The organism is Pseudomonas sp. SWRI18 (genome assembly GCF_014268345.1).
GTDB classification, from domain to species: domain Bacteria; phylum Pseudomonadota; class Gammaproteobacteria; order Pseudomonadales; family Pseudomonadaceae; genus Aquipseudomonas; species Aquipseudomonas cedrina.
Genome location: NZ_JACCQQ010000020.1, coordinates 1 through 57,671 on the forward strand (window position 1 = coordinate 1; position 57,671 = coordinate 57,671).

General features: G+C 61.6%; 47 protein-coding genes and 1 tRNA gene (1 of these 48 running past the window's edge). 29 read left to right on the plus strand and 19 right to left on the minus strand.

All coding sequences use genetic code 11. The features are described from left to right. Positions 1 to 3 precede the first annotated feature (3 nt). Positions 4 to 90: transfer RNA gene (locus H0Z09_RS20205), tRNA-Leu, on the minus strand. A 224-nt stretch (positions 91 to 314) separates the two neighbouring features. Here H0Z09_RS20205 and rnr point away from each other — a divergent pair. The 13 genes from rnr to H0Z09_RS20270 all read left to right on the plus strand — a co-directional run bounded on the left by rnr (position 315) and on the right by H0Z09_RS20270 (position 18,748). After that, positions 315 to 2,954 carry a ribonuclease R gene (gene rnr, locus H0Z09_RS20210; RefSeq protein ID WP_076951870.1) on the plus strand — a complete coding sequence of 880 codons (2,640 nt, stop codon included), beginning with the start codon at positions 315 to 317 and terminating at the stop codon, positions 2,952 to 2,954. Continuing rightward, positions 2,951 to 3,712, plus strand: a complete 762-nt coding sequence (rlmB, locus tag H0Z09_RS20215) for a 23S rRNA (guanosine(2251)-2'-O)-methyltransferase RlmB (RefSeq protein ID WP_186692911.1) — start codon at positions 2,951 to 2,953, stop codon at positions 3,710 to 3,712. Before rnr ends, rlmB begins: the two co-directional genes overlap by 4 nt. Before the next feature lie 306 nt (positions 3,713 to 4,018). Further along, entirely contained in the window at positions 4,019 to 4,441 is a 423-nt protein-coding gene (rpsF, locus tag H0Z09_RS20220; RefSeq protein ID WP_003236224.1) for a 30S ribosomal protein S6, read from the plus strand. Positions 4,442 to 4,469: 28 nt separating this feature from the next. Then, positions 4,470 to 4,700: a 30S ribosomal protein S18 gene (gene rpsR, locus H0Z09_RS20225; protein WP_002551829.1), complete on the plus strand. Its 231-nt coding sequence runs from the start codon at positions 4,470 to 4,472 to the stop codon at positions 4,698 to 4,700. A gap of 36 nt (positions 4,701 to 4,736) precedes the next feature. Beyond that, entirely contained in the window at positions 4,737 to 5,630 is an 894-nt protein-coding gene (locus tag H0Z09_RS20230) for a hypothetical protein (RefSeq protein ID WP_186692913.1), read from the plus strand. Between the two features lie 18 nt (positions 5,631 to 5,648). Beyond that, on the plus strand, positions 5,649 to 6,095 hold the full coding sequence (rplI, locus tag H0Z09_RS20235; RefSeq protein ID WP_003171376.1) for a 50S ribosomal protein L9: 447 nt from the start codon (positions 5,649 to 5,651) through the stop codon (positions 6,093 to 6,095). Positions 6,096 to 6,206: 111 nt separating this feature from the next. Continuing rightward, a complete protein-coding gene (gene dnaB / locus H0Z09_RS20240; RefSeq protein ID WP_076951872.1) occupies positions 6,207 to 7,604 on the plus strand; it encodes a replicative DNA helicase in 1,398 nt (465 codons plus the stop codon). Positions 7,605 to 7,823: 219 nt separating this feature from the next. Next, the gene (locus H0Z09_RS20245; protein ID WP_076951873.1) at positions 7,824 to 10,127 is read left to right on the plus strand and encodes a YgiQ family radical SAM protein; all 2,304 of its coding nucleotides are present in this window, start codon (positions 7,824 to 7,826) and stop codon (positions 10,125 to 10,127) included. Between the two features lie 224 nt (positions 10,128 to 10,351). Next, positions 10,352 to 11,281: an NAD synthetase gene (locus H0Z09_RS20250; protein WP_186692915.1), complete on the plus strand. Its 930-nt coding sequence runs from the start codon at positions 10,352 to 10,354 to the stop codon at positions 11,279 to 11,281. After that, on the plus strand, positions 11,269 to 11,718 hold the full coding sequence (locus H0Z09_RS20255) for a hypothetical protein (protein ID WP_186692917.1): 450 nt from the start codon (positions 11,269 to 11,271) through the stop codon (positions 11,716 to 11,718). The genes H0Z09_RS20250 and H0Z09_RS20255 overlap by 13 nt, the downstream gene beginning before the upstream one ends. Positions 11,719 to 11,905: 187 nt before the next feature. Beyond that, positions 11,906 to 15,196 (plus strand): transglutaminase family protein, encoded by a 3,291-nt coding sequence (locus H0Z09_RS20260; RefSeq protein ID WP_186692919.1) that lies wholly within the window; start codon positions 11,906 to 11,908, stop codon positions 15,194 to 15,196. A gap of 175 nt (positions 15,197 to 15,371) precedes the next feature. Then, complete coding sequence (locus tag H0Z09_RS20265; RefSeq protein ID WP_186692922.1) at positions 15,372 to 17,858, plus strand: circularly permuted type 2 ATP-grasp protein; 2,487 nt, start codon at positions 15,372 to 15,374, stop codon at positions 17,856 to 17,858. Beyond that, positions 17,855 to 18,748 carry a transglutaminase family protein gene (locus H0Z09_RS20270; protein WP_076951879.1) on the plus strand — a complete coding sequence of 298 codons (894 nt, stop codon included), beginning with the start codon at positions 17,855 to 17,857 and terminating at the stop codon, positions 18,746 to 18,748. The genes H0Z09_RS20265 and H0Z09_RS20270 overlap by 4 nt, the downstream gene beginning before the upstream one ends. A 329-nt stretch (positions 18,749 to 19,077) precedes the next feature. Here H0Z09_RS20270 and H0Z09_RS20275 read toward each other — a convergent pair whose 3' ends face one another. Beyond that, positions 19,078 to 19,254 carry a hypothetical protein gene (locus H0Z09_RS20275; RefSeq protein ID WP_186692924.1) on the minus strand — a complete coding sequence of 59 codons (177 nt, stop codon included), beginning with the start codon at positions 19,252 to 19,254 and terminating at the stop codon, positions 19,078 to 19,080. A 334-nt stretch (positions 19,255 to 19,588) separates the two neighbouring features. Here H0Z09_RS20275 and azu point away from each other — a divergent pair, with 334 nt between their 5' ends. Beyond that, a complete protein-coding gene (gene azu / locus H0Z09_RS20280; RefSeq protein ID WP_076951880.1) occupies positions 19,589 to 20,035 on the plus strand; it encodes an azurin in 447 nt (148 codons plus the stop codon). A gap of 136 nt (positions 20,036 to 20,171) precedes the next feature. Here azu and nadE read toward each other — a convergent pair whose 3' ends face one another. The 3 genes from nadE to H0Z09_RS20295 form a co-directional block, all read right to left on the minus strand. After that, complete coding sequence (gene nadE / locus H0Z09_RS20285; protein ID WP_076951881.1) at positions 20,172 to 20,999, minus strand: ammonia-dependent NAD(+) synthetase; 828 nt, start codon at positions 20,997 to 20,999, stop codon at positions 20,172 to 20,174. Between the two features lie 3 nt (positions 21,000 to 21,002). Further along, positions 21,003 to 22,217, minus strand: a complete 1,215-nt coding sequence (gene pncB / locus H0Z09_RS20290; RefSeq protein WP_124361042.1) for a nicotinate phosphoribosyltransferase — start codon at positions 22,215 to 22,217, stop codon at positions 21,003 to 21,005. Positions 22,218 to 22,452: 235 nt separating this feature from the next. Continuing rightward, a complete protein-coding gene (locus H0Z09_RS20295; protein WP_186692926.1) occupies positions 22,453 to 23,343 on the minus strand; it encodes a LysR substrate-binding domain-containing protein in 891 nt (296 codons plus the stop codon). Positions 23,344 to 23,496: 153 nt separating this feature from the next. Between H0Z09_RS20295 and H0Z09_RS20300 the strand changes: the two genes are divergently transcribed. The 8 genes from H0Z09_RS20300 (at position 23,497) to H0Z09_RS20335 (ending at position 33,544) form a co-directional block, all read left to right on the plus strand. Further along, positions 23,497 to 24,987: an aldehyde dehydrogenase family protein gene (locus tag H0Z09_RS20300; RefSeq protein ID WP_186692928.1), complete on the plus strand. Its 1,491-nt coding sequence runs from the start codon at positions 23,497 to 23,499 to the stop codon at positions 24,985 to 24,987. A 193-nt stretch (positions 24,988 to 25,180) separates the two neighbouring features. After that, positions 25,181 to 26,464 carry an FAD-binding oxidoreductase gene (locus tag H0Z09_RS20305; protein ID WP_186692930.1) on the plus strand — a complete coding sequence of 428 codons (1,284 nt, stop codon included), beginning with the start codon at positions 25,181 to 25,183 and terminating at the stop codon, positions 26,462 to 26,464. Positions 26,465 to 26,837: 373 nt separating this feature from the next. After that, positions 26,838 to 27,974, plus strand: coding sequence for a branched-chain amino acid ABC transporter substrate-binding protein (locus H0Z09_RS20310; RefSeq protein ID WP_076954559.1), 1,137 nt, complete (start codon positions 26,838 to 26,840; stop codon positions 27,972 to 27,974). 202 nt (positions 27,975 to 28,176) lie between these two features. Further along, positions 28,177 to 29,091: a branched-chain amino acid ABC transporter permease gene (locus H0Z09_RS20315; protein ID WP_048727385.1), complete on the plus strand. Its 915-nt coding sequence runs from the start codon at positions 28,177 to 28,179 to the stop codon at positions 29,089 to 29,091. A 2-nt stretch (positions 29,092 to 29,093) separates the two neighbouring features. After that, positions 29,094 to 30,371: a high-affinity branched-chain amino acid ABC transporter permease LivM gene (gene livM / locus H0Z09_RS20320; protein ID WP_186692933.1), complete on the plus strand. Its 1,278-nt coding sequence runs from the start codon at positions 29,094 to 29,096 to the stop codon at positions 30,369 to 30,371. Continuing rightward, entirely contained in the window at positions 30,368 to 31,243 is an 876-nt protein-coding gene (locus H0Z09_RS20325; protein WP_186692935.1) for an ATP-binding cassette domain-containing protein, read from the plus strand. Before livM ends, H0Z09_RS20325 begins: the two co-directional genes overlap by 4 nt. Beyond that, entirely contained in the window at positions 31,240 to 31,956 is a 717-nt protein-coding gene (locus tag H0Z09_RS20330; RefSeq protein ID WP_076954556.1) for an ABC transporter ATP-binding protein, read from the plus strand. The genes H0Z09_RS20325 and H0Z09_RS20330 overlap by 4 nt, the downstream gene beginning before the upstream one ends. An 820-nt stretch (positions 31,957 to 32,776) precedes the next feature. After that, a complete protein-coding gene (locus H0Z09_RS20335; protein WP_186692937.1) occupies positions 32,777 to 33,544 on the plus strand; it encodes an SDR family oxidoreductase in 768 nt (255 codons plus the stop codon). Between the two features lie 196 nt (positions 33,545 to 33,740). On the opposite strand, the gene H0Z09_RS20340 is transcribed toward H0Z09_RS20335, so the two are convergent. From H0Z09_RS20340 to ureE, 5 genes are all read right to left on the minus strand, one after another. Continuing rightward, on the minus strand, positions 33,741 to 34,850 hold the full coding sequence (locus tag H0Z09_RS20340; RefSeq protein WP_186692939.1) for an AGE family epimerase/isomerase: 1,110 nt from the start codon (positions 34,848 to 34,850) through the stop codon (positions 33,741 to 33,743). 172 nt (positions 34,851 to 35,022) lie between these two features. After that, the gene (locus H0Z09_RS20345) at positions 35,023 to 35,595 is read right to left on the minus strand and encodes a HupE/UreJ family protein (RefSeq protein ID WP_186692941.1); all 573 of its coding nucleotides are present in this window, start codon (positions 35,593 to 35,595) and stop codon (positions 35,023 to 35,025) included. 22 nt (positions 35,596 to 35,617) lie between these two features. Further along, positions 35,618 to 36,232: an urease accessory protein UreG gene (ureG, locus tag H0Z09_RS20350; RefSeq protein WP_012721947.1), complete on the minus strand. Its 615-nt coding sequence runs from the start codon at positions 36,230 to 36,232 to the stop codon at positions 35,618 to 35,620. Between the two features lie 11 nt (positions 36,233 to 36,243). Continuing rightward, on the minus strand, positions 36,244 to 36,918 hold the full coding sequence (locus H0Z09_RS20355; protein WP_186692943.1) for an urease accessory protein UreF: 675 nt from the start codon (positions 36,916 to 36,918) through the stop codon (positions 36,244 to 36,246). After that, positions 36,915 to 37,415, minus strand: a complete 501-nt coding sequence (ureE, locus tag H0Z09_RS20360) for an urease accessory protein UreE (protein ID WP_076954550.1) — start codon at positions 37,413 to 37,415, stop codon at positions 36,915 to 36,917. Before ureE ends, H0Z09_RS20355 begins: the two co-directional genes overlap by 4 nt. Before the next feature lie 277 nt (positions 37,416 to 37,692). On the opposite strand from ureE, the gene H0Z09_RS20365 reads away from it, so the two are divergent. Beyond that, a complete protein-coding gene (locus tag H0Z09_RS20365; RefSeq protein ID WP_186692945.1) occupies positions 37,693 to 38,190 on the plus strand; it encodes a C40 family peptidase in 498 nt (165 codons plus the stop codon). Positions 38,191 to 38,195: 5 nt separating this feature from the next. Here H0Z09_RS20365 and H0Z09_RS20370 read toward each other — a convergent pair whose 3' ends face one another. Together H0Z09_RS20370 and H0Z09_RS20375 are read right to left on the minus strand one after the other, a co-directional pair. Continuing rightward, positions 38,196 to 38,828, minus strand: coding sequence for a TetR family transcriptional regulator (locus tag H0Z09_RS20370; RefSeq protein WP_049710266.1), 633 nt, complete (start codon positions 38,826 to 38,828; stop codon positions 38,196 to 38,198). Positions 38,829 to 39,012: 184 nt separating this feature from the next. Continuing rightward, positions 39,013 to 39,465 carry a hypothetical protein gene (locus tag H0Z09_RS20375; protein WP_186692947.1) on the minus strand — a complete coding sequence of 151 codons (453 nt, stop codon included), beginning with the start codon at positions 39,463 to 39,465 and terminating at the stop codon, positions 39,013 to 39,015. Positions 39,466 to 39,823: 358 nt separating this feature from the next. On the opposite strand from H0Z09_RS20375, the gene H0Z09_RS20380 reads away from it, so the two are divergent. After that, positions 39,824 to 41,893 (plus strand): AsmA family protein, encoded by a 2,070-nt coding sequence (locus H0Z09_RS20380; RefSeq protein WP_186692949.1) that lies wholly within the window; start codon positions 39,824 to 39,826, stop codon positions 41,891 to 41,893. Between the two features lie 141 nt (positions 41,894 to 42,034). On the opposite strand, the gene H0Z09_RS20385 is transcribed toward H0Z09_RS20380, so the two are convergent. Continuing rightward, positions 42,035 to 42,565 carry a ferritin-like domain-containing protein gene (locus H0Z09_RS20385; RefSeq protein WP_076954546.1) on the minus strand — a complete coding sequence of 177 codons (531 nt, stop codon included), beginning with the start codon at positions 42,563 to 42,565 and terminating at the stop codon, positions 42,035 to 42,037. Between the two features lie 176 nt (positions 42,566 to 42,741). Here H0Z09_RS20385 and H0Z09_RS20390 point away from each other — a divergent pair, with 176 nt between their 5' ends. Continuing rightward, positions 42,742 to 43,632, plus strand: a complete 891-nt coding sequence (locus tag H0Z09_RS20390; protein WP_186692951.1) for a triacylglycerol lipase — start codon at positions 42,742 to 42,744, stop codon at positions 43,630 to 43,632. Between the two features lie 32 nt (positions 43,633 to 43,664). Here the strand turns inward: H0Z09_RS20390 and H0Z09_RS20395 are convergent, their stop codons facing one another. After that, entirely contained in the window at positions 43,665 to 44,552 is an 888-nt protein-coding gene (locus H0Z09_RS20395; RefSeq protein ID WP_186692953.1) for a DMT family transporter, read from the minus strand. A 122-nt stretch (positions 44,553 to 44,674) separates the two neighbouring features. On the opposite strand from H0Z09_RS20395, the gene H0Z09_RS20400 reads away from it, so the two are divergent. Continuing rightward, on the plus strand, positions 44,675 to 44,974 hold the full coding sequence (locus H0Z09_RS20400) for a PsiF family protein (protein WP_186692955.1): 300 nt from the start codon (positions 44,675 to 44,677) through the stop codon (positions 44,972 to 44,974). Between the two features lie 206 nt (positions 44,975 to 45,180). Then, on the plus strand, positions 45,181 to 46,194 hold the full coding sequence (locus tag H0Z09_RS20405; protein WP_076954542.1) for an AI-2E family transporter: 1,014 nt from the start codon (positions 45,181 to 45,183) through the stop codon (positions 46,192 to 46,194). Positions 46,195 to 46,347: 153 nt separating this feature from the next. On the opposite strand, the gene H0Z09_RS20410 is transcribed toward H0Z09_RS20405, so the two are convergent. Continuing rightward, positions 46,348 to 47,616 (minus strand): Hsp70 family protein, encoded by a 1,269-nt coding sequence (locus H0Z09_RS20410; protein WP_186692957.1) that lies wholly within the window; start codon positions 47,614 to 47,616, stop codon positions 46,348 to 46,350. A gap of 238 nt (positions 47,617 to 47,854) precedes the next feature. Between H0Z09_RS20410 and H0Z09_RS20415 the strand changes: the two genes are divergently transcribed. Further along, complete coding sequence (locus H0Z09_RS20415) at positions 47,855 to 48,793, plus strand: DnaJ C-terminal domain-containing protein (RefSeq protein WP_076954539.1); 939 nt, start codon at positions 47,855 to 47,857, stop codon at positions 48,791 to 48,793. A gap of 97 nt (positions 48,794 to 48,890) precedes the next feature. Then, complete coding sequence (locus H0Z09_RS20420; protein WP_186692959.1) at positions 48,891 to 54,857, plus strand: DUF6543 domain-containing protein; 5,967 nt, start codon at positions 48,891 to 48,893, stop codon at positions 54,855 to 54,857. Here the strand turns inward: H0Z09_RS20420 and ureC are convergent. From ureC to H0Z09_RS20440, 4 genes are all read right to left on the minus strand, one after another. Beyond that, positions 54,854 to 56,554, minus strand: coding sequence for an urease subunit alpha (gene ureC / locus H0Z09_RS20425; RefSeq protein WP_186692961.1), 1,701 nt, complete (start codon positions 56,552 to 56,554; stop codon positions 54,854 to 54,856). The two genes, H0Z09_RS20420 and ureC, sit on opposite strands and share 4 nt — an antisense overlap. Before the next feature lie 110 nt (positions 56,555 to 56,664). Beyond that, positions 56,665 to 56,970: an urease subunit beta gene (locus H0Z09_RS20430; protein WP_186692973.1), complete on the minus strand. Its 306-nt coding sequence runs from the start codon at positions 56,968 to 56,970 to the stop codon at positions 56,665 to 56,667. Then, entirely contained in the window at positions 56,967 to 57,500 is a 534-nt protein-coding gene (locus tag H0Z09_RS20435; protein ID WP_186692975.1) for a GNAT family N-acetyltransferase, read from the minus strand. The genes H0Z09_RS20430 and H0Z09_RS20435 overlap by 4 nt, the downstream gene beginning before the upstream one ends. A gap of 5 nt (positions 57,501 to 57,505) precedes the next feature. Next, positions 57,506 to 57,671: the 3' portion of a GNAT family N-acetyltransferase gene (locus H0Z09_RS20440; protein WP_186692978.1), read on the minus strand. 347 nt of this gene lie beyond the right edge of the window; only the last 166 of its 513 coding nucleotides appear in the window; the start codon falls outside the window, past its right edge; the stop codon is at positions 57,506 to 57,508.

The following is a 57,671-nucleotide window of genomic DNA, read 5'->3' on the forward strand; positions in this document are numbered from 1 at the left end:
ATTTGGTGCCCAGGAGAAGACTCGAACTTCCACGACCTTGCGATCACCAGCACCTGAAGCTGGCGTGTCTACCAATTTCACCACCTGGGCAACATCAACAACGTTGCCGTCGTCGATGGCGCGCACTATACGCAGCGTACTTTTGGCTGTAAACCCCTGCCATGAAAAAAGCCTGGAAAATTTCGCCAATGGTCGTGCAAGGTGCTTCCCGGGGGCTGCAAAGGGCTTTAAAAGGCTTGATGACGTCTGAAATTTCCCGTTTCAATACGCGTATGCCAAACTAACCCGCATATAGACAAGGTGAAAACTCTCTAATGGCCGATTGGCAGTCCCTCGATCCCGAGGCCGCTCGTGAAGCGGAAAAATATGAAAACCCTATTCCTAGCCGCGAACTGATCCTGGCGCACCTCGCCGATCGGGGTTCGCCTGCTAGCCGCGAGCAGTTGGTTGAAGAGTTCGGTCTGACCACCGAAGACCAGCTCGAAGCCCTGCGCCGCCGTTTGCGTGCCATGGAGCGCGACGCCCAACTGATCTACACCCGTCGTGGCACTTACGCGCCGGTGGATAAGCTCGACCTGATCCTGGGCCGCATCGCCGGCCATCGTGATGGTTTCGGCTTCCTGATCCCGGACGACGGCAGCGATGACCTGTTCATGAGCCCGGCGCAAATGCGCCTGGTGTTCGATGGCGACCGTGCCCTGGCGCGCGTTTCCGGCCTGGACCGTCGCGGTCGCCGTGAAGGTGTGATCGTGGAAGTGGTGTCCCGTGCCCATGAGTCCATTGTCGGCCGTTACTTCGAAGAAGGCGGTATCGGCTTTGTGGTGCCGGATAACCCGAAGGTCCAGCAGGAAGTGCTGATCACCCCGGGTCGCAATGGCGCCGCCAAGGTCGGCCAGTTCGTCGAGGTGAAAATCACCCACTGGCCAACCGCGCGATTCCAGCCGCAGGGCGATATCGTTGAAGTGGTCGGCAACTACATGGCGCCGGGCATGGAAATCGACGTTGCGTTGCGCACCTACGATATTCCTCACGTCTGGCCTGAGGCTGTGCTCAAGGAAGCCGCCAAGCTCAAGCCTGAAGTCGAAGACAAAGACAAAGAAAAGCGCATCGACCTGCGTCATCTGCCGTTCGTCACCATTGACGGCGAAGATGCCCGCGACTTCGATGATGCGGTGTACTGCGAAGCCAAGCCGGGCAAGCTGCGTCTGTTCTCCGGCGGCTGGAAGCTGTTTGTCGCGATTGCCGACGTGTCCAGCTACGTGAAGATCGGTTCGGCACTGGACAACGAAGCCCAGGTGCGCGGCAACTCCGTGTACTTCCCTGAGCGCGTGATCCCGATGCTGCCCGAGCAGCTGTCCAACGGCCTGTGCTCGCTGAACCCGAAAGTTGACCGTTTGGCCATGGTGTGCGAGATGACCATCTCGAAAACCGGCGAAATGACCGACTACCAGTTCTATGAGGCGGTGATTCACTCCCAGGCGCGCCTGACCTACAACAAGGTCAGCACCATCCTGGAAACGCCCAAGACCAGCGAAGCCAAGGCCCTGCGCAGCGAATATGCCGATGTGGTGCCGCACCTCAAGCAGCTTTACTCGCTGTACAAGGTGCTGCTGGGCGCCCGTCACACCCGTGGCGCGATCGATTTTGAAACCCAGGAAACCCGGATTGTCTTCGGTTCCGAGCGCAAAATCGCCGCGATCACCCCGACGACGCGTAACGATGCTCACAAGCTGATTGAAGAATGCATGCTGGCGGCCAACGTGGCCACTGCAGAGTTCCTCAAGAAACACGAGATCCCTGCCCTGTACCGGGTGCACGACGGCCCGCCGCCGGAGCGTCTGGAAAAACTGCGCGCCTTCCTCGGTGAGCTCGGCCTGTCCCTGCACAAAGGCAAGGATGGCCCGACGCCGAAGGACTACCAGGCATTGCTCGCAAGCATCAAGGACCGTCCGGATTACCACGTGATCCAGACCGTCATGCTGCGCTCCCTGAGCCAGGCGGTGTACAGCGCGGATAACCAGGGCCACTTCGGCCTGAATTACGAGGCGTATACCCACTTTACCTCGCCGATTCGTCGTTATCCGGACCTGCTCACGCACCGCGCGATCCGCAGCGTGATCCACTCCAAGCAGAACACCCCGCACGTCAAGCGCGCCGGTGCCATGACCATTCCGAAAGCGCGGATCTATCCGTACGACGAAGCGGCCCTGGAACAGTTGGGCGAGCAGTGCTCCATGAGCGAGCGCCGTGCCGACGAGGCCACGCGCGACGTGGTGAACTGGCTCAAGTGCGAGTTCATGAAGGACCGCGTGGGCGAGTCGTTCCCAGGCGTGATCACCGCCGTGACCGGTTTTGGCCTGTTTGTCGAGCTGACCGACATCTACGTCGAAGGCCTGGTGCATGTCACCGCCTTGCCGGGCGACTACTACCACTTCGACCCTGTGCATCACCGCCTGGCGGGCGAGCGCACCGGTCGCAGCTTCCGCTTGGGCGACACCGTGGAAGTGCAAGTCATGCGCGTCGACCTCGATGAGCGCAAGATCGACTTCGGCATGCCTGATAAGCCCGCGGAAGCGCCGGGCAGTCGTAAAAAACGTGGCAGCGAAGCGACTCCAGCCAGCAAAGGCAAGGGTGCTCCAGCGAAAGCTAAACCTGCGGCCACCGAGCCTGCGCCAGCCAAGCCCGGCCGTCGCTCGTCGACCAAGGAAAAGGCCCCTGAGGCCTATCGCCCAAGCGATGCGGCGGCGAAAAACGCCGAACTGCGCAAGAGCCGTGAGTTGAAGCAGCAGTTGCTCAGCGAAGCCAAAAGCGGTGGTAAAGCGGCGTCTGGGGGAAAGTCCCAAGGGGCGGAAAAACCGTCGAGCAAGCCGAGTAAACACCGTAAAGGCCCGCCCAAGGCGGGTTCGGCTCCCGCCAAGAGCGGCGGGTCGCGCAAACCTAAGGCCAAGCCATGAGTCTGGAAAAAATCTACGGCGTCCACGCCGTAGAAGCACTGCTGCGTCACCACCCTAAACGCGTCAAGCAAGTGTGGTTGGCAGAGGGCCGCAGCGAGCCGCGCGTACAAGCGCTGGTCGAGTTGGCCACGCAAAACAAGGTTGCCATCGGCCAGGCCGAGCGTCGTGAAATGGACGTGTGGGTGGAAGGCGTGCACCAGGGCGTGGTCGCGGACGTCAGTCCGAGCCAGGTCTGGGGTGAAGCCATGCTCGACGAGCTGCTGGACCGTACCGAAGGCGCGCCGCTGCTGCTGGTACTGGACGGCGTGACCGACCCGCACAACCTCGGTGCCTGTCTGCGTTCGGCGGATGCTGCCGGCGCGCTGGCGGTGATCGTGCCCAAGGACAAGTCGGCCACCCTCACGCCGGTCGTGCGTAAAGTGGCCTGTGGCGCGGCGGAAGTCATTCCGCTGGTGGCCGTGACCAACCTGGCCCGCACCCTGGAAAAACTCCAGCAGCGCGGCCTGTGGATCGTGGGCACGGCAGGCGAGGCCGAGGTCAGTATTTATGACCAGGACCTCACCGGCCCGACCATCCTCATCATGGGCGCCGAAGGCAAGGGCATGCGTCGCCTGACCCGCGAACATTGCGATTACCTGGTGCACTTGCCGATGGCCGGCAGCGTCAGCAGCCTGAACGTGTCGGTTGCGACGGGTGTGTGCCTGTTCGAGGCTCGGCGTCAGCGTGGCGCAAAGGCTAAAGCCATACCGAAGAAATAACCAAGTTTGGCGCAGGTCAAAATGTGGGAGCGGGCTTGCTCGCGAATACGGAGTGTCAGTCGCTAAATTAGTTGGCTGATCCACCGATTTCGCGAGCAAGCCCACTCCCACATTTGTTTTGCGGTGCTTTAAGATTGTTCAAATAATCACCAATTGCCTTGCGCGCTTTCTCCCCCTTCTCTACAATTGCGCCCCTTGCCTTCCTGGCAGGCACGCATGTGCCTCTCTGCGGCAGGATCCATAAGTGTCATTCACTCCTTGTCTGACCGTTTTTGAGCGGCAGGCTACAACCCGTAAGGAGCATTCATGCGTCATTACGAAATCATCTTTTTGGTCCACCCGGATCAAAGCGAGCAAGTCGGCGGCATGGTTGAGCGTTACACCAAGCTGATCGAAGAAGACGGCGGCAAAATCCACCGTCTGGAAGATTGGGGCCGTCGTCAACTGGCCTACGCAATCAACAATGTTCACAAGGCTCACTACGTGATGCTGAACGTTGAGTGCACCGGCAAGGCCCTGGCCGAGCTGGAAGACAACTTCCGCTACAACGATGCAGTGATCCGTAACCTGGTCATCCGTCGCGAAGAAGCCGTTACCGGCCAATCCGAGATGCTCAAGGCTGAAGAAAACCGCAGTGAGCGCCGTGAGCGTCGCGACCGTCCTGAGCACGAAGGCGCTGATAGCGCTGATAGTGATGACAGCGACAACAGCGATAACGCTGACGAGTAATCCACGGACCTTTTAAGGAGCCTATCAAATGGCACGTTTCTTCCGTCGTCGTAAATTCTGCCGCTTCACCGCTGAAGACGTGAAGGAGATCGATTACAAAGATCTCAACACTCTGAAAGCCTACGTATCCGAGACCGGCAAAATCGTTCCAAGCCGTATCACCGGTACCAAAGCACGTTATCAGCGTCAGCTGGCCACCGCTATCAAGCGCGCCCGCTTCCTGGCCCTGCTGGCCTACACCGACAGCCACGGCCGCTGAGACCGGGCAGTCGACAAGTAGTAAGGGATTGAATGCATGCGCGCCTTAGCTGAGTTCATCATGCGCGGTCGTGTGCAGGCCACTCTGGTAGTGGCTGGATGTGCAGCATTGCCGTTGTTGTATTGGTTGGGTGCCGCCGCTGGATGCCTCGTGCTTCTGCGGCGCGGTTTGCAGGATGCCTTTGGCGTCCTGGCCCTGGGAGTGCTGGCCGCCTTGATCTGGTGGCTGCAACTGGGCGAACCCAAGGTACTTCTGGTACTGCTGGGGTCGTCGAGCCTTGCGTTGGTTTTGCGCGCAAGTGAGTCCTGGGTCCGCACGCTGCTGGTCAGCGTGGCATTGGGGTTGGTGTTTTCGGTGTTGATTGACGCGGCTTTCCGCCCGCAAATCGAGGCGCTGGCGCAAGAGATCGTCAAGATCCTGCCGCTGGCCTTCGGGGAACTCTACCAGCAGTTTTCGGTAGATGAGCGAGCGCGACTGGCAACACTGATTGCACCGGCCCTGATCGGCCTGATGGCGGTAATGATGCAGATCGTCAGCGTGCTGAGCCTGATGCTTGGGCGATATTGGCAGGCGTTGTTGTACAACCCGGGTGGTTTTGGTCGCGAGTTTCGCAGTATCAGAATCCCCGTGGGCCCGGCGATGTTGCTGCTGGCACTCATGGTTATCGGACCGAACCTCGGTTCACAGATGGCCCTGATGGTGCTGTTTTGCAGCGTACCGCTGGTGTTTTCCGGACTGGCCCTGATTCATGGGCTGGTCGCGCGCAAGCGCCTGGCCAAGTTCTGGCTGGTGGGGATGTACGTGACAATGTTGTTGTTCATGCAGCTGATCTATCCGTTACTCGTGGTTTTGGCCATTGTCGACGGCCTGATTGATTTTCGCGGACGTCTGGCATCGAAAGATGCCGATAGCGCGAACGGTGAAGGTTAAAAGTTAGAGGATTTTCACATGCAACTGATCCTTCTGGAAAAAGTCGCCAACCTGGGCAACCTGGGCGACAAAGTGAACGTTAAGGCCGGTTACGGTCGTAACTACCTGCTGCCTTACGGCAAAGCCACCGCTGCAACCGCTGCCAACCTGGCTGCGTTTGAAGAGCGTCGTGCGGAGCTTGAAAAAGCCGCAGCAGACAAAAAAGCTTCGGCTGAAACGCGCGCCGCCCAACTGGCTGAGCTGGAAGTGACTATCACTGCCACCGCCGGTGACGAAGGCAAGCTGTTCGGTTCGATCGGCACCCACGACATCGCTGATGCACTGACCGCCTCCGGCGTTGAAGTGCAGAAGAGCGAAGTTCGTCTGCCGAACGGCACCATCCGCAACGTAGGCGAATTCGACGTAGCCGTGCACCTGCACGCCGAAGTTGAAGCCACCGTACGCGTTGTCGTGGTAGCAGCTTAAGCCGCACCTGACTGGGTGGCACCTCGCGTGCCAGCCGGTTAACATCGGGCACGATCCTGTTTACAGGTCGTGCCTTTTGTTTTTCTACACACCCCTGATTTCCAAGTGGCCATGAACGATATTTCAGCTCCCGAGCAATACGATCTGCAAACCGCTGCCCTGAAGGTGCCGCCGCATTCCATCGAGGCCGAACAGGCCGTGCTCGGTGGTTTGATGCTGGACAACAACGCCTGGGAACGCGTGCTGGATCAAGTCTCGGACGGTGACTTCTATCGGCATGACCACCGCCTGATCTTCCGCGCCATTGCCAAGCTGGCCGACCAGAACTCACCGATCGACGTGGTGACCCTGGCCGAGCAGTTGGACAAGGAAGGCCAGACCTCCCAGGTCGGCGGCCTGGGCTACCTCGGTGAGCTGGCGAAAAACACGCCGTCCGTCGCCAACATCAAGGCCTATGCCCAGATCGTCCGCGAGCGGGCCACGCTGCGCCAGTTGATCGGTATCAGCACCGAAATCGCCGACAGCGCTTTCAACCCCGAAGGCCGCACTGCCGCCGAGATTCTCGATGAGGCCGAGCGGCAGATTTTCCAGATTGCCGAGGCCCGCCCGAAAACCGGCGGTCCGGTCAGCGTCAACGACCTGCTGACCAAGGCCATCGACCGCATCGACACACTGTTCAATACCGATGCGGCCATTACCGGGATCTCCACCGGTTATACCGACCTCGACGAGAAAACCAGCGGCCTTCAGCCGTCCGACCTGATCATCGTCGCCGGCCGTCCGTCCATGGGTAAAACCACCTTTGCGATGAACCTGGTGGAAAACGCCGTGTTGCGCAGCGACAAGGCGGTGCTGGTGTACTCACTGGAGATGCCAGGCGAATCGCTGATCATGCGGATGCTCTCGTCCCTGGGGCGCATCGACCAGACCAAAGTGCGTTCCGGCCAACTGGAAGACGACGATTGGCCGCGCCTGACCTCGGCGGTCAACCTGCTCAATGACCGCAAACTGTTCATCGATGACACCGCCGGCATCAGCCCTTCGGAGATGCGCGCACGTACCCGTCGCCTGGTGCGTGAACACGGTGATATCGCGCTGATCATGATCGACTACCTGCAACTCATGCAGATCCCGGGTTCCAGCGGTGACAGCCGGACCAACGAGATTTCCGAAATCTCGCGGTCCTTGAAAGCCCTGGCCAAGGAATTCAACTGTCCGGTGGTGGCGCTGTCGCAGCTCAACCGTTCCCTGGAACAACGTCCCAACAAGCGCCCGGTGAACTCCGACTTGCGTGAATCCGGAGCGATCGAGCAGGATGCCGACGTGATCATGTTCGTGTACCGCGACGAGGTGTATCACCCCGAGACCGAGCACAAGGGCATTGCCGAGATCATCATCGGCAAGCAACGGAACGGCCCCATCGGCTTTATCCGCCTGGCGTTCATCGGCAAGTACACGCGCTTCGAGAACCTGGCGCCGGGCAGCTATAACTTCGACGACGACGAATAACCGCAAGCCCATGTGGGAGCGGGCTTGCTCGCGAAGGCGGTGTATCAGTCGATGAATCTGTTAACTGACACTCCATATTCGCGAGCAAGCCCGCTCCCACATTTGAATGCATTCACAATTCCAGGCGTCACCACAATTCCGACCATTACCGTCGGAATTGGTCAAATTTTGTGCTATATTCCGCGCCCGCGATTTTTCATCTCAACACCGGTCACCGTAATGCAAACAGCCAAGCCGTTATTTGACTATCCCAAGTACTGGGCCGAATGTTTCGGTCCTGCGCCATTCCTGCCGATGAGCAGGGAGGAGATGGATCAGCTTGGCTGGGATTCGTGCGACATCATCATCGTTACCGGTGATGCCTACGTGGACCATCCGTCGTTCGGCATGGCGATCATTGGCCGGCTGTTGGAGTCCCAGGGCTTTCGCGTCGGGATCATTGCGCAGCCGAACTGGCAGTCCAAAGACGATTTCATGAAGCTCGGCGAGCCGAACCTGTTCTTCGGCGTCGCGGCCGGCAACATGGACTCGATGATCAACCGCTACACCGCCGACAAGAAAATCCGCTCCGACGACGCCTACACCCCCGGCGGCATGGCCGGCAAACGCCCGGACCGCGCGAGCCTGGTGTACAGCCAGCGCTGCAAGGAAGCCTACAAGAACGTGCCGATCGTACTCGGCGGCATTGAAGCCTCCCTGCGCCGCATCGCCCACTACGACTACTGGCAGGACCGTGTGCGCAACTCGATCCTGATCGACGCCACCGCCGATATCCTGCTGTACGGCAACGCCGAGCGGGCCATCGTCGAAGTCGCCCAACGCCTGTCGTGGGGCCACAAGATCGAAGACATCACCGACGTGCGCGGCACGGCGTTCATCCGTCGTGATACGCCGGCGGGCTGGTACGAAGTGGACTCAACGCGCATCGACCGTCCGGGCAAGGTCGACAAGATCATCAACCCGTACGTCAACACCCAGGACACCCAAGCCTGCGCCATCGAGCAGGAGAAAGGGCCTGTCGACGACCCGGACGAGGCCAAGGTGGTGCAGATCCTGGCCAGCCCGCGCATGACCCGCGACAAGACCGTGATCCGCCTGCCGTCGGTAGAAAAAGTCCGTGGCGATGCGGTGCTGTATGCCCACGCCAACCGCGTGCTGCACCTGGAAACCAACCCAGGCAACGCCCGCGCCCTGGTGCAGAAGCACGGCGAAGTGGACGTGTGGTTCAACCCGCCGCCCATTCCGATGACCACCGAAGAAATGGACTACGTGTTCGGCATGCCTTACGCACGTGTCCCGCACCCGGCGTACGGCAAGGAGAAAATCCCGGCCTACGACATGATCCGCTTCTCGGTGAACATCATGCGTGGCTGCTTCGGCGGCTGCACCTTCTGCTCGATCACCGAGCACGAAGGCCGCATCATCCAGAACCGTTCCGAAGAGTCGATCATTCGCGAGATCGAAGAGATCCGCGACAAGGTGCCGGGCTTTACCGGCGTGATTTCCGACCTCGGCGGCCCGACCGCTAACATGTATCGCATCGCCTGCAAGAGTCCGGAAATCGAATCCGCGTGCCGCAAGCCGTCGTGCGTGTTTCCTGGTATCTGCCCGAACCTGAACACCGACCACTCGTCGTTGATCCAGCTGTACCGCAGCGCCCGTGCCTTGCCGGGTGTGAAGAAAATCCTGATCGCCTCCGGCCTGCGTTACGACCTCGCCGTGGAATCGCCGGAATACGTCAAGGAGCTCGTCACCCACCACGTCGGCGGCTACCTGAAGATCGCCCCGGAACACACCGAGGAAGGTCCGCTCAACCAGATGATGAAGCCGGGCATTGGCAGCTATGACAAGTTCAAGCGCATGTTCGAGAAGTACACCAAGGAAGCGGGCAAGGAGCAGTACCTGATCCCGTACTTCATCGCCGCCCACCCCGGCACCACCGATGAAGACATGATGAACCTGGCCCTATGGCTCAAGGGCAACGGCTTCCGCGCCGACCAGGTGCAGGCGTTCTACCCGTCGCCGATGGCCACTGCCACCGCCATGTACCACTCGGGCAAGAACCCGCTGCGCAAGGTCACCTACAAGAGCGACGCGGTAACCATCGTCAAGAGCGAAGAGCAACGCCGCCTGCACAAGGCGTTCCTGCGCTACCACGACCCGAAAGGCTGGCCGATGCTGCGTGAAGCGCTGACCCGCATGGGCCGCGCCGACCTGATCGGGCCGGGCAAGGACCAGTTGATCCCGTTGCACCAGCCGAGCACCGACAGCTACCAGAGCGCGCGTCGCAAGAACTCGACGCCGGCCGGCAGCCACAAGGTCGCCAAGGAAACCACCACCAAAATCCTCACCCAGCACACCGGCCTGCCGCCTCGCGGCAGCGACGGCAGCAACCCGTGGGACAAGCGCGAACAAGCCAAGGCCGCGGCGCAGGCGCGCAATAAGCAGGCGGCCAAGGAGCGCACCGATGCGGCCAAGGGCAAAGGCGGCAAGCCTACCCGCAAGCCGGTGGTGCCGCGTTGATTGCAACCTGAACAAACAGAACGCCAGCCTCAGTGCTGGCGTTTTGCTTTCTGGCAGGCGGGTAGCCTGTTTGTTAAGGTGGCGCCCATCAGATTGCTATCGCAGGCAAGCCAGCTCCCACCCTTGACCGCGTTCCTGCATGAGCATGCAGTCAAAATGTGGGAGCTGGCTTGCCTGCGATAGCGTCAGTCCAATCACCACCCCTTTCAAGGAAGAACCTCTCCATGGGCAACCCCCTGGCCAGCATCGGCATGGACTCCAACCGCTCCCAGTTCATGGCGCGCCAGCGCATTGAAAGCCAGATCAACCTGCCGCGCCTGTTTGCGGCCATCGACGCCGATCCCGGTATTGTCGGCGCGGGTGTGGTGTATATCGATGCCGACTTCAACATCGTCACCCTGCGTGAATTCAAGCCCATCTGCAGCATCCAGCCCAAGCGCATCATCCTGCGGGAGGCGCAAAACTACGTTGCGCCGACACAGTTCGCTCAACATGTGGCGAGCAACCCGCGGGAGTCCAGGCTGATCGGCGAGGCGGTGAACACCGGGATCTCGTGCCTGGGCGCGGTCATCAGTTGGGCTGCGATTGCCAGCGGTACCCTGCTGGTGCCGTTCAGCGCGGGCGCCAGTTCCGTCGTTGTGGTGATAGGGTACGCGGCGGCGGGCGCGAGTTCACTGCAGTGCATCAATGGCCTTGCCCGCACGACGCTCGAGGTGGCCAAGCCCGAGGTCAACGATTGGCTCGACAGTGAAGGCTGGTACCAGAATGCTTCCATTGTGCTCGACGCAGCGTCGCTGGTCGGCGTGGGCGCTTCGACCCTGACGACGGTCAAGCTGGTCAGGGCCGCCAAAGCCTCGACGGGCAAGAGCCTGCGTGAGGTGCTGCGCGGTTTGAATCGCCAGGAAAGAGCCAAGCTGACCAAAGAACTGTTGAGCATCAACGATCCCAAATTGACCTCGAAGCTACTCAAGCTCAAGCAAGCGTCGGGTGAACTCACCAAGCGTTTCACCCCCACGCAGCTCAAGCACGGCACAACGACCCAGATCAAGGACGCCCTGAGTGCAGTCATAGGGTTCGGCGGGAGCGCCTACTCCGGAAATGTCAAAACAATCGCGATCGGGCTGTACGAGGAAGCCAAAGAATGGGCGAATTGATGACGCTGCGAGACTTTTTCAAGCATTACTTTCTGACGTTTCTGAGCGGCGTATTTGCGGCGTATTTTTCATTGGCGTTGGCCATGGCGTTGGCGTTCGTCACCTATTTTGATGATGCACCCCTTGCTCAAGTGGGGCTCAAGATCATGCTGGCCGGGGCAGTGCTCACGCTGCTCACGGTGCACAGCAACTTTATGATTCTACGGGGCAGGCCCGGTTGGGCATGGGTGATGGTCGGTCTCTACGCCGCCTGCCTGCTGTTTGTGTTGCCGATGATCCAATACGGTCCTCATCGGGTTCTTTATGGGTTGGCGCTGGTTTTTCCACTGTTCGGGCTGCTGATACTCAACAGTAAGGGGCAGCGCGAGATGCGCGCCAGACTCGTGGAAATCCGCCACCTGCGTCAAGCCCTCGGCGCCCGGCACAAGGCCCGGTGACTGGGTAGATTCACCACCTCCTTTCACACGTTCGCCACAAATATGTGCGGCACTTGCACCATGGCGTCACCGCTGGCGCCGTTTTGGTGCTGTACTGCACCGGGTCTTACGATAAAGCGCAACGACGGCCGCTCTGGCATAAGTCTTGCGCACGTTGTGTCCATGCCCTGGCTCGCAGGAGGCCGCCGTGTCGATTCATGTCGCGTTGCACCACGTCACGCATTACCGCTACGACCGCGCTGTCGAACTCGGCCCGCAAATTGTGCGTTTGCGCCCGACGCCCCACAGCCGTACGCGGATTCTGTCCTACGCGCTGAAAGTGCTGCCCGAGCAGCATTTCATCAATTGGCAGCAAGACCCTCAGGGCAATTACCTGGCGCGATTGGTGTTCCCGGAAAAAACCGCTGAACTGCGCATCGAAGTCGACCTGGTCGCCGAGATGGTGGTGTTCAACCCGTTCGACTTTTTCCTTGAGCCCTACGCCGAAAAAATCCCCTTCAGCTACGCGGCCGATGAACAGCGCGAGTTGGCGCCGTACCTGGAAACCTTGCCGCTGACGCCGAAGTTTGCCGCCTACCTGGCCGGCATCGACCGCACGCCATTGCCGGCCGTGGACTTTCTGGTGGGCCTCAACCAGCGTCTTGCCGCCGATATCGGCTACCTGATCCGCATGGAACCGGGCGTGCAGACCCCGGAATTCACCCTGCAAAATGCCTCCGGCTCCTGCCGCGACTCCGCCTGGCTGCTGGTGCAATTACTGCGCAACCTCGGCTTGGCGGCGCGGTTTGTGTCCGGCTACCTGATCCAGCTCACCGCCGACGTCAAGGCACTCGACGGGCCCTCCGGCACCGAAGTGGACTTCACCGACCTGCACGCCTGGTGCGAAGTGTATTTGCCCGGCGCCGGCTGGATCGGCCTGGACGCCACCTCCGGGTTGTTCGCCGGTGAAGGGCATATCCCGTTGGCCTGTAGTCCCGATCCATCCTCGGCGGCACCGATCAGTGGGCTGGTGGAACCGTGCGAGTGCCAATTCACCCACGAAATGTCGGTGGAGCGGATCTGGGAAGCCCCTCGGGTCACCAAGCCCTACACCGAGGAGCAATGGCTGGCGATCCAGGCCCTGGGCCGGCAGATCGATGGCGACCTGCTCAAGCACGACGTGCGCCTGACCATGGGCGGCGAGCCGACCTTTGTCTCCATCGACGACCCCGACGGTGCCGAGTGGAACACCGCTGCGCTCGGGCCGGACAAGCGTCGTCTGTCCGCCGAGCTGTTCCAGCGCATGCGCGCGCATTACGCGCCTCAAGGCCTGGTGCACTTCGGGCAGGGCAAGTGGTACCCCGGCGAGCAATTGCCGCGTTGGTCGCTCAATTGCTACTGGCGCCGTGACGGCGTGCCGATCTGGCACAACAGCGCATTGATCGCCGATGAGCAACAGCACTACGGCGCCGACGGCGCCATGGCCGGGCGTTTCCTGGCCAGCGTCGCCGAACGCCTCAAACTGCCTGCGCGCTTTGTCTTCCCGGCCTTTGAAGATAATTTCTACTACCTGTGGCGCGAAGGCGCGTTGCCGCAGAACGTCACTGCCCAGGACCCGCGCCTGAGTGACGACCTGGAGCGCGAGCGCCTGCGCAAAGTGTTCGCCCAGGGGCTGGATAAAATCATCGGCCAAGTGCTGCCACTGGCGCGCACGGCGGCCAATGACCGCTGGCAGAGCGGGCGCTGGTACCTGCGCGACAACCATTGCCGCCTGGTGCCGGGCGATTCGCCGCTGGGCTACCGCCTGCCCCTGGCCTCGCAACCATGGGTCACGGCGGCCGAGTATCCGTTTGTGCATCCGACCGATCCTAACCAGGACCAGCCGGAGCTGCCGGGCACCGCTCAACTGCAAAACCATGGCGAACCCGCACCGAACGATGAGCGTGTGCCAAAAATCGACGAGTCCGCCGATTGGCTGACCCGCACCGCCCTGTGCGCCGAGGCACGGGGGGGGCGCCTGTATCTGTTCATGCCGCCCTTGGAGCGCGTCGAAGACTATCTGGAACTGGTGGCCGCCATCGAGGCTACCGCCCAAGAGCTACAGTGCCCAGTGTTGCTCGAAGGCTACGAGCCGCCGGCCGATACGCGCCTGAGCAACTTTCGCGTCACGCCGGACCCGGGTGTCATCGAGGTCAACGTACAGCCTTCCGCCACCTGGGATGAATTGGTGGAGCGTACAGAGTTCCTCTATGAAGAGGCGCGGCAAACCCGCCTTACCACCGAGAAATTCATGATCGACGGACGCCACACCGGCACCGGTGGCGGTAACCACTTTGTGCTGGGCGGCGCGACGCCCAAGGACTCACCCTTCCTGCGCCGGCCCGATCTGCTGCGCAGCCTGATCAGCTATTGGCATAACCACCCCTCGCTGTCCTATTTGTTCTCCGGCCTGTTCATCGGGCCGACCTCCCAGGCGCCGCGGGTGGATGAAGCGCGCAACGATGCGCTGTACGAGCTGGAGATCGCCTTTGCGCAAATACCCGAGCCCGGCGAAGAGTGCCCGCCATGGCTGGTGGATCGCCTGCTGCGCAACCTGCTGATCGACGTGACCGGCAATACCCACCGCGCCGAATTCTGCATCGACAAGCTCTACTCGCCGGACGGTGCCACCGGCCGCCTGGGCCTGTTGGAGCTGCGTGCGTTTGAAATGCCGCCGCACGCGCGCATGAGTTTGACCCAGCAACTGTTGCTGCGTGCCTTGGTCGCGCGGTTCTGGCGCGAACCCTATGCACCGCCGAAACTGGCACGCTGGGGCACCGAACTGCATGACCGCTTCCTGTTGCCGCACTTTATCGAGCAGGATTTCGCCGACGTGATCGCCGAGCTCAACGCCGCCGGCTACCCGCTGCGCGCCGAATGGTTTGCCGCGCACCTGGAGTTCCGTTTCCCCAAGGTTGGCGACTACGCCGTCAATGGCATCGAACTGGAGCTGCGCCAGGCCCTGGAGCCCTGGCATGTGCTGGGCGAGGAGGGCGCGGTGGGTGGCACGGTGCGGTATGTGGATTCGTCCCTTGAGCGCCTCCAGGTCAAATTGACCGGGCTGCCACCGCAGCGCTACCTGCTGACCTGCAATGGCATCCCGGTACCGTTGCAGCCCACCGGGCGCGTCGGTGAGTTCGTCGCCGGCGTGCGCTACCGCGCCTGGCAACCGGCCAACTGCCTGCAGCCGACCATCGCGGTGCATGCGCCGTTGGTGTTCGACCTGCTGGATACCTGGATGCAACGCTCGCTGGGCGGCTGCCAGTATCATGTGGCGCATCCGGGCGGGCGCAATTACGACAGCTTGCCGGTGAACGCCAATGAGGCGGAAAGCCGGAGGATGGCGAGGTTTTTCCGGTTGGGACATAGTCCTGGAAAGCTTCCGGTGCCAACAGTCAGCATCAACGATGAATTGCCTATGACTTTGGACCTACGGCGTCACCCCAATAAAAATGACTGAACACAGTTCAAAATGTGGGAGCGGCGGTGCGACGATTCGACTTGCTCGCGAAAGCGGAGTGTCAGTCGATACATAATCAACTGACAGACTGCTTTCGCGAGCAAGCCCGCTCCCACAGGGGATTTGCAGTGTTTGTTAGGTTAACCTGAGCCCCCTTGCCTCTGCCGAGCGTTCCATGTCCGATTTGCTCGACCGTTACCCGCTGACCGCGGGCACTTATCACGAACTGCTGGACCACGGCGGCGCGGTGCGTGCCCATTGGCGGCGCCTGCTCGACCACCTGCAACGCAGCACGCCCGCGCAACTGGCCCAGCGCCAGGCGCTGCTGACCCGCCAGATCCAGGAAAACGGCGTGACGTACAACGTTTACGCCGACCCCAAGGGCGCCGACCGCCCGTGGGAGCTCGACCTGCTGCCCCACGTGCTGGCCGCTGATGAATGGCAGCACCTGTCAGCCGGTATCGCCCAGCGCGCGCGCCTGCTCAATGCGGTGCTGGCGGATCTGTATGGCCCGCAACGCCTGATCAAGGAAGGCTTGCTGCCGGCCGAGCTGGTGTTCGGTCACAACAATTTTTTATGGCCGTGTCAGGGCATCCAGCCGCCGGACGGTGCTTTTCTGCACCTCTATGCGGTCGACCTGGCGCGTACGCCGGATGGCCGCTGGTGGGTCACCGCCGACCGCACCCAGGCGCCTTCGGGGGCGGGCTATGCGCTGGAAAACCGCACCATCGTGTCCCGCGCGTTTCCGGACCTGTACCGCGACCTGCAGGTGCAGCACCTCACCGGGTTCTTCCGAACCCTGCAGGAAACCCTGGCCCGCCAGGCGCCCGGTGATGACCAGCCGCCGCTGATCGTGCTGCTCACCCCTGGGCGCTTCAACGAAAGCTATTTCGAACACCTCTACCTCGCCCGCCAGCTTGGCTACCCACTGGTGGAAGGCGGCGACCTCACCGTGCGCGACAGCACCGTGTTCCTCAAGACCCTCAGCGGCCTGCGCCGGGTGCACGCGATCATGCGCCGCCTCGACGATGACTTCTGCGACCCTCTGGAGCTGCGCACCGACTCGGCCCTCGGCGTGCCCGGCCTGCTCGATGCCGTGCGCCAAGGCAATGTGCTGGTGGCCAATGCCCTGGGCAGCGGTGTGCTGGAATCGCCTGGTTTGCTGGGCTTCCTGCCGAAGATCAACCAATTCCTGTTTGGTGAAGAATTGATCCTGCCGTCCATCGCGACCTGGTGGTGCGGCGAGGCGCCGGTACTTGCCCAGGCGCTGGAGAAACTTCCCGAGCTGCTGATCAAGCCTGCGTTTCCATCGCAAAGTTTCGCCCCGGTGTTTGGCCGTGACTTGGACGATGCGCAACGCGAGGCCTTGGCTGAACGCATGCGCGCACGGCCCTACGCCTACGTGGCCCAGGAGTTGGCGCAATTGTCCCAGGCACCGGTGTGGCACACCGTGGATGACCACCTGCAACACCGCGCCATCGGCATGCGCGTCTACGCCGTGGCGAGCGATGACGGCTATCGCGTGCTGCCGGGCGGGCTCACGCGAGTGGCCGCCGAGGCCGATGCCGAGGTGGTGTCGATGCAACGCGGCGGCGCCAGCAAGGACACCTGGGTGCTCGGCGAACGCGCAGCCGGTGGCGAACACTGGCGTGCACAACGTGCGATTGGTGCCCATGACCTGGTGCGCCGCGATCCGTATCTACCGTCTCGCGTTGTGGAAAACCTGTTCTGGTTCGGCCGTTACTGCGAGCGCTGCGATGACAGCGCGCGCTGGTTGCGCGTGGTGCTGGCGCGTTATGTGGATGGCGACGATCCGTTGGCCTTGCAGGCGGCCGTGGAGCTTGGCGAAAACCTGCGCCTGCTGCCGGAAGAGGGCGAGCTGCCCGAGCGCCTGCTCGCCGCCTTGCTTGGTGATGACTGGCCATCGAGCCTGCGCGCCAACCTGCAACGCCTGCAGTGGGCGGCGTCCCAGGTGCGCGGCAAGCTGTCCCGGGAAAACTGGCAGGCCCTGGTGGAACTGCAACGCGAAGCCCTGGAGCTGGAAAGCGAGGCGCCGGACTTTGGCGAACTGCTGGATTTTCTCAACCGCCTGGTGATGTCCCTGGCGGCGCTGTCCGGGTTCGCCCTGGACGACATGACGCGCGACGAAGGCTGGCGCTTTTTGATGATGGGCCGTCGCATCGAACGTCTGCAATTTCTGAGCAGCAGCCTGGCGGCATTCCTGCGTGGCGTGGCGGTGTTCGATCAGGCCGGGCTGGAGTGGTTGCTGGAATTGGGCAACAGCAGCATCACCTATCGCTCGCGCTACCTGGCGGTGCCCCAGTTGATCCCGGTGCTCGACCTGCTGCTGCTCGACGAGCAGAACCCCCACGCGGTGTTGTTCCAGCTCAAACTGGTGAGTCGCACCCTGCGGCGTCTCAACGATGACTTTGGCGTGCCTCGGGAAACCGGCCTCGGGCCGTTGGTGGAGCGCCTGGCGCGCTTCGACCTGGGTTGCCTGGAGAACCCGCTGTTTGGCGAGTCCAGCGTGCGTGCCGCGTTGGACGGCCTGGCCGACCTGCTGCAAGCGGTCGCCGATGAGAGTGGGCAAGTGTCGGACCGCCTTGCGTTGCGCCATTTCGCCCATGTGGATGCGGTCAGCCAGCAAACGGTGTCGGTATGACGAGTGCGCGCTACCAGATTTTCCACGATACCCACTACCACTACGACAGCCCGGTGTCCCTGGCCCAGCAGTTGGCGCACCTGTGGCCACGGCCGTGCGCCTGGCAACGGTGCAGTTCGCAGCAGTTGGACATTGTCCCGGAACCGACTTCGCGTCGCGATGAGCTGGATGTGTTCGGCAACCCCATCACGCGGCTGGCGTTCGAACGGCCCCATGATGAATTGCTGGTGAACGCCGGGCTGACCGTGGAGGTGCTGGCGCGGCCGACGCTGGATTTCCAGCAATCGCCAGCCTGGGACCAGACCCGCGACAGCCTGACCTACAGCAGCCAGGCCATGTCCCTTGAGCTGATCGAAGCCTGCCGCTTCCGTTTCGAATCACCCTACGTGCACCTGAAGCAAACCTTCGTCGAGTTCTCCGAAAGCTGCTTTCCTGCCGGCACGCCGCTGCTGCTGGGCGTGCAAGCGCTGATGGAAAAGATATTCAGCGAGTTCACCTTTGATGCCGAGGCCACCCAGGTCGCCACACCCCTGGTGGAAGTGCTGGAGCGCCGCCGAGGCGTGTGCCAGGACTTCGCCCACCTGATGCTCGCCTGCCTGCGCTCACGCGGCCTGGCGGCGCGTTACATCAGCGGCTACCTGCTCACCCAGCCGCCGCCCGGCCAGGCACGGATGATTGGCGCGGATGCGTCCCACGCGTGGGTCTCGGTGTATTGCCCTATTTCGGGTTGGGTGGATTTTGATCCGACGAATAACGTGCAGCCGGCACTGGAGCACATCACCCTGGCCTGGGGCCGGGACTTTTCCGATGTGTCGCCGTTGCGCGGGGTGATTCTGGGAGGAGGCAGCCATGACCCGGAGGTGCGGGTGACGGTGATGCCGCTGCAATAGCAGGTTGTGACGCTGGCTTGTGTGGGAGCTGGCTTGCCTGCGATAGCCATGGGTATCGACACATCTTTTTTGAAGGTGTGCGAGCATCTGTAGTGAGCGGGCTTGTCCCGCGCTGGGTGGCGAAGCCGCCCCAATAAAAACGCCCCCGGGTGCCAGATAAATTCAGGTCTCCTGGGTTGGGGCCGCTTCGCAGCCCGGCGCGGGACAAGCCCGCTCACTACAAAGGTGCGATGGCAGCGCCCCGGTGTAACCGATAGACCGAGTCGCCTGCATCGCGGGCAAGCCCGGCTCCCAGATTAAGCCGGGTTCAGCAGGTACTGCGCTGTTGCTCAGGCCTGAGGCGGTGTTTCAGTTTCGTCACTCGCCACTTCGCCTTCCGCTTCCGGGTTCAGTGCAGCGGCCTCTTCTTCTGCGGTGGCTTTCTTGCGTTGCAGTTTTTCCTCTTTCTTCTGTTCCTTGGCCAAGTCTCTCTGACGTTTGGCGAAGGAGTAATTAGGTTTGGCCATGAGCGGTCCTCTAGGGTCGAAGGTGAGGGTGGCGGCGCGCAGCTGCCTTTGGGCTGCCATGGTAGCAGCTTAGCAGCGTGCTTTGCTTTCACTTACCGCAGGCGTACGCAGCCAGCAGGCCGTTGAACAGTTGATTGAGGTGCATGGCGCGGACTCCGATGGGTGGTGCGCCGATCATAGGCAGGTGGCGGTACTTTGGCTGGTAGATTGTGTTGATAAGTCTGATAGCCTAAAGTTGTATACAATCTGTTGATTCAGATCATAAGAATTTCTGCCTGCTTCAGGCACCCTTTGTCGCAATACGCGTTTTTTAAACCCTGCCTTGGAGATTCACATGTTTGCCAAACTCGTTGCTGTTTCCCTGCTGACTCTGGCGAGCGGCCAGTTGCTTGCCGCAGAGTGCAAGGTCACCGTCGACTCCACTGACCAGATGTCCTTCAACACCAAAGCCATCGAAATCGACAAGAGCTGCAAGCAGTTCACCGTTGAGCTGACTCACTCCGGCAACTTGCCGAAAAACGTGATGGGCCATAACTGGGTGCTGACCAGCGCCGCCAACATGCAGCCCGTCGCCACCGACGGCATGGCCGCCGGCATCGACAAGGATTATTTGAAGCCAGGTGATGACCGCATCATTGCCCACACCAAGATCATCGGTGCAGGCGAGAAAGATTCGGTGACTTTTGATGTGTCGAAGCTGGCCGCCGGGACTGACTATGCGTTCTTCTGCTCGTTCCCAGGGCATATCTCGATGATGAAGGGCACTGTGACCGTCAAGTAAGACCGCGTTATCGTTCTTCGCGAGCAAGCCCGCTCCCACATTCGACCGCGTTCTCATGCTGGAACTCGGTCAACTGTGGGAGCGGGCTTGCTCGCGAAAGCGGTGTGGCAGTCAAAGCAAAACTTCCTGACTCACCTCACGGCGCAAACGGCATCACCCGCTTGTGCTCGGTCTTGCGATACGTCTCGCTAATGATCCGGAACGCTTCCTCCCGCACCGGCTCACCGTGCAGGAACGCATCGATCTCGGCATAGGTCACGCCATGTGACGCCTCGTCCGGCTTGCCCGGTGACAGGTCTTCCAGATCCGCCGTCGGCACTTTCTCCACCAGCGACTCCGGCGCGCCAAAGTGCCGCGCAATCGCCCGCACCTGGTTTTTCACCAACCCGCTCAACGGCGCCAGGTCGCATGCGCCATCACCAAACTTGGTGAAAAAGCCCATCACCGCTTCCGCCGCATGGTCGGTACCGATCACCAGGCCACCGGCCGCGCCGGCGATGGTGTACTGCGCCACCATGCGCATCCGCGCCTTGGTGTTGCCCAGCACGAAATCGCGGGACACCGCCGCCTTGCCTTCAAACGCCGACACTTCATTGGCCAGGGCTTTCACCGCCGGGCCGATGTTCACGGTGTGGCGCTCATCCGGCTCGATAAAGTCCACCGAGGCCTGGGCGTCGAGTTCATCGAACTGGGTTTCATAAGGCAGGCGCACAGCGATAAAACGGTAGGCCTCATCACCGGTGCTGGCGCGCAGTTCCTGCATCGCACGTTGAGCGAGCAGGCCTGCGGTCAGGGAGTCGACGCCTCCGCTGATGCCCAGCACCAACGCTTTGAGCCCGGAATTTCGCAGGCAATCCTGAATAAAACGCACGCGCCGGGCAACCTCGGCCTCAAGGGCGGCCTGGTCTTTGAAGGGCGCCTGGACCTTGAGCTGCTGCGCAATCTCACGCTGTACGGCTTGCATGATTCACTCCTTGCTGGATAGGGCAGGTACTTTGAAAACGTGACGCAAATAGGCGACGAAATTCGGGTCGGTGCAGTGGGTCTTGCCCGCTTCATCGGAAATCTTCGCGACGGGCTGGCCATTGCAGGCGGTCATTTTAAGCACGATGCTCATCGGCTCGACACCTGGAATATCGCAGGTCAGGTTGGTGCCGATACCAAAACTCACGTTGATGCGGCCACGCAGCGCACGGAAAATCTCCAGGGCCTTGGGCAGCGTCAGGCTGTCGGAGAACACCAGGGTCTTGCTCATCGGCTCGATGCCGAGCTTGTGGTAGTGGGCGATGGCTTTTTCCGCCCACTGCACGGGGTCGCCGGAGTCATGGCGCAAACCGTCGAACAGCTTGGCGAAGTACAAGTCGAAGTCGCCCAGGAACGCGTCGGTGGTGATGCAGTCGGTCAGGGCAATGCCGAGCAGGCCACGGTATTCGCGGACCCAGCAATCCAGCGCGGCGATCTGGCTGTCGATCAGGCGCGGGCCGAGTTGCTGGTGCGCCATGATCCATTCATGGGCCATGGTGCCCAGCGGTTTCATATCGAATTCACGGGCCAGGTGCACGTTGCTGGTGCCGACAAAGCGCCCGGGGAAGTCATGTTTGAGCACACTGACCACTTCTTCCTGCACCCGGTACGAGAAGCGCCGGCGTGTGCCGAAGTCGGCCACTTGCAGCTCCGACAGCTCGTCGCTGCTGGCGTTGGCGGTCAGCCAGTCGAATTTGCGGTACAGCTGCTCGCGGGCCTGTTCGAGGATCACGGTCTGGTAGCGGTAGCGGTTACGCACTTCGCTGACGATGGCCAGCATCGGCACTTCAAACAGGATCACATGCAGCCACGGTCCGCGCAGGCGGATAAACAGCTCGCCGTTTTCGATACCGGTTTGCACGTAGCGCAGGTTGAAGCGAAACAGCCCGAGGAAGCGCAAGAAGTCCGGCTTCATGAAGCTGATGCGCTCCAGGAAACCCAACTGGTCCGGGCTCAGGCTCAGCTCGGCGAGGCGTTCGATCTGGTAGCGGATCTCCGCCAGGTACGGGCGCAGGTCTTCGCTGTTACGGCAACGGAACTCCCATTCAACTTCCACGTTGGGGTAGTTGTGCAGCACCGCCTGCATCATGGTCAGCTTGTAGAAGTCGGTGTCGAGCAAGTTCTGCACGATGCGATCGGCAAACACACTCTCGCTCATAACGGGAATCTCCAGACGGGTCGACGATGGGCGCCGGCCTTTACGCACAATTGAGGAAGGGGGCTAGTGGCGCATAGACCTGTGTTGTTTTGCCAGTGTTTTTTCAGATTGGCATTGTTGTTGTGGCCACTGGCGCCTTCGCGAGCAAGCCCGCTCCCACATTCGACCGCATTCTCATGCTGGAACTCGGTCAACTGTGGGAGCGGGCTTGCTCGCGAAAGCGGTATTCCAGACGCTAAATAACCTGTTCCATCATCCACTTCACAAACTCGCGCACTTTGGGCACTTCCGCCGAATGCTCCGGGTAGGCCAGGTAATACGCATCCTGGCTCCGCATTGCATGCTGCCACGGGATCACCAGCTTGCCGTCGGCCAACTCTTCCTCCACCAGAAAACGCGGCAACAGCGCCACGCCACAGCCGACCTGCGCGGCGCGAATGCACATATAAAAGGTGTCGAAACGCGGTCCGTGATAACTGTGTTCGGTCTGCAGGCCTTGATCGGCGAACCAGTCGTGCCAGCCCTGTGGCCGCGAAGCGTTTTGCAACAGTACCAGCTCGCTCAGTTGCGTCGGGTCAGTAAACGGCTGTGCGGGCAAGCTCTCTGGCGCACACACGGGAATCAGCTCTTCGCTGAACAACCTCAGGCTCTCGGTGCCGGGACGTGAGCCTTGGCCGAAATAAAAGGCCATATCGGCCTTGCCTTGCAGCAGCTCGTCCGGCTCCTGCTCGTTGCACAGGTCCAGGTGGATCTGCGGGTGGCGCAGTCGCCAGCCCTTGAGGCGCGGCACCAGCCAGCGCGCGCCGAAGGTGTAGGGCGTGGACACGCGCAACACTTCGGTTTCGCCGCCGTAGGAGCGCAGGTAATGCGTGGACATTTCCACCTGCGTGAGGATCTTGCGCACTTCCACCAGGTACAGGTCGCCCGCTGGCGTCATTTGCAAGCGGCGGCGCACCCGGCGAAACAGCAGGTGCTGCAGCAAGTCTTCCAGCTGCGCCACCTGCTTGCTCACCGCGCTTTGGGTGAGGTTCAGTTCCTCGGCCGCGCGGGTGAAGCTCAGGTGGCGGGTGGCCGCTTCGAAACACTGCAAGGCGGTGATTGAGGGCAAATGTCTTCTGTTCAGCACGGCACGCCTCTTTTTATTCTTTGCATGAATAAATGGAATGATATCTCGCCTAATCGTCGTTTGTTGGCACGTCTTGGTCCAGCTACAAATAAGCCCTGGATCGCCGTGTCTTCGGCGGCGCAATTTTTGTATGCAGATTTGAAGGAGTCACCCATGGTTGCCGCATTGCTTGATCGTCTCGGCGTAGACCCGGCGCTGTACCAGTCGGGGAAACAACCGGTGCATTCGCCGATCGATGGCAGTCGCATTGGCGCCGTGAACTGGGAAGGCGCCGCCGAGGTTGAGCAGCAGGTCAGTCGCGCCGAGCATGCATTCGACGCCTGGCGCAACGTGCCAGCACCGCGCCGTGGCGAACTGGTGCGCCAATTTGGCGATGTATTGCGCCAATACAAGGCCGACCTGGGCGAGCTGGTGTCCTGGGAAGCCGGCAAGATCACCCAGGAAGGCCTGGGCGAAGTGCAGGAAATGATCGACATCTGCGACTTCGCCGTCGGCCTGTCGCGCCAGTTGTACGGCTTGACCATCGCTTCCGAGCGTCCTGGCCACCATATGCGTGAAACCTGGCACCCGCTGGGCGTGGTCGGCGTGATCAGCGCTTTCAACTTCCCCGTCGCGGTGTGGGCATGGAACACCGCCCTGGCCCTGGTCTGCGGCAACGCGGTGATCTGGAAACCGTCGGAAAAAACCCCGCTGACCGCATTGGCCTGCCAGGCACTGTTCGAGCGCGTGTTGAAGCAATTCGACGGCGCGCCGGAGTATCTCAGCCAAGTGATCATCGGCGGCCGTGACGCCGGCGCTGCCTTGGTGGATGACCCGCGCGTGGCGCTGATCAGCGCCACCGGCAGTACCCGCATGGGCCGTGAAGTAGCGCCGAAAGTCGCCGCACGTTTTGCCCGCAGCATTCTGGAACTGGGCGGCAACAATGCGATGATCCTCGGCCCAAGCGCCGATTTGGACATGGCCGTGCGCGCCATCCTGTTCAGCGCCGTCGGCACCGCCGGCCAGCGTTGCACCACGCTGCGTCGGCTGATCGCCCACGAATCGGTCAAGGAAGAAATCGTCACCCGCCTCAAGGCCGCCTATTCCAAAGTGCGCATCGGCCACCCGCTGGAAGGCAACCTGATCGGCCCGTTGATCGACAAACACGGCTTCGACAACATGCAGGACGCCCTGGAACAAGCCTTGAGCGAAGGCGGCAAGGTGTTCGGCGGCAAGCGTCAACTGCAAGACACATTCCCCAACGCCTACTACGTGTCGCCGGCCATTGTGGAAATGCCCGAGCAGAGCGATGTGGTGTGCACCGAGACCTTCGCACCGATCCTGTATGTGGTCGGCTACACCGACTTCGCCGAAGCGCTGCGCCTGAACAACGCCGTGCCGCAAGGGCTGTCGTCGTGCATCTTCACCACCGATGTACGTGAGGCCGAGCAGTTCATGTCGGCGGTGGGCAGTGACTGCGGCATCGCCAACGTCAACATCGGCCCGAGCGGCGCGGAAATCGGCGGCGCGTTTGGCGGCGAGAAAGAGACGGGCGGCGGGCGTGAGTCGGGTTCGGATGCGTGGCGCGGGTATATGCGTCGCCAGACCAATACCGTGAACTATTCGTTGGAATTGCCGTTGGCCCAGGGCATCACTTTCGACTGAGTCCCTGGCGAAACGCGGTTAAAAATGTGGGAGCGGCGGTGCGACGATTCGACTTGCTCGCGAATGCGGTGGATCAGCAGTAAATCTGTCGACTGACACACCGCATTCGCGAGCAAGCCCGCTCCCACATTTGATCGGGTTACCAAGTCGAAACTGAATTGAGTTGTTTGTTGGGTCTCATCGGAGTCTGGCAATGGCACTGCGCGAAACATGTTTGTGGGAACACCTCACCCCAGGCCGGCCGGATCGCGCCGCGCTCAACGGCGAGGTAAAAGTGGACGTCTGCGTCATCGGCGCCGGCATCACCGGCCTGTCGGCGGCCATTCACCTGCTGGAACAGGGCAAGAGCGTCGCCGTGCTGGAGGCCCACCGCACCGGTCATGGCGGTTCGGGGCGCAATGTCGGGTTGGTCAATGCCGGCCTATGGATCCCGCCGGACGAGATCGAAGCCGGTTTCGGCGAGGCGGTGGGCAGCCAGCTCAACCGTATGTTGGGCGCGGCACCGGCATTGGTGTTCAGCCTGATCGACAAATACAACATCGATTGCCAATTGCGCCGCGAGGGCACTTTGCACATGGCGCACAACGCCCGTGGCGAAGCGGATTTGCGCAGTCGTGAAGAACAATGGAAGCGCCGTGGCGCGCCGGTGGAACTGCTCACCGGCCAGGCCTGCGAGCAAGCCACCGGGACTAAAAAAATTTCCGCCGCCTTGCTGGATCGGCGCGCCGGCACCTTGAACCCGATGGCCTATACCAGTGGTTTGGCGAATGCGACAGTGGGGTTGGGCGGGCAACTGTTCGACCATTCGCCGGTCACGCAATTGGAGCGCCAGGGCCAGGACTGGTCCGTGCAAACCGCCAACGGCTCGGTGCAGGCTGCACAGGTGGTGATCGCTTCCAACGCCTACACGGAAGGTGAGTGGACCGCGCTGCGGCGCAATTTTTTCCCCGGTTATTACTATCAGGTCGCGTCGGCCCCGCTGACCGACGATGCCGCCCGGCAGATCCTCCCCGGCGGCCAAGGCTCATGGGACACCCGCCAGGTACTGAGCAGCATCCGGCGCGATGCCGATGGCCGCCTGTTGCTCGGCAGCCTGGGCAACGGTAACCAGAAACCGGCCTGGTTCCTCAAGGCGTGGGCCGATCGGGTGCAGCAGCATTACTTCCCTTACCTCAAATCGGTGCAGTGGGAATTCACCTGGACCGGCTGCATCGCCTTCACCCCGGATCATCTGATGCGCCTGTTCGAACCCGCGCCTGGTCTGGTGGCCGTAACCGGTTACAACGGGCGCGGCGTCACCACCGGCAGCGTGGTCGGCAAGGCGTTCGCCGACTACTTGTGTCACCAGAATCCCCAGGCGTTGCCGATTCCGTTCGCGCCGATGCAACCGCTGGCGGGAGCAGGCTTGCGCAGCTGTCTTTATGAAGCAGGTTTTTCGCTGTATCACGCGGGCCAATGCCTGAGGATCGTGATCTGATCAGCGAAATACCGCTCAGAAGCCTGCATTTTCTTAGCCAGCTACTAATCTGTATTGGTGCAAGTCGTAGCAATCACGCACTGTAAATGTGCAGTTCCGTTACGCAGGCTGTTACAGCTGTAGGAACTGTCGTTTATTCGTTTGGTTGCGGGTGCGACCTCTCTGGGTTGTACCGTTTTGATCCGTGGGTTGCACCTTCAGGTGCTAGAGGGTTGCACGTCCTGGCAAGCGGAGGCGAAACGCCTGTAATAACAATGACACCGTGTCTTTTTGAAGAATAAAAACGTAATGGCACGCGCCTTGCTCTGAGCTTTCGGTGAAAGTTTGAACGCAAGTCGTCGTGCCAAAAATCAAAAATATCGGAGCACCACTCATGTCCCAGACGTTTTACAAGAAAGGTTTTCTGGCCCTCGCCGTTGCTGCGGCGCTGGGTGTTTCTACGTTTGTTCAAGCTGATGTGAAGATCGGCGTAGCGGGGCCGATGACCGGTGCCAACGCGTCGTTCGGTGAGCAATACATGAAGGGGGCCCAGGCGGCGGCTGACTCGATCAACAAGGCCGGTGGCATCAACGGCGAAAAAATCGTGCTGGTGGCCGGTGACGACGCCTGCGAACCCAAGCAAGCCGTGGCCGTGGCCAACCGCCTCGCGGACCAGGACAAGGTGATCGGCGTGGTCGGGCACTTCTGCTCCTCCAACACCATCCCAGCGTCCGAGGTGTATGACGAAGCAGGCATCATCGCGATCACTCCAGGTTCCACCAACCCGCAAGTGACCGAGCGTGGCCTTGGCGCCATGTTCCGCATGTGCGGGCGTGACGACCAGCAAGGCATCGTGGCCGGTGACTACATCGTCGACGTGCTCAAGGGCAAGAAAGTCGCGGTCATCAACGACAAAGACACCTACGGCAAAGGCCTGGCCGACGCCACCGCTGCCCAGTTGACCAAGCGCGGCGTCAAGCCGGTGCTGGAAGAAGGCCTGACCCGTGGCGAGAAAGACTTCAGCGCCCTGGTCACCAAGATCCGCTCCACCGGTGCCGACGTGGTGTACTTCGGCGGCCTGCACCCGGAAGCCGGCCCTCTGGTTCGCCAGATTCGCGAAGCCGGTCTTAAAGACGTGAAGTTCATGTCCGATGACGGCATCGTGACCGACGAACTCGTGGCGACCGCCGGTGGCAAGCAATACGTCGACGGCGTGTACATGACCTTCGGCGCCGACCCGCGCCTGCTGCCGGACAGCAAGGCCGTGGTGGACGAGTTCCGCAAAGCCGGCTACGAGCCGGAAGGCTACACCTTGTACGCCTACGCGTCAGTCCAGACCCTGGCAGCCGCCTTCAACGGTGCCAAATCCAACAAGGGGGAAGACGCGTCCAAGTGGCTCAAGGCTCACCCGGTCCAGACCGTGATGGGCAAGAAGGAATGGGACGGCAAGGGCGACCTGAAGGTCTCCGACTACGTGGTTTACCAGTGGGACAAGGAAGGCAAATACCACCAGTTGGAAAAGCAGAAGTAAGCACAAGCACCACATAACCCAATGTGGGAGCGGGCTTGCTCGCGAAGGCGGTGTGTCAAAAACACATCCAGTGACTGATACACCGCCTTCGCGAGCAAGCCCGCTCCCACAGGGGAGCTGTGTTGTGAACACGATCTGTCTTTTCCTCCAGAAGCGCCGCACACCCACCAGTGTGCAGGTGCTCACCGCGTGAGATTGCGTTATGGATGGTATTTTCCTGCAGCAACTGGTCAACGGCCTGACCCTCGGGTCGGTCTATGGCCTGATCGCCATCGGCTACACAATGGTCTATGGCATCATTGGCATGATCAACTTCGCCCACGGCGAGGTTTATATGATTTCCGCTTACCTCGCGGCGATCAGTCTGGCACTGCTGGCTTACTTCGGCATCGAATCCTTCCCGCTGCTCATCCTCGGCACTCTGGTCTTCACCGTGGTCGTCACCGGCGTGTACGGTTGGGTCATCGAGCGTGTCGCCTACAAACCGCTGCGCAACTCCACCCGCCTGGCACCGCTGATCAGCGCCATCGGCATCTCGCTGATCCTGCAGAACTACGCGCAGATCGCCCAGGGCGCCAAGCAACAAGGGATTCCAACCCTGCTGGCCGGGGCCTGGCGCGTCGACATCGGCACCGGGTTCGTGCAGCTCACGTACACCAAGGTGTTCATCCTCGTGGCGGCGTTTGCCGGCATGGCGTTGCTGACCTACATCATCAAGTACACCAAGCTCGGCCGCATGTGCCGCGCCACCCAGCAAGACCGCAAGATGGCCTCGATCCTCGGCATCAACACCGACCGGGTGATCTCCTATGTATTCGTCATCGGCGCCGCCATGGCTGCATTGGCCGGCGTGCTGATCACCCTCAACTACGGCACCTTCGACTTCTATGCCGGCTTCATCATCGGCATCAAGGCGTTTACCGCAGCGGTACTCGGCGGCATCGGCTCCCTGCCTGGGGCGATGCTGGGCGGGATCATCCTCGGTATCTCCGAGTCGTTGTTCTCGGGGTTGATCAACTCCGACTACAAAGACGTGTTCAGTTTCTCCCTGCTGGTGGTGATTCTGATCTTCCGTCCCCAGGGCCTGCTGGGTCGCCCACTCGTGGCTAAGGTGTAAACATGTCTGCTGCCAAACCCATCGATATCAAGAAAAGTGTGGTCGATACGGTCCTTGCCGGGCTGATTTCGCTGATCGTGTTCGGTCCGATCGTCGGCGTTGTACTCGACGGCTACAGCTTCAACCTGGAGCCGGCCCGCGTGGGCCTGCTGGTGGCCATCGTGATGGCCGGCCGCTTTGCCATGAGCCTGTTCCTGCAAACGCCCAAGGGCGTGAAGATCCTGCAGGGCTTCGAAAGCAGTGGCTCCGGCGTGCACGTGCTGGCACCGGACTACAAGTCGCGGTTGCGCTGGATCATCCCGGCGCTGATCGTGATCGCCATCGTGTTCCCGATCTTCGCCAACAAATACCTGCTGACCGTGGTGATCCTCGGGCTGATCTACGTGTTGCTCGGCCTGGGCCTGAACATCGTGGTCGGCCTGGCCGGCTTGCTCGACCTGGGTTACGTGGCGTTCTACGCCATCGGCGCCTACGGCCTGGCGCTGGGTTACCAGTACCTTGGCCTGGGCTTCTGGACGGTGCTGCCGCTGGCGGCCATCGCGGCGGCGCTGGCGGGGTGCATACTCGGTTTCCCAGTACTACGAATGCACGGTGACTACCTGGCCATCGTGACCCTGGGCTTCGGTGAAATCATCCGTCTGGTGCTCAACAACTGGCTGTCGTTTACCGGCGGACCGAACGGCATGCCGGTGCCATCGCCGACCTTTCTCGGCCTTGAATTCGGCAGGCGTGCGAAGGATGGCGGGGTTCCGTTCCACGAGTTTTTCGGCATCGACTACAACCCCAACATCAAATTCCTGTTCATCTACATCGTGTTGTTCCTGGTGGTGCTGGCCGTGCTGTATATCAAGCACCGCCTGACCCGCATGCCGGTCGGCCGCGCCTGGGAAGCCTTGCGCGAAGACGAGATCGCCTGCCGCTCCATGGGCCTGAACCACGTACTGGTCAAGCTCTCGGCGTTCACCATCGGTGCCTCCACCGCCGGTTTGGCCGGGGTGTTCTTTGCCAGCTACCAGGGCTTCGTCAACCCGTCGTCGTTTACCTTCTTCGAGTCGGCGCTGATCCTGGCCATCGTGGTATTGGGCGGCATGGGATCGACCGTCGGGGTGGTGATTGCGGCATTCGTATTGACCGTCGCACCGGAACTGCTGCGCAGCTTCTCGGAATACCGGGTGCTGCTGTTTGGCGTGTTGATGGTGGTGATGATGATCTGGCGACCGCGTGGCTTGATTCGGATCAGTCGTACCGGTGTGACGCCACGTAAAGGAGTGGCGCCATGAGCAAGGAAATCGTGCTGTCCGTGGAACACCTGATGATGCACTTCGGTGGCATCAAGGCCTTGAGCGATGTGAGCCTCAAGGTCGAGCGCAACTCGATCTTCGCCCTGATCGGCCCCAACGGTGCCGGCAAAACCACGGTATTCAACTGCCTTACGGGTTTCTATAAAGCCAGTGGCGGCAAGATCCAGCTCAACGTGCGTGGCAAGCAGACTGACGTGATCCAATTGCTCGGCGAGCGTTTCAAGGCCGTCGACTTTGTGTCTCCAAAAAGTTTCTTCAGTCGCGTTTACTACAAAATGTTCGGCGGCACCCACCTGGTCAACCGCGCCGGCCTGGCGCGCACGTTCCAGAACATTCGCCTGTTCAAGGAAATGTCGGTGCTGGAAAACCTGCTGGTGGCCCAGCACATGTGGGTCAACCGCAACATGCTCGCCGGCATCCTCAACACCAAGGGCTACCGCAAGGCCGAAAGTGACGCGCTCGATTGCGCGTTCTACTGGCTGGAAGTAGTCGACCTGGTGGACTGCGCCAACCGCCTGGCCGGTGAGCTTTCCTACGGCCAGCAGCGCCGCCTGGAAATCGCCCGCGCCATGTGCACCCGGCCGCAGATCATCTGCCTGGATGAACCGGCGGCGGGCCTCAACCCCCAGGAAACCGAAGCCCTCAGCGCGATGATTCGCCTGCTGCGCGACGAACACGACCTGACGGTGGTGCTGATCGAACACGACATGGGCATGGTGATGAGTATTTCCGACCACATCGTGGTGCTCGACCACGGCAACGTGATCGCCGAAGGCGGGCCGGAAGCGATCCGCAACGACCCGAAAGTGATTGCCGCTTACCTGGGCGCCGACGAAGAGGAGCTGGTATGAGCGGACCTATCCTTGAAATGAAGGATCTGGACGTGTTCTACGGCCCGATCCAGGCCCTGAAAAAAGTCTCGCTGTACATCAACCAAGGCGAAACCGTCAGCCTGATCGGCTCCAACGGCGCGGGCAAATCCACGTTGCTGATGTCGATCTTCGGCCAGCCACGGGCCGAGTCGGGGCAGATCCTCTACAACGGCGTCGACATTACCCACAAGTCTTCGCACTACATCGCCTCCAACGGCATTGCGCAGTCGCCGGAAGGGCGGCGGGTGTTCCCCGACATGACCGTCGAGGAAAACCTGCTGATGGGCACCATCCCCATTGGCGACAAGTTCGCCAGTGAGGATATGCAGCGCATGTTCGAGCTGTTCCCACGGCTCAAGGAGCGCCGTAACCAGCGTGCCATGACCATGTCCGGCGGCGAGCAGCAGATGCTCGCCATCGCCCGCGCGCTGATGAGCCGGCCCAAGCTGTTGCTGCTGGACGAACCGAGCCTGGGCCTGGCACCGATCGTGGTGAAGCAGATCTTCTCGACCCTGCGCGAGTTGGCATCCACCGGCATGACCATCTTCCTGGTGGAGCAGAACGCCAACCATGCGCTGCGCTTGTCGGACCGGGCGTATGTGATGGTCAACGGTGAGATCCGCCTGACGGGCACCGGCAAGGAGTTGCTGGTGAATGAGGAAGTGCGCAACGCCTATCTCGGCGGCCACTGACCTCACGGCTTGATGCATACCTATGTGGGAACCCGGCTTTATGTGGGAGCTGGCTTGCCTGCGATGGCATCCCCTCGGTCTACCTGACAGACCGAGGTGCTTGCATCGCAGGCAAGCCAGCTCCCACATAGAACTCGGTTCCCACAGTTGCTTTTGTGGCGCTTTCGAAGCCGATCCCAAATTGTGGAAAACTAATCCAGCCCCCCTCCAAAGCGCGACATATAGCCGCCGCAAATCCCTGTTTTGTCACAGTTTTGACTTGTCCCCATCCGCTGTGGAACCGGCTGTGGGTAACGTGGGAGTAGCTGGCTGGAAGCCTTTAAAACCGTGGGTTACAGCGTGACGGTTGTTTTTTGATCAGGCACTTTTTTGTGACCTGCCAAGGGCTTTGTCAACCTGTTTAAAGACACAGGTATATGACCGGAATATGTCCCGCCAGCCTGTGGATAAGTCTGTGACTAAACTCTGGAAAGACCTCCGCAGAGGCCGGAATGACTGGCCTGGAGCCATCGTTCTGAATTCTTATACTGCGAAGGGGCTACATACGCTTCGGCCAAGGTCAAGCAAAAAACTTTGCAGAAGCGCCTGTAGCCCTTGTTTATAAAGGCTTTTGGCTTTTAGCACTTGCCCCCAAAGACTGTGGGCGCAGTTGTGGATAACCTGCGCGTATATGCCTGCAAGCCACGGCTTATAAGGCTTTGCGCGTGATGGTTAAAAATTGATCAGGTTTGTATGTGGTCATGCGCTTAGCGGTTGCCGCAAACGCGGTGTAAGGGCATTCTGCTGGCAACTTTTTTCCGATGCCCTCAAGGAGAACACCATGTCTGACACGCTGTTTATTACTGGCGCAACCTCAGGTTTCGGCGAAGCCTGCGCGCGTCGTTTTGCCGAAGCCGGCTGGAAGCTGGTGCTCACCGGCCGTCGTGCCGAGCGCCTGAATGCATTGGTCGAAGAGCTTTCCAGGCAGACCGAAGTGCATGGCCTGGTCGTGGACGTGCGTGATCGCAAGGGCATGGAAGACGCCATCGCCAACCTGCCGCCATCGTTCGCCACACTGCGCGGGCTGATCAACAACGCCGGCCTGGCCGTGGGCACCGACCCTGCGCCTAAATGCGGCCTCGACGACTGGGAAACCATGGTCGACACCAACATCAAGGGCCTGCTGACCACCACCAGCCTGCTGCTGCCGCGCTTGATCGCCCACGGCCGCGGCGCCGGGATCATCAACCTGGGTTCCATCGCCGGCAGCTATCCGTACCCGGGCAGCCATGTATATGGCGGCTCCAAGGCCTTCGTGAAGCAGTTCTCGCTAAACCTGCGTTGCGACCTGCAAGGTACCGGCGTACGCGTGACCAACATCGAGCCGGGCTTGTGTGAAAGCGAATTCTCGCTGGTGCGTTTTGGCGGGGATCAAGCGCGGTATGACGCGACTTATGCCGGTGCCGAGCCGATCCAGCCGCAGGACATTGCCGACACGATCTTCTGGGTGCTCAATACGCCGGCCCATGTGAATATCAATCGCCTGGAGTTGATGCCGGTGAGTCAGACTTGGGCCGGGTTTGCGATTGAGCGTGGGGCCAAGGGCTAGGTGAGGCTATCGTGTCAGGCATGTGTTTGTAGTGAGCGGGCTTGTCGAATCGTCGCACCGCCCGCGCTGGGTGGCGAAGCCGCCCCAATAAAGACACTGCGGAGTTCCAGCCAGAACCCGACCGCCTGGTTTGGGGCGGCTTCGCCGCCCAGCGCGGGGCAAGCCCGCTCACTACAGACCGCTCCTGCGCCTTCATTCAGCCGAGATAGTCGAGCAACCCCTGATAGCAAGTCGCCAAGTGATACGGCGTGGTCGACGGCATGTCCCGTCGGCTCACGCTGCCCTTGGCATCCAGGCATTCATGCCATCCCTTGTCATGCAGAAAATGCCCTTGCAGTGCCAGCAATTGGCGCTGCAGCGGCGCTTCACTGTGGGGCCGCAAAGTCAGTGCCCGCAGGTACTCGGCCTGGGCCCAGATGCGCTGGGTGGCGTCCCGCACGGTGCCGTCCAGGGCAAGCATGCCGCTGACCGCACCGCTCAACTTATCCACACCGTTTTGCTCGGCGTAGGCAAATGCCCGCGTCAGCGAGGCGTGCAGCGCAGTGCCACGCAGCACATCGGACGATTCCAGCAAAAAGAACCATTCGAACTGATGCCCCGGCTCGAACCAGTTATCCACAGCACCCAGCGGTTTTTCCATCATCACGCCATGCTGGCGGTCGATGAAGCGCCGCTGCATGGCCGTCGCCAATGCCAGCAGAGCCGCTTGTACGGCGGCGTCTTCACGTACCGCGAGGGTGGCGAGGAAACCTTCGGCCAAGTGCATCAAGGGGTTTTGCAACGGGCCAGCATTGAGGGACGACCAGTTGCGCTCCAGCACCGCTTCATACAGGCCATCGCCGCTGGCAAAGCGTTGAGCGACCACTTCAAGGGCGGCATTGAGCACCGACTCCACCAGCGGCTCACGCACCTTGGCCCAGTAGTGGGCGCAGGCAAAAATGATGAATGCGTGGGTGTAGAGGTCTTTGCGCGTGTCCAGCGGTTGGCCGGCGGGGTCGATGCTGTAGAACCAGCCGCCGTGTTCGGCGTCGTGGAAATGCCGTTGCAACGAGCGGAACAGGGCGGCCGCGCGCTCCTCGGCGAAGGCGCCGCCGGGCTCGCCGATCAGGCTGGCGAACAGATACAACTGCCGGGCGCAGGCCATGGCGCGGTAACGCTGTGGCGGCAAGGGGCGGTGATCGGCGCCCAGCGCCTCATAGGGCAGCGCCAGCTCGGCATTCCAGCCCGGGCCTTGCCAGAGCGGCACGATCAGGCTGTGGAAGTGGGTGAGCACGGAGTTCAAGGCGGGTAGGGAAGCGCTGGGCATTGGCTGGCGTCGTCACGGCAGGGGTGTAGGCGCGCATGTTAGCAGGCTTGGGTTCTGTGGTGTTTTTGAGACCGCTTTCGCGGGCAAGCCCGCTCCCACAGGTTTGATCTGTGAACCCGATCAACTGTGGGAGCGGGCTTGCTCGCGAAGAGGCCCTCAACAACGCTGCAAATCAGCCCGCCAGCAACCAAACCCCCGTCGCCGCCGAAGCCGCCCCGGCAATCCGCACCAACGGCGCCGCCGCAGCCGGCAGGAAACGCACCAGCGCATAGCCCGCCGCGTGCAGCACAGCCGTCGCACCGACAAAACCGGCGGCATACGCCCAAGGGCTGGACATGTCCGGCAACTCCAAACCATGCGCCACACCGTGGAACAACGCGAACAACGCCGTCGCAGCCACCGCCACGAACACCGGCGGACGCACCGCCAGCGCCACCGCCAAGCCCAGGGCCAGCACCGACGCGGCAATCCCGCTTTCCAGCAGCGGCAATTGCAGGCCTTCAAAGCCCAGCACGCCGCCCATCAGCATGGTGCCCACGAAGGTGCACGGCAATGCCCAGCGGGCAGCGCCTTTTTGCTGGGCGGCCCACAAACCGACCGCCACCATGGCCAGCAAGTGATCGATGCCGCCCAGGGGATGGCTGATACCGGCCACCAGGCCATTATCGCCGTGGCCCGGATGAGCGAACGCCAGTGCAGGGGCCAGCAGCAGGGCGGCAGCGGTCAGGAGTTTTTTGAGGGTCATGGACAGGTTCCTTAAGGGTTGATCAGGCGGCGGTCAGCAGGCCTTGGCGTTCGATGAAGGCGACGATCTCTTCCAGGCCGACACCGGTTTTCTGGTTGCTGAACACAAAGGGCTTACCGTTGCGCATGCGCTGGGTGTCGCTGTTCATCAGCTCCAGCGAAGCCCCGACCAGCGGTGCCAGGTCGATCTTGTTGATCACCAGCAGGTCGGATTTGCAGATGCCCGGGCCACCCTTGCGCGGCAGCTTGTCGCCGGCCGACACATCGATCACGTAGATGGTCAGGTCGGACAACTCCGGGCTGAACGTGGCCGAGAGGTTGTCACCACCGGACTCCACCAGGATCAGGTCCAGTCCGGGGAAGCGGCGGTTGAGCTGGTCCACCGCTTCCAGATTGATCGAGGCGTCTTCGCGGATCGCCGTGTGCGGGCAGCCACCGGTTTCCACACCGATGATGCGCTCCGGCGCCAGGGCCTGGTTGCGCACCAGGAAGTCGGCGTCTTCGCGGGTGTAGATGTCATTGGTGACCACCGCCAGGTTATAGCGGTCGCGTAACGCGAGGCACAGGGCCAGGGTCAGGGCCGTCTTGCCGGAGCCGACCGGGCCGCCGATGCCGACGCGCAAAGGTTGTGTGTTCATGGGTTGTTCTCCTAGGAACGGAACAGGCGACTGTACTGGCGCTCGTGGGCCATGCACGCCAGGGACAGGCCAAAGGCGGCGCTGCCGAAGTGATCGGGATGAAGGCACGTGGCGTCCCGCTGGGCTTGTTGCAGCAGCGGCAGCAGTTCGCTAGTCAGGCGTTGGGCGGCCTGTTGGCCCAGGGGCAAGGTTTTCATCAGCACGGCCAGTTGGTTTTCCAGCCAGCTCCACAGCCAGGCGGCGAGGGCGTCGGCGGGGCTGATATTCCAGGCGCGCGCGGCGAGAGCCCAGCCCAGGGCGAGGTGCGGCTCGGCGCATTGTTGCAAAAAGGCGCGGGCGGCGACGTCCAGTTCCGGCAGACCATTGAGCAGTTGTTGCAACGAATAGCCCATCTGCCGGCTCTCCTGAAACAGCTCGCGGGTTTCGCGGCTGGCGCGATGTTGCGCGCACAGCTGTTCCAGGCGTGGCCAGTCTTCATCAAGCGCGGCCTGGCAATGGGCGAGCAGCAACGGCGCCTCGAAGCGTGCGAGGTTGAGCCGCAACTGGTCGCTGATCCAGCGCCGCGCAGTGGCCGCATCGTTGACGCGGCCGTTCTCCACGGCCATTTCCAGGCCTTGGGAGTAGCTGTAGCCGCCAATCGGCAATTGCGGACTGGCCAGGCGCAGCAGCGCCCAGGCTGGGTTCATGGACGCACGCCGAACTGGTGCAGCTTGGGCGGATAGTTGAAGTCTTCATCGCCATGGCGCGAATGATGGTGGCCGCCGCCGTAGGCACCATGCTCCGGCTGGAAGGGCGCCTCGAGGGTTTGCGTCTGCGCGCCCAACTGTTCGAGCATGGCTTTGAGCACGTAGTCATCGAGCAAGCGCAACCAGCCGTCCCCGACCTGCAACGCCACGTGGCGGTTACCCAAGTGATACGCCGCGCGCGTCAGTTCGAATGCGCTGCTGCAGGTAACGTGCAGCAGTTGTTCAGGCCGAGCGCATACGCGTACGACGCGTCCGTCTTCGGCCTGTAGGCATTCGCCATCGTGCAGCGGCGGCTGGCCGCGCTCCAGGAAAAGGCCGACGTCTTCACCCTCGGCACTGAAACAGCGCAGACGGCTTTTGCTGCGGGCTTCGAAATTCAGCAGCAATTCGGCGGCCCAGTGGGCTTGGGGGGCGATTCGGCGGTGGATCACCAGCATCGGGAAGCTTCCAGCTATGAGCGATGACACAGCTAGAGCAAGGGGCTTGCCAACCCTGAAAGCGAGTAGGAATTGCCTGTAGGCAATGACGGTAACGCCACTAAATAGGGCGAGGAACGATGTCTGTGGTGCGCCAAAGTGGTGCGCAATGTTGCTTGTTGCACGGCCAATGGGCATTTTCAGATTTTCCCTACAGGTGATGAGGAATCGGCGGTCATCAAGTTACGTGCGAGATCAATAGGCTGTGCGCCGTGTTTAATTCACTGCGACGTTCATCATGTTCAAGTCATTGTGTTGTCTGGTTATTGTTAGCCTGTCTTTTGCCCTGTCATCGGCTTCCGCCAACCTGAATTCCCAACCTTCTTTTTCCGACTCAATAAAAGAGGCCTCTATCGACGGTGTCGTCGACCGCGCCCATGAGTTGCTCGGCACGCCTTACAAGTGGGGCGGCACCTCGGCGGAGCAGGGCTTCGACTGCAGCAGCCTGTTGGTCTATCTGTTCAAGACCGAGGCCAATATCACGCTGCCGCGCACCACCACGGCGATGCAACGTTCAACGGCTGCGACCATCAAGCGCAACGCGCTCAAACCCGGTGATGCGGTGTTTTTCAAAGGCAACGGGCGTGGGCAGGTCAGCCATGTGGGCCTGTATATCGGCGAGGGCAAATTCATCCATTCGCCGCGCACCGGCAAGAACATCCGCATCGATTCTTTGAGCAACCGCTATTGGAACAAGCAATACACCACCGCCAAGCGTTTCCATTCGGCGGGGTGATTGCGTTATTCGGTGCTGCCCAGGCCTTGCCAGTGTTTCAAGCCGATAAAGATAAAGCGCAATTGCTGGGTGATTTTCGCCTGGGGCGTGAGGTGGGCGGGCAGGGCATGGGCCGGTGGGTCGATGATGTCGGGCAGCGTGGCGAATACACTTTTGACGATCAGGTCGGCCATCACATGCAAGCCTTCGGCGTCCAGGTGCTGCAGTTTGGGCATGAAGGTCAGGTCGGCCGCCAGGTCGCGGGTGATGTCTTCGCGCAACGCCGCAATGGCCTGGCGCACGGCCAGGCAGCCGCCATATTGCTCGCGGGCCAGGAACAGGAACTGCGAACGGTTGGCCGAGACCACGTCCAGGAAGATCCGCACGGACGCATCGATAATGCCACCCATCACGAATTCGTTGTGGCGCACCAGGCGGATCGTGGCGCGAAAGGTCTGGCCGACTTCACTCACCAATACGAGACCAAGCTGGTCCATGTCGGCAAAATGCCGATAGAACCCGGTGGGTACGATACCGGCCGTTTTCGCCACTTCGCGCAGGCTCAGGCTGCCAAACCCACGGCCACATTCCATCAGGTGGCGGGCTGCGTCCATCAGGGCGAGGCGGGTCTGTTGCTTCTGTTCGGCGCGGGGCAGCATTGGCGGCGGGCTTTGTCGGCAAGTACAGCGACGCACTCTAGCAAAACAGTTCTGCCTGCGTCGAACTTGGCCGGGTGTGCGGGGGGGAGTGCAGTGAAAAGGCGTGGTGGACGGCAGTAACAGGTTCTACCGAAAGTCAAAAGCCCGATCGTTGGATCGGGCTTTTTTCTGGGCCACCACAGGCTCAGCTCTGTGCTTGATGGAGTTCTTGCAGACGGTCAGCACCGCCTTCAGCAACGCCTTCGGTGTAGGCACGTTTGTTGGCTCGTTCAGCACCGCCTTCAACCAGACCTTTCTGCTCCAGGCGATCACGGCCACCTTCGGCGACAGCATTACGCTCCAGCAGGCGATCGGCGCCGCCTTCAACCAAGCCTTTCTGTTCCAGGCGGTTGCGACCGTTTTCGGTCAGGCCTTCGGTGTAGGCGCGTTTGTTGGCTTGCTCCGAACCGTTTTCAGCAACAGCGCCTTTGGCGTAGTCACGGTTTTCATCTTCCTGCGAACCGCTGCGAGCGACGGTCTGGCTGAAGTGAACGGCGTCGGTTTTGACTTGTGGGGTGACCTGTTCGGCGGCTGGCAGGGCAAAAGCGCTGGAAGCCAGGATGGATAAAAGGACGGTAGCGAGTACTTGGCGTTTCATGATGGGCTGCTCCTTGGGAGGGCGATAAATTGGGTACGGGGCTATTGTTACCCTCGATAAGTCGATATAAAAGTTCATAAACACAATGGTAATAATCAACAGAATTGATTGTTCTCGCCGAAGGCTCTAGAACGCGCCTCTCAAGCACGCGGTTTTGCACTGGTGTGGGTATTTTCGACACGCGTGTGGGTAACAATGGTGCGCCATCGTAGGGGGAATCTGTCGAAGGGGTCAGAAAATGAGGTTTTTCCTAGTAAATCGGGGCATGAGTTAAACGCCGTGGCGGATTGCCAGTCGTAGTTCTGTAAGCTGTCCTTAAAGGCTGTCACCCAGCCAGTCGTATTCAGGAGTCCTGTGCATGACGCGCACTCGTAAAATCGTCGCTTGGAGCTGCGCCAGCTTCGTTGTGTTAATCGCCGTGGTGGTCGTGATTCTGGTGTTTTTTGACTGGAATCGCATCAAGCCGCCCCTCAATGCCAAGGTTTCCGAAGAGCTGCATCGCCCGTTTGCCATCAACGGCAACCTGGCGGTGGTGTGGGCGCGTGAGCCCGATGAAGGCGGTTGGCGCGCCTGGGTGCCGTGGCCCCATGTGATTGCCGAAGACCTGACGCTGGGCAACCCCGACTGGTCGAAAACCCCGCAAATGGTCACGCTCAAAAAAGTCGAATTGCGCATTTCGCTCCTGGGTTTGCTGGTGCAGCGCGTGGTTATCCCGCGTATCGACCTCACCGAGCCGAGCGCACAGTTGCAGCGCCTGGCCGACGGCCGCGCCAACTGGACATTCAAGTTCGACCCCAAGGACCCGAACGCCGAACCCTCCAACTGGGTGGTGGACATCGGCGCCATCGGCTTCGACAAGGGCCACGTGACCCTCGACGATCAAACCCTCAGGACCCAACTGGATGTGATCATCGATCCTTTGGGCAAACCCATTCCCTTCAGCGAGATTGTCGGCGACGCCGATGCCAAAAAAGCCCTGGAAAAAGGCTCCGCACCGCAGGACTACGCGTTCGCCCTCAAGGTCAAAGGCCAGTACCACGGCCAGAAACTCGACGGCAGCGGCAAGATCGGCGGGTTGTTGGCCCTGCAGGACGCGGCCCGGCCGTTCCCGCTGCAGGCCCAGGTCAAGATTGCCGATACCAGCATCGCCCTGGCCGGCACCCTGACCGATCCGTTGAACCTCGGCGCTTTGGACCTTCGGCTCAAACTCGCAGGTTCCAGCCTGGGCAATCTCTACCCATTGACCGGCGTGACCTTGCCGGATTCGCCGGCATACTCCACCGATGGTCACCTGATCGCCAAGCTGCATGAAGCCGACGGCGCGTCATTTCGCTATGAAAACTTCAACGGCAAGATCGGCAACAGCGATATCCACGGCGACCTCGCCTACGTCGCCAGCCAGCCACGGCCCAAACTCAGCGGTGCGCTGGTGTCCAACCAATTGCTGATGGCCGACCTTGCGCCGCTGATCGGTGCCGACTCCAATGCCAAGCAGAAAGCCCGTGGCGGCGACAGCAAGCAGCCGGCTACCAAAGTGCTGCCGGTGGAGGAGTTCCGCACCGAGCGCTGGCGCGTCATGGATGCCGATGTGGAATTCACCGGCAAGCGCATCGTACACAGCGCCGATCTGCCGTTTACCGACCTCTACACCCACCTGGTGCTCAATGACGGGGAATTGAGCCTCGAGCCCCTGCGTTTCGGCGTGGCCGGCGGCAAGCTGGATGCGCAGATTCGCCTGAACGGCCGCACCACCCCTATGGAAGGCCGCGCCAGGCTGACCGCGCGCAACTTCAAGCTCAAGCAGCTGTTCCCCACCTTCGAACCGATGAAAACCAGTTTTGGCGAACTCAACGGCGATGCCGATATCTCCGGTCGCGGCAACTCCGTGGCGGCGCTGCTGGGCACCTCCAACGGTGACCTGAAAATGCTGATCAACGACGGTGCGATCAGCCGCGGCTTGATGGAAATCGCCGGGCTCAACGTGGGCAACTACGTAGTGGGCCGCCTGTTTGGCGACAAGGAAGTGAAGATCAACTGCGCGGCGGCGGACTTCGGGATCAAGACCGGCTTGGCGACCACGCGGCTGTTTGTGTTCGATACCGAGAACGCCATCATCTACATCGATGGCACCGCGAACATGGCCACCGAACAATTGGACCTGACCATCAACCCGGAATCGAAAGGCTTCCGACTGTTCTCCCTGCGCTCGCCGCTGTACGTCAATGGGCCATTTATCCGGCCCAACGCCGGTGTGAAAGCCATTCCGCTGGCGCTGCGTGGCGCGGGCATGGTCGCGCTGGGTGTGATTGCGGGGCCGGCGGCCGGGTTGCTTGCGCTGGTGGCCCCAAGTGGCGGCGAACCCAACGAATGCGCACCGTTGCTGCAACAGATGAAGGAAGGCAAGGCACCCAAAACCGTGAAGGGCTAAATGACAGACTAAGATCCAAATGTGGGAGCGGGCTTGCTCGCGAAAGCGGAGTGTCAGTCAATAGATTCATTGATTGACACTCCGCTTTCGCGAGCAAGCCCGCTCCCACAATGGTTGTGCTATTTCAGACTGGGTGCTGGATTACAGGCTTTCGAGAATGTCCGCCATGTCATCCGCGTGCTCTTCTTCCTGGGCCAGGATTTCTTCGAAGATGCGTCGCGTGGTCGGGTCTTTGTCGCCAATGTACTGGATGATTTCGCGGTAGCTGTCCACGGCAATTCGTTCGGCGACCAGGTCTTCGTAGACCATTTCCTTCAAGCTGTTACCCGCCACGTATTGAGCATGGGAGTTCTTCGACAGCAGGTCCGGGTTGAACTCCGGCTCGCCGCCCAACTGCACGATGCGCTCGGCCAGTTTGTCGGCGTGCTCGGCTTCCTGGTTGGCATGCTCGAGAAATTCCGCTGCGGCCACGGCGGCCTTGACGCCGCTGGCCATGAAATAGTGGCGCTTGTAGCGCAACACGCAGACCAGTTCAGTGGCCAGCGATTCATTGAGCAGGCGAATGATCTCTTCGCGGTCGGCGTCATAACCTTCGGTCACGGCGCCGTTCTCGACGTTCTGGCGCGCGCGAATGCGCAGGGTCGCGACGTCGGTCAAGTTTGCTTCAGTCATCTCAATCTCCTGGGGCTAATCCGGTTTTACGCCACGCTCTGCCGGCGTGATCGTTACAGGTTGTGAGTGCTGCCCGGCGCAAAAAGTTTTATCGGGTTTGCCGACGGCGTCATCTGCCCGACTTCAGCCTGGGCTAGGCTGCACGGCAGGTTTTCACTTTCAGGGAAATTCGCGACATGCCGCAGTCGTTAGCCACGCGTTATCCCCTGGTGCTGGTGCCCGGCATGCTGGGGTTCGTGCGCCTGGGGTGGTTCCCATACTGGTACGGCATCGTCCCCGCGCTGCAAGCGGGCGGGGCGCGGGTATTTGCGGTGCAGGTGGCGCCGCTCGATTCCAGTGAGGTGCGTGGCGAGCAATTGCTGGCGCAGATCGAGCGCATTCGCCGCGAAACCGGCGCCGACAAGGTCAACCTGATCGGCCACAGCCAGGGCGCGCTGACCGCGCGCTATGCGGCAGGCAAGCGCCCGGAGTGGGTGGCCTCGGTGACCTCGGTGGCCGGGCCCAACCATGGCTCGGAACTGGCCGACCATATCCACCGCCATTACCCCATCGACGGCGTGAAGGGGCGGATCATGAGCGCGCTGTTTCATCTCGTCGCCTGGGTAATGGGCGTGCTGGAAACCGGCTATCGCGGGCCGCGTTTCAAGGCGGATCTGCAGGCGTCCCACCATTCGCTCACCAGCGAGGGCGTGGCGCTGTTCAATCAGCACTATCCACAGGGGCTGCCGCAGACATGGGGCGGGCAGGGCCTGGAGGAGGTCAATGGCGTGCGCTATTACTCGTGGTCCGGCACCTTGCAGCCGGGCATTACCGACCGTGGCCGCAACCTGTTCGACGGCACGCACCGCAGCTGCCGCCTGTTCGCCCGCAGCTTTGTGCGTGAAAAGGGCCAGTGCGACGGGATGGTGGGGCGCTACAGTTCGCACTTGGGGAGGGTCATTGGTGACGATTACGCGTTGGACCATTTTGATATCGTCAACCAGTCTCTGGGGCTGGTGGGCAAGGGCGCGGAGCCGATCCGCTTGTTCGTGGAACATGCGCAGAGGCTTAAGGCCGCCGGGGTGTAATGGTGGCCCGCGCTCCCACATGTTGACCGCGTTCAAGCAGTGCTTGCCATGCGCTTGATCGGCACAGTCCAACGCTCCGACAAGACCACCCCACCCAACGTCAGCAAGCCGCCCACCAGGTGATACAACGCCAGCGCTTCCTTCAACACCACCGCCGCAATCAGCGCGGTGAGCAACGGCAGCAGATTGAAAAATAGCGTGGTGCGGCTCGGACCCAGGGTCTTCACCGAATGCATCCACGAAAGTGGCGCGAGCATCGAGGCCAGCAGGCACGCATACAGCACCAGCGGGATATTCGCCCAGCCCAACCCGGTTTTTGCCGAGAACAGGAACAGCGGAAACAACACCACCACCGCCACCAGCACCTGCAGGTACAGCAACACCAGGGGCGGCAGGCGCAGCTGCCATTTTTTCAGCAGGGTGCTGTAGATTGCGTAAGCCAGGGTCGCGATCAGCATCATGCCGTCGCCCAGGTTGACGCCATGCTGCAACAGCGCGCCGAGGCTGCCGGCCGACACCACCACGACCACGCCGGCGAATGACAGTACCGCACCGGCCAGCGCGCCATAGGTCAGGCGCTGGCCGAGGCTGATGATGGCTGCCGTCAGGGCCATCAAGGGCATCAGCGACAGGATGATGCCCATGTTGGTGGCGCTGGTCAGCGTGGCGGCGTAATACGCCAGGCTCTGGTACACCGCCATGCCCAGCACGCCGAGGATGAAGACCTTGCCCAGGTTTGGGCGGATCAGCGGCCAGTTGGCGATCACGGGTTTGATCATGAACGGCGTAAACAGCAGCGCCGCCAACAGCCAGCGGTAAAAGCCGATCTCCGCGGGGAAGATCGAACCCACGGCCAGCTTGTTGATGACGGTGTTGCCGGCCCAGATGAAAATGGCCAGCAGGGGATAAGCGTATTGCATGGAAATCGCCGAGCAGCGTAACGGACGGGGATTATCCCTTGTCTGCGCAGGAAGGTGTAACAGGGTTTGACTACACTCTCGAAAGACCGTGCCTCCCGGCCCGGTAACAGGGAGAAAACGCCATGAAGATGCTGCGAACCGCGCTGTTGATGACGGGCCTGCTGCTGTGTTCCCAAGGCTTTGCCGCCACCGCCCAGCAAAACAAGATGACCACCTGCAACGCCGAAGCCACCACCAAGACGCTCAAGGGCGACGAGCGCAAGGCCTTCATGAAAACCTGCCTGTCGGCCCCGGCGGCCAACGACGCCAAGACCCTGACCCCGCAGCAGCAGAAGATGAAGGATTGCAATGCGTCGGCGAAAACCAAGGCGCTAGCCGGTGATGCGCGCAAGACCTTCATGAGTACCTGCCTCAAGGGCTGACCAGCCTGGTACCGACGCTGCCGATCCCCTGTGGGAGCTGGCTTGCCTGCGATTGCATCACCTCGGTGTATCTGACCTACCGAGGCGGCTGCATCGCAGGCAAGCCAGCTCCCACACTTGATCGCATTCACAACCTTACCCACTCGCTTGATTCGCTCAAGGCTGGCAGACTGCCCATCCTTTAACGCCGCTCGTTTTGAGGCTGTATGCCAACGTTTTCTCAGCGTCATGTGTTGTTGCTGGCCAGCTACATCATCATTTTCGGCGGATTGCTGCTGGTTCTGCCGCTCAAATTGCTGCCCAGCCTGTTGGCCGGCCTGTTGGTGTTTGAACTGGTCAACATGCTCACCCCGCAACTGCAACGCCTGATCGAAGGCCGCCGCGCGCGTTGGCTGGCGGTGGCCTTGCTCGGCACCCTGATCGTCAGCGTGCTGGCCTTGATCTTCGCGGGCGCCATCAGCTTCCTGCTCCACGAAGCGGAAAACCCCGGCGCCTCCCTCGACAAATTCATGGGCGTGGTCGACCGCGCGCGCGGCCAGTTGCCGCCGTTCCTCGACGCCTACCTGCCCGCCAGCGCCGCCGAATTCCGCGTGGCCATCGGCGACTGGCTGAGCAAACACCTGAGCGAACTGCAACTGGTCGGCAAGGACGCCGCCCACATGTTCGTCACCCTGCTGATCGGCATGGTGCTCGGCGCCATCATCGCCCTGCAACGCGTGCCCGACCTGACCAAACGCAAACCCCTGGCCGCCGCGCTGTTCGACCGCCTGCACCTGCTGGTCCAGGCCTTTCGCAACATCGTCTTCGCCCAAATCAAAATCGCCGCGCTCAACACCGCCTTCACCGCCGTGTTCCTGGCCGTGGTGCTGCCGCTGTGCGGGATCCACCTGCCGTTGACCAAAACCCTGATCGTCCTCACCTTCCTCCTCGGCCTGCTGCCGGTGATCGGCAACCTGATGTCCAACACCCTGATCACCATCGTCGCGCTGTCGCTGTCGATCTGGGTGGCGGTGGCGGCGTTGGGGTATTTGATCGTGATCCACAAGGTTGAATACTTCCTCAACGCACGGATCGTGGGTGGACAAATCAGCGCCAAGTCGTGGGAGTTGTTGCTGGCGATGTTGGTGTTTGAAGCGGCATTTGGATTGCCGGGAGTGGTGGCGGGGCCGATTTATTATGCGTATCTCAAGAGCGAGTTGAAGCTGGGCGGTATGGTTTAAGACCTGCTCCGAACGTGTGCACGGGCTAATGTGGGAGCGGGCTTGCTCGCGAAGGCGGTGTGTCAGTTGAGGTCTATATCAACTGAACCACCGCCTTCGCGAGCAAGCCCGCTCCCACAGTTGGTTTTGCAGTGTTTATGAAATGGGAGCAGGTCAGCTGCCGTACCGCTTGCTCGCCTCGATCGCCAACCCACTGCCGATACTGCCGAAAATATTCCCTTCCACATGCCGCGCATTCGGCAGCATCGCCGAGATGCTGTGGCGCAGTGCCGGAATGCCGCTGGAGCCGCCGGTAAAGAACACGGTGTCCACTTGCGCGACGCTCACCGAAGCATCAGTGAGCAACTGCGTAACACTGCCGCGCACGCGCTCCAGCAGGTTGTCAATAGACGACTCGAACAGTGCCCGCGTGAGGTCAACGCTCAGCCCCGGCTCGACACGGTCGAGCGGCACATGGCGGCTGTCGGCGTGGGTCAGCTGGATCTTGGTTTCTTCCACTTCCATCGCCAGCCAGTGCCCGGCGCGCTGTTCGATCAGCTTGAACAGGCGGTCGATGCCGCCGGTGTCTTCGATGTCGTAGCGCATGCTGCCCAGGGCCAGTTGGGATTTCTGCGAGTACACCGAGTTGATGGTGTGCCAGGTCGCCAGGTTCATGTGGTGGCTGGTGGGCATGTAGGCGCCGCTTTTCATGCGGCTGCCGTAGCCGAACAGCGGCATCATGCCGGCCAGGGAGAGTTGCTTGTCGAAGTCGGTCCCGCCGATGTGCACGCCGCCGGTGGCGAGGATGTCGTCCTGGCGGTTGTCGTTGTGGCGACGGTCCGGCGACAGGCGCACCAGAGAGAAGTCGGAGGTACCCCCGCCGATGTCGACGATCAGTACCAGCTCTTCCTTGGCGATGGTGGACTCGTAGTCGAAGGCCGCGGCAATCGGCTCGTACTGGAACGAGATGTCCTTGAAGCCGATCTTGCGCGCCACGTCGACCAGGGTGTTTTCGGCTTCCTGGTCAGCCATCGGGTCGTCATCGACGAAAAACACCGGCCGGCCCAGCACCACTTCTTCGAACTCACGGCCGGCGGTGGCTTCGGCGCGGCTCTTGAGCTGGCCGATAAACAACGCCAGCAGGTCGGTGAACGGCATCGCGGTGCCGAGCACACTGGTGTCGTGCTTGATCAGCTTGGAACCCAGCAGGCTCTTGAGCGAGCGCATCAGGCGGCCTTCGTAGTTTTCCAGGTACTCGTGCAGCGCCAGGCGGCCGTACACCGGGCGGCGCTCCTCGAAGTTGAAGAACACCACCGACGGCAGGGTGATTTTGTCGTCCTCCAGCGCGATAAGCGTTTCCATGCCGGGACGAATCCAGCCGACGGTGGAGTTGGACGTGCCGAAGTCGATACCGCAGGCACGGGCTGGGGAGGAGTTTTCCATGACAATCAGGTTCCGGTTGAAAAACGGCCGCGCAGTGTATGCCAGTCGAAGGCGGATGCGTAGGCCGACCATCCGTTAAATCGTGCTTGAAACCTGGGGATTTGCCCCCACATCCGTTGCATACGGCAAGCGCCGATAACACTTAGACGCCCCCCGGCCCCAAGACTCGACACGTGCAGACCGACGCACCTTGGGCCCGCGTGCGGTGCGATCTCGATTACAGGATGGTGAAACCCCGATGGATTTCAAAGACTACTACAAGATACTTGGCGTCGAGCCCACGGCTGACGACAAGGAAATCAAGGCGGCCTACCGCAAGTTGGCGCGCAAGTACCACCCGGACGTCAGCAAGGAAAAAGACGCCGAAGCCAAGTTCAAGGACGCGTCCGAAGCCTATGAGGCGCTCAAGAGCGCCGACAAGCGCGCCGAATACGACGAGCTGCGCAAATATGGCCAGCATGGCCAGCCGTTCCAGGGCCCGCCGGGCTGGCAGAGCCGTGGCGGCTTTGGCGGCGGCGCGGGCACCGAGGACTTCTCGGACTTTTTCAGCTCGATCTTCGGCAACCGCAGCGATGCCTTCGGCGGCGGCCAGCGCCGTCCCGCCGGGCGCAAGGGCCAGGACGTGGAGATGCAGTTGACCGTGTCTCTGGAAGAGACGCTGTCCACCGAGTCCAAGCAGATCAGCTTCCAGGTGCCGCAGTACGACGCCTCGGGCCGGCATGTGAGCAACACCACCAAGAGCCTGAATGTGAAGATCCCCGCTGGCGTGGCCGACGGCGAGCGCATCCGCCTCAAGGCGCAGGGCGCGCCGGGTATCGGCGGCGGGGCCAATGGTGACCTGTACCTGATCATCAAGTTTGCGCCGCACCCTAAATTTGAAGTGGACGGTGAAAACCTGATCATCAACCTGCCCCTGGCGCCGTGGGAATTGGCGCTGGGCACGGAAGTGGCGGTGCCGACTCTCACCGGCAAAATCAACCTCAAGGTGCCGGCCGGCAGCCAGAACGGCCAGCGCATGCGCGCCAAGGGCCACGGGTTGCTGAACAAGGCCGGGCAGCGCGGTTTCCTGTACATCCAGCTCAAGGCTGTGATGCCCAAGGTCAGCGACGACGAGGTCAAGGCGCTGTGGCAGGAACTGGCGCGCAAAGCCGCGTTTGATCCGCGAGAGAACTTCTAACGTCGCAGACGCAAAGCCCGCAGGTGCTTAACTACCTACCGCAGCTTCGGTTACCGGGCATGGTCATCTGTCACTCCGTTTGAACAGGAGTGACTCCATGCCCGATACACCTGCAGTTTCCGCGCTCGGCGAACCGCTGACCGCCGACTACGAAATCATCAAAGACAAGATTCCTGGGTGGCTGCCTGCCACGCACGAACGCAATCGCCAGACTTTCAGGCGCGCCGACACCGGCCATGTCGATTGGCTTGCCACCCTGGGCGATGCGCAGCGCACGCAACTCAAGCGCTACAACGAGGCCGCCGCGCTGTCCCAGCAAGCCGTGGATGAGGCCATGACGCCGTTGCAGGACGTCGACACCTTCGCCCGGCCGTTGCTGCAACAGGCGCTCAAGACCCAGTACAAGGTTGAGCTGGATGTGGACCGCACGTTCGTGCACCTGCACAAACCGCTCGAAATCGGCGCCCTGGGCATTCGTGCCGGGGATTTTTCCGTGCAGACCCTGTCGCTGTTGCAGGCGGCGCTGCACAACTTTGAAGCCTCTGAATGCGAGCCTGGAGCGTTTGACAGGTCATCACGGTTTCGCAGGGGTCCGCAAACCGACGCCGCGCCGGTCGACACCGTTCTGAAGGTGGCGGATTTTCTCGCGCTGTGCCGGAGTCTGGATATCGGCGCGAAGTACCAGACCTTCCTCAAGGACTTTTTGCTGCCCGCCGACACTGCCGTTGCCGACGCCTTGCAGCGCAAGGTAGTGCAGGCCCAGAAGGATGCGTTGCAAGCGGCCGCCTACCTGGCGCTGCTCAAAAACGACATCGGCCCTGACGACTACCGGATGATCGGCGAGGTGGTTGCCGGCCGGCGTGATGTCCGCGCCGACGGCAAACCGGTGTGGTTCAGCGACTTGAGCATCATGGGCCTGCGCCTGCACGGCTGCACCGTGTTCGTGCCGGTGCAAAAGTACGGCGACGCCAGGCAAGTGTTGCTGTACATCCCCCACGACCCGCAACAACCGCTGAAAAAATACGACAGCGCTCAGGCGATGGAAGAGGCGCTGACCCGGCAGCTGATGGCGGGTGCGGTGGGCGCGCGACTCACGCCTTACCAGCAGTTTATTCTGCCGTTCCTGGCCTATGCCGACCAACCCACCTATTTTCGCCGCCTGACCCAGGACGCCCCCAATGCGCCGGGTGATCCCTTTGCGGTGTGGCGCTCACCCATCACGCGCTTTTTGCTGCCGTTTGTGTCGGCGGTCGTGACCATCACGCTCGAACCCAGGGAGCTGCCGCCTAAGCCTCAGGCACCGCGTGTGCCGATTGAAAGCCCGAATTTCTACATCCGCGTACTTTCCAAAGGCGAGCTCTGGGGTGACAACGTCGACCTGTTCCCGGACAACTTCGTCAAGCTGCGCGACAAGTTGATCGCCGACGCTCGCAGTCACGCGGTGCCGACTGCCGATGTGGATGCGCGGGTGCGAGCCGAGAAAATCGCCGCCCTTGAATCGGCCGGGCTACTGGCGCTTAACCTGGTGTCGATGCTGGTGCCGGGCCTGGGCGAAGTGATGATGGCCGTGATGGCCGCGCAGTTGCTCTATGAAACCTTCGAAGGGGTGATCGAATGGCACGAAGGCGACCGCGAAGCCGCCTTGGCGCACTTGACCGATGTGGCCGAAAACCTCGCCTTGATCGGGGTGATGGCGGCGGGTGGCGCGGCGCTGGGCAAGGCGCTCAAGGCGCCGGCTGTACTCGATGGGGTCAAGCCGGTAACCCTCGCGTCGGGCGAACGCAAATTGTGGAAAACCGATCTGACGCCGTACAAGGCGCCTGTGCGCCTCGATCCCGAATCCACGCCTGACGCACTGGGCCTGCACGATCATTTCGGTGACACCGTGCTGCCCCTCGAAGGTGATCACTATCTGGTCAAGAAAGACCCGCAGGCCGAGCAATACCGTATTGAGCATCCTACCCGGCGCGACGCTTATGCCCCCCTGCTCGAACACAATCACGAAGGTGGCTGGCAACACGAAGGCGAAGACCCGCTGACCTGGGACGACGACACCGTGCTGCGCCGCCTCGGGCGACCGGCCGACGGCCTGAGTAGCGAGCGCCTGCAGCAGGCGCGCTTGGCGAGCGGCGTCGACAGCGAAGCACTGCGTGCCGGGCATGTCGACGTGGAGCCGGTGCCGTTGGCACTCTGCGAGAGTCTCAAGCGCTTGCGCATCAAAGACGAACTCAAGCGCTTTGTGACGCAGATGAAAAGCTCCGACCCGGCGGATTACGGCCAGGCAGAAGTGGGCCTGCAAATGGATCTGCTGCTGCGTCGCGGCATGCTGCCAGACGCGCCACCGTGGGTGTTTGAGTCCACGGGGCGCAAACTCTGGGGGCCGGGCATCACTAACCGGGGCGGCCGGCGTGCCGTAGTACTCGGGGAAGGCGGCCTGCAGCGCGGCGAATTGCTGCAACAAGTGCTGTATACCCTGCAGGGTGACGACCCCGCGTTGCAGGAGTTCCCAGGACGTGCCGAAGACAGTCTGGCGCATCGCGCCGGCCTGTTGCGCGACTACCTGGCGGATCAGGTCGAGATTTTTCAGGACATGCTCGCCCAAGAGCGTTATCAGGCGCGTGCCGGTACCGATGATCCGGACGCGATTCGCCTGATCGAGCGCTACCCCGGCCTGCCGGCGTCGATGGCCGAGCATCTGCTTAAAGGCGCCAGCGCCGAAGACCTGCACCTATTGCGCAGCCGTGGCGAATTGCCCGAAACCCTCGATGCTCACGCGCGCTGGTACGCCCAGGAAGACCGCGTGGCCCGTGCGTACGAGGGCCTGTTCGACGAAACACCCGGCACCCTCGACAGTCAGCGCCTGGCGCTGCGCACCCTGGAAACCTTGCCGGGCTGGCGTCGTGGCAGTCGCGTCGAACTGCGTCATCATTCCCCAGGCGGCGAGTTGCTTGACGCCATCGGCTCGCCGGATGCCAACAACCGCAGGCTTCTGGTGCTGCGCGACAACGGCCTGTTCGAAGGCCCCATGCCGAGGGACTTCTACACCGCCACTTGGCACCTGCTCAGCGCCGAAGAACGCCAGGCCGTGGGTGTGAGCGAAGTGGCGCAGCTCAAGTCGCGGATCCGGCAATCGCCGTTGCCGCGCGCACCGCTGCGCACGGTGCTGGCCGAACACCCGGTGCGCAAACCGGCCTATGACCCCTCGATGCGCCTGTTGGGCGGCGGCCCCGGCTTGGACCAGTGGGTGACCCAGGCCGGCAATCTGTTCCGCACGCCGCAGGCGCGGGCGCGGCGGCTGTTCCCAAGCCTGGACGACGCCGGGGTGGCGGCCTTTATCGAGTCGTTGGGCACGGACGTGCGCGGTGGTCTGTCTCGCCTGGAGGCCGAGTACCAGCAGCTCAAGCAAGACCTGCACCAGTGGACGCGCACTGGCGATGGGACTGCCGGCGCGTTGGCGCGGGAGATAAAGCGCTGCTGGCGCAGGCAAACCAATGAGTTGACTATCACACCGAACAGCCCGATCAGCCTGCCGGCATTGAGTGCCGATTTCAGCCATGTTGAAAGGTTGACGCTTAAAACGATTGCCTGGAACGCCGACGCGCAGACGTTTCTGAACAACTTCAAGCGGCTCAAGGTACTGCGCATCAACAGCGCGGGGCTGACCGAGCTGCCGCCGTCGATCGGTCAACTGTCCGACCTGACGCGCCTGTCGCTCAGGAGCAACTCCATTCGCCTGACGCCGCAGAGCGTCGAACAACTTGGGGCGTTGCCAGCGCTGCGCTGGCTGGACCTGGGCTACAACCGACTGGGGCTTGCCCCCGATTTCAGCGCTCAGCCAAAACTTGAGTATGTCGACCTCAGCAACAGTCAGCTGGAGCAATGGCCGGCCGGCCTGGGCGCGCAAACCGAGTTGACCACGCTCAATTTGAGAAATAACCGCCTGACCTCTATCCCCCCGCACCACTTGGAACCTGCGCCTGAGCAGCTTGAGGTGATGGCCCGCATCAATCGGGCCACGGCCATCACCCACAACCCCGGATTGCTCAACTATGGCGACGCGTTGGACCGCTACTGGCGCTATTTGCAGGCCCAGCATCCCGAACAGGTGCTGGACATCAATGGCGATAACTTTGCCGTTGAAACGCCGCTGATTGCCAAGACTCAACGCCTGTTTCCACACTTCAACATCAAACAGGCCCGGGAATATATCTGGAGCCTGGGCGAAGGTGGCGAAGCGTTGTTGATCGCTCGCGAGCAAGCCTTTGCCACCTTGACCGATCAGCTCAATGCCTGGGCGTTTTCCGGCGATGCCCCGTTACAGCGCTATGTGCGCACGGACCGGCTGCAGGCAAACGCTGCGACCCGTGACGACCGTTACCTGGCCCGGTCACGCATCCTCAGTTGCTGGAAACGTGAGACGCCGCAGCAGGTGGCCTACGACGGCACGCCCATCGGCTACGAGCTGGACCTGAGTGGCCTGCGTCTGCCGAGCCTGCCGGACCTGGAGGCGGATTTCAGTCATGTGGGTTCGCTCAAATTGAGCGGCATGGGCCTGAGTGCGTCGCCCGAGGGCTTTCTTGCCCGCTATCGCCACGCGCGCTGGGTCGACCTGTCCAACAACCGGCTGCGCGAACTGCCGCCGGCACTCGGTGAGATGCGCGGCCTCACACGCCTGTTCCTGCACAACAACCGTATACGCCTGACGCCGCAGACCGCGCAGATCCTGGCAGAACGCGTGACGCTGCGCGCACTGTCGCTGGACGGCAACCCGTTGGGTATCACCCCGGACCTGGGGCACATCAGCGATTTGCGCGTATTGAGCATGAGCCGCACCGGCATCGATCGCGTTCCCGAGGGCCTCGGCGAGCAGCCGCTTTTGAACGACATCAACCTCAATGGCAACGCGATTACCCACTTGCCGGACGCACTTATCGCGCCCCCGGATGCCCAGTTGGCCAGGTCGGCGCGCTTGAGTTCCGCTATCCAACTGGCCGATAACCCGCTGACGGAGCAGACCTTGCAGCAGGTGCGCGATTATCACCAGCGGCTGCAACAGGCCGGGTTGCCACAGCCGGACAGCACTACGCTGCTGGTGGCAACCGCCCTGGGTCAATCGTCCCGCGCCGCGGGCGAGTTGGTTGCCGGCGCGGAATTTGAACGCTGGACCAGCGGCTTGACTGGCGCACAACGCGCCACGCGCCGGGCGCAGTGGTTGGCCCTGCGCGCGCAGCCGGGTTCGGACGGGTTCATGCGCATGCTTGGCGACCTGGATGCGGGCGGGGCTCAGCACGCAAACTTGCAAGGCCGGGTCTGGGAGGTCATCGATACCATTTCCCAGCAGACCGATGCGGCCGACGCGCTACGCGGGCGGATGTTCGATTGGGCCGGTGCGGCGACCTGTTGCGACCGTGCGGCGTTATCGTTCAGCAACGTGGAGATCATGGCCATGGTGCACAAGGCGCGCTTGCAGGCCGGCGATCAGACCCAGGGGTTGGCGCTGATGAAGTTGTCGCGCGGGCTGTTTCGCCTGGACGAGGTGGAAAAAACCGCCCTGGCGGACATCCAGAAGCGTACCGAGGCGATCAATAACCAGCCGGACCTGACGCCGCTGCAACGCCAGCAAAGAATTGAAGGGCTGGAAGAGGTGGAGATCCGTCTGGCGTATAGGCTGGGTCTGAAAGCGCCAGACCGTCTGGATCTTCCGGCACAGGCACAGGGAGGGCGATTTACCGGACTTGCCGGGGTCAGCGAGCAAACGCTGGATGAAACCTGCAAGCGCATTCTGGCGCTCGATGGCTCATCCGAGGAGTTTCAGGCCTTGGTGTCGAGGGATTTCTGGCAGGAATACCTGACCCAGAAATACCCCGAACGCTTCCAGGCGATGAGTCAGCCCTTTCATGATCAGTTGGCCGAGCTGCACGAAAAGCTGGACGCAGGGGACCTCTCTGCCAGCGGGTTCGAAGGCAAATCCAGGGACTTGCAGGGGCAGCTGGCGATTGCCGAAGCGACGCTGATCGAGACCCTGACCCGCGCCGAACAGGCGGCCTTGGATAATGGCGGTTAAAACAAAAAGTAACGCTGCGCCATCGGCAGCACCTCGGCCGGCTCGCACCACAGCAATACGCCGTCGGCCTTGACCTGATAGGTCTGCGGGTCCACCTCGATATCCGGCAGGTAATCATTGTGGATCAGGTCGGTCTTCTGCACATCGCGACAACCCTTGACCACGGCGATCTGCTTTTTCAAGCCCAGGGCCTCGGGCAATCCGGCGTCCTTGGCGGCCTGGCTGATAAAGGTCAGGCTGGTGGCGTGCAACGAACTGCCGAAGCTGGCGAACATCGGGCGGTAGTGCACCGGTTGCGGCGTGGGGATGGATGCGTTGGCGTCGCCCATCAGGCTTGAAGCAATTGCGCCGCCCTTGAGAATCAACGTCGGCTTGACGCCGAAAAACGCCGGTCGCCACAACACCAGGTCGGCCCATTTGCCGACTTCGATGGAACCGACGATATGGCTGACACCGTGAGTGATCGCCGGGTTGATGGTGTACTTGGCGATGTAGCGCTTGATGCGGAAATTGTCGTTGCCCGGGCCGTCGCCGGGCAGGGCGCCGCGCTGGCGTTTCATCTTGTCGGCGGTCTGCCAGGTGCGTGTGATCACCTCGCCGACGCGGCCCATGGCCTGACTGTCGGAGCTGATCATCGAGAACGCGCCAAGGTCATGCAGGATGTCTTCGGCGGCGATGGTCTCGCGGCGGATACGGCTTTCGGCGAAGGCCACGTCTTCGGCGATGCTCGGGTCCAGGTGGTGACAGACCATCAGCATGTCCAGGTGTTCGTCGATGGTGTTGCGCGTGAATGGCCGCGTCGGGTTGGTCGAGCTGGGCAGCACGTTGGGCAAGCCACAGGCCTTGATGATGTCCGGCGCATGGCCGCCGCCCGCGCCTTCGGTGTGGTAGGTGTGGATGGTACGGCCCTTGAGCGCGGCGAGGGTGGTTTCGACGAAGCCGGACTCGTTGAGGGTGTCGCTGTGGATCGCCACCTGCACGTCGTATTGGTCGGCAACGTTCAGGCAATTATCGATGCTGGCGGGCGTGGTGCCCCAGTCTTCATGCAGCTTCAAGCCGATGGCGCCGGCCTTGACCTGTTCAATCAACGGCTCGGGCAAACTGGCGTTGCCCTTGCCGGTAAAGCCGATGTTCATCGGGAACGAATCGCTGGCCTGGAGCATGCGCGCCAGGTGCCACGGACCCGAGGTGCAGGTGGTGGCGTTGGTGCCGGTGGCGGGCCCGGTGCCGCCGCCGATCATGGTGGTGACGCCGCTGGTCAGCGCTTCTTCGATCTGCTGCGGACAGATGAAATGCACGTGGCTGTCGATGCCGCCGGCGGTGAGGATCATGCCTTCGCCGGCGATCACTTCTGTGCTGGCGCCGATGGCCATGGTCACGCCGGGCTGGATGTCCGGGTTGCCGGCTTTGCCGATGGCCTGGATGCGGCCGTTCTTCAGGCCGACGTCGGCCTTGACGATGCCCCAGTGGTCGATGATCAGCGCGTTGGTGATCAGGGTGTCCACCACTTCATGGGCGAGCAACTGGCTCTGGCCCTGGCCGTCGCGGATGACCTTGCCGCCGCCGAACTTGACCTCTTCGCCGTAGACGGTGAAGTCCTGTTCGACTTCCAGGAACAGCTCGGTGTCGGCCAGACGGACCTTGTCACCGACGGTGGGGCCGTACATGTCGGCGTAGGCTTGGCGGCTGATTTTCATGTGGTTGCCCTGAATAATTGTGTTTAATGTAAAATCGCTTTCGCGAGCAAGCCCGCTCCCACATTTGGAATGCATTCCCCTGTGGGAGCGGGCTTGCTCGCGAAGGGGTCCTAAAGATCACCCATGACTCGGCCTGCAAATCCAAAGACTCGCCTTCCTCCGCTCAAATCCACCAACTCCACCTCCCGGCTCTGCCCCGGCTCAAACCGCACCGCCGTGCCCGCCGGAATATTCAGGCGCATGCCACGGCTCGCCGCACGGTCAAACGTCAGCGCGTCATTGGTCTCGAAGAAGTGATAGTGCGAACCCACCTGGATCGGCCGGTCGCCGCTGTTGGCCACGCCGAGGGTGACGGTGCGCCGGCCGACGTTGAGTTCGATGTCGCCAGGCTGGATCTGATATTCACCAGGAATCATGCAGGTTGCCCCAGGGTCTTGTAGTAGATGGCGGTCGGGCTGTAGCGCCCGTCCGGGCTTTGGCAGTAGTCGGGCAGCTCACCGATTTTGGTATAGCGCAGCGACTGGTAGAAGGCTTCAGCAGGCGAGCCGGCTTCGGTGTCCAGGTACAGCAGGCCTCGTTTGTACTGGCGCGCCGCGAGTTCGAGGGCGTTCATCAATTGCTGGCCGAGGCCGTGGCGGCGGGCGCTGCTGTGCACCAGCAGTTTTTGCACCTCGGCGCGGTTCAGGCCGTTGGCTTTCTGGCACAGCGCCAACTGCACGCTCGCGATGACCTGCTCGTCACGCACCACCACCCACAGCAACAGGCTGGCGTCTTCGATACTGGCCTGCACGCCGTGCAAATAGTCGCGTGCCTGGGCCTCGTCGAAGTCGGCCATGAACCCGACCGAAGCGCCGTGCCTGACCGCATCCAGCAACAGCTCGATCAAGCCCAGGCGGTAGTGGGCAAAACTTTCAGCATTGACTCGACGCAGGTGCGCGGCGTTCATCGATGTCACTCCTTGGGCGGTTCGGCGCCAGGGTTCAGGGCCAATTGCATAAAGGTCAGGTCCAGCCAGCGGCCGAACTTGATGCCCACGCGGGGCATCTGCCCGGTGGTGATGAAACCCAGGCGTTCATGCAGGCGGATCGAGGCGTGGTTGCCACTCTCGATCGCCGCG

What these genes read in the sequence shown, in the direction of transcription:
- H0Z09_RS20375 (WP_186692947.1), bottom strand. Translation starts at nt 39,465, where the DNA reads ATGAAACGCCAAGTACTCGCTACCGTCCTTTTATCCATCCTGGCTTCC.
- H0Z09_RS20335 (WP_186692937.1), top strand. Translation starts at nt 32,777, where the DNA reads ATGTCTGACACGCTGTTTATTACTGGCGCAACCTCAGGTTTCGGCGAA.
- rpsF (WP_003236224.1), top strand. Translation starts at nt 4,019, where the DNA reads ATGCGTCATTACGAAATCATCTTTTTGGTCCACCCGGATCAAAGCGAG.
- H0Z09_RS20230 (WP_186692913.1), top strand. Translation starts at nt 4,737, where the DNA reads ATGCGCGCCTTAGCTGAGTTCATCATGCGCGGTCGTGTGCAGGCCACT.
- H0Z09_RS20255 (WP_186692917.1), top strand. Translation starts at nt 11,269, where the DNA reads ATGGGCGAATTGATGACGCTGCGAGACTTTTTCAAGCATTACTTTCTG.
- H0Z09_RS20330 (WP_076954556.1), top strand. Translation starts at nt 31,240, where the DNA reads ATGAGCGGACCTATCCTTGAAATGAAGGATCTGGACGTGTTCTACGGC.
- H0Z09_RS20340 (WP_186692939.1), bottom strand. Translation starts at nt 34,850, where the DNA reads ATGCCCAGCGCTTCCCTACCCGCCTTGAACTCCGTGCTCACCCACTTC.
- H0Z09_RS20275 (WP_186692924.1), bottom strand. Translation starts at nt 19,254, where the DNA reads ATGGCCAAACCTAATTACTCCTTCGCCAAACGTCAGAGAGACTTGGCC.
- H0Z09_RS20345 (WP_186692941.1), bottom strand. Translation starts at nt 35,595, where the DNA reads ATGACCCTCAAAAAACTCCTGACCGCTGCCGCCCTGCTGCTGGCCCCT.
- H0Z09_RS20370 (WP_049710266.1), bottom strand. Translation starts at nt 38,828, where the DNA reads ATGCTGCCCCGCGCCGAACAGAAGCAACAGACCCGCCTCGCCCTGATG.
- azu (WP_076951880.1), top strand. Translation starts at nt 19,589, where the DNA reads ATGTTTGCCAAACTCGTTGCTGTTTCCCTGCTGACTCTGGCGAGCGGC.
- H0Z09_RS20355 (WP_186692943.1), bottom strand. Translation starts at nt 36,918, where the DNA reads ATGAACCCAGCCTGGGCGCTGCTGCGCCTGGCCAGTCCGCAATTGCCG.
- H0Z09_RS20270 (WP_076951879.1), top strand. Translation starts at nt 17,855, where the DNA reads ATGACGAGTGCGCGCTACCAGATTTTCCACGATACCCACTACCACTAC.
- ureC (WP_186692961.1), bottom strand. Translation starts at nt 56,554, where the DNA reads ATGAAAATCAGCCGCCAAGCCTACGCCGACATGTACGGCCCCACCGTC.
- H0Z09_RS20390 (WP_186692951.1), top strand. Translation starts at nt 42,742, where the DNA reads ATGCCGCAGTCGTTAGCCACGCGTTATCCCCTGGTGCTGGTGCCCGGC.
- pncB (WP_124361042.1), bottom strand. Translation starts at nt 22,217, where the DNA reads ATGAGCGAGAGTGTGTTTGCCGATCGCATCGTGCAGAACTTGCTCGAC.
- H0Z09_RS20265 (WP_186692922.1), top strand. Translation starts at nt 15,372, where the DNA reads ATGTCCGATTTGCTCGACCGTTACCCGCTGACCGCGGGCACTTATCAC.
- H0Z09_RS20400 (WP_186692955.1), top strand. Translation starts at nt 44,675, where the DNA reads ATGAAGATGCTGCGAACCGCGCTGTTGATGACGGGCCTGCTGCTGTGT.
- rnr (WP_076951870.1), top strand. Translation starts at nt 315, where the DNA reads ATGGCCGATTGGCAGTCCCTCGATCCCGAGGCCGCTCGTGAAGCGGAA.
- ureG (WP_012721947.1), bottom strand. Translation starts at nt 36,232, where the DNA reads ATGAACACACAACCTTTGCGCGTCGGCATCGGCGGCCCGGTCGGCTCC.
- H0Z09_RS20310 (WP_076954559.1), top strand. Translation starts at nt 26,838, where the DNA reads ATGTCCCAGACGTTTTACAAGAAAGGTTTTCTGGCCCTCGCCGTTGCT.
- rlmB (WP_186692911.1), top strand. Translation starts at nt 2,951, where the DNA reads ATGAGTCTGGAAAAAATCTACGGCGTCCACGCCGTAGAAGCACTGCTG.
- H0Z09_RS20415 (WP_076954539.1), top strand. Translation starts at nt 47,855, where the DNA reads ATGGATTTCAAAGACTACTACAAGATACTTGGCGTCGAGCCCACGGCT.
- nadE (WP_076951881.1), bottom strand. Translation starts at nt 20,999, where the DNA reads ATGCAAGCCGTACAGCGTGAGATTGCGCAGCAGCTCAAGGTCCAGGCG.
- H0Z09_RS20365 (WP_186692945.1), top strand. Translation starts at nt 37,693, where the DNA reads ATGTTCAAGTCATTGTGTTGTCTGGTTATTGTTAGCCTGTCTTTTGCC.
- rpsR (WP_002551829.1), top strand. Translation starts at nt 4,470, where the DNA reads ATGGCACGTTTCTTCCGTCGTCGTAAATTCTGCCGCTTCACCGCTGAA.
- rplI (WP_003171376.1), top strand. Translation starts at nt 5,649, where the DNA reads ATGCAACTGATCCTTCTGGAAAAAGTCGCCAACCTGGGCAACCTGGGC.
- livM (WP_186692933.1), top strand. Translation starts at nt 29,094, where the DNA reads ATGTCTGCTGCCAAACCCATCGATATCAAGAAAAGTGTGGTCGATACG.
- H0Z09_RS20435 (WP_186692975.1), bottom strand. Translation starts at nt 57,500, where the DNA reads ATGAACGCCGCGCACCTGCGTCGAGTCAATGCTGAAAGTTTTGCCCAC.
- H0Z09_RS20305 (WP_186692930.1), top strand. Translation starts at nt 25,181, where the DNA reads ATGGCACTGCGCGAAACATGTTTGTGGGAACACCTCACCCCAGGCCGG.
- H0Z09_RS20405 (WP_076954542.1), top strand. Translation starts at nt 45,181, where the DNA reads ATGCCAACGTTTTCTCAGCGTCATGTGTTGTTGCTGGCCAGCTACATC.
- H0Z09_RS20380 (WP_186692949.1), top strand. Translation starts at nt 39,824, where the DNA reads ATGACGCGCACTCGTAAAATCGTCGCTTGGAGCTGCGCCAGCTTCGTT.
- H0Z09_RS20385 (WP_076954546.1), bottom strand. Translation starts at nt 42,565, where the DNA reads ATGACTGAAGCAAACTTGACCGACGTCGCGACCCTGCGCATTCGCGCG.
- dnaB (WP_076951872.1), top strand. Translation starts at nt 6,207, where the DNA reads ATGAACGATATTTCAGCTCCCGAGCAATACGATCTGCAAACCGCTGCC.
- H0Z09_RS20245 (WP_076951873.1), top strand. Translation starts at nt 7,824, where the DNA reads ATGCAAACAGCCAAGCCGTTATTTGACTATCCCAAGTACTGGGCCGAA.
- H0Z09_RS20315 (WP_048727385.1), top strand. Translation starts at nt 28,177, where the DNA reads ATGGATGGTATTTTCCTGCAGCAACTGGTCAACGGCCTGACCCTCGGG.
- H0Z09_RS20250 (WP_186692915.1), top strand. Translation starts at nt 10,352, where the DNA reads ATGGGCAACCCCCTGGCCAGCATCGGCATGGACTCCAACCGCTCCCAG.
- H0Z09_RS20430 (WP_186692973.1), bottom strand. Translation starts at nt 56,970, where the DNA reads ATGATTCCTGGTGAATATCAGATCCAGCCTGGCGACATCGAACTCAAC.
- H0Z09_RS20300 (WP_186692928.1), top strand. Translation starts at nt 23,497, where the DNA reads ATGGTTGCCGCATTGCTTGATCGTCTCGGCGTAGACCCGGCGCTGTAC.
- H0Z09_RS20420 (WP_186692959.1), top strand. Translation starts at nt 48,891, where the DNA reads ATGCCCGATACACCTGCAGTTTCCGCGCTCGGCGAACCGCTGACCGCC.
- H0Z09_RS20325 (WP_186692935.1), top strand. Translation starts at nt 30,368, where the DNA reads ATGAGCAAGGAAATCGTGCTGTCCGTGGAACACCTGATGATGCACTTC.
- ureE (WP_076954550.1), bottom strand. Translation starts at nt 37,415, where the DNA reads ATGCTGGTGATCCACCGCCGAATCGCCCCCCAAGCCCACTGGGCCGCC.
- H0Z09_RS20395 (WP_186692953.1), bottom strand. Translation starts at nt 44,552, where the DNA reads ATGCAATACGCTTATCCCCTGCTGGCCATTTTCATCTGGGCCGGCAAC.
- H0Z09_RS20410 (WP_186692957.1), bottom strand. Translation starts at nt 47,616, where the DNA reads ATGGAAAACTCCTCCCCAGCCCGTGCCTGCGGTATCGACTTCGGCACG.